This window comes from Nocardia heshunensis, assembly GCF_054782115.1.
Genome location: NZ_BAAGTC010000007.1, coordinates 113,857 through 171,527, shown reverse-complemented (window position 1 = coordinate 171,527; position 57,671 = coordinate 113,857). Strand labels below are relative to the sequence as shown.

Genomic DNA, 57,671 nt, shown 5'->3' with positions numbered 1-57,671 from the left:
CGCCAGATGCAGTGTCCGCGAGCCCGCCCCGACACCGAAGCGGATGCGCTGCACCTCGGCGCAATTGAGCAGTCCGCGATGGGTCACGGCCACACCCTTGGGCACACCCGTCGACCCGGAGGTGTAGATGACGTAGGCCACGTCGTCGACCCGCACGGTCCTGGTTCGCTCCGCATCCAGAATTGCTGTGTCGCAGGTGGTCTCGGCAGCATCGACCGTCAGCCATTCGATCGTGAGATCGGTGGGCAGGTTCGCGCGGTCGCGGTCGGCGGTCAGACCCAGCCGTGCCCCGCAGTCACCGAGCATGTGCCGGATCCGTTCGGCGGGATGGCGCATGTCGACCGGTACGAACGCCGCGCCGGTCTTGGCGATCGCAAGACAGCCCACCACGGACTCCAACGCGCGCGACAGGCCCAACGCCACCACGTCGCCCGGTCCGACGCCGCGGCCGATCAGGGTGCGCGCCAACCGATTCGACCAGGCATCCAGTTCGCCGTAGCCGACCTCACGCGAACCGGCGACGAGGGCGATGTGTTCCGGCGCGGTCGCGGCACGCGCGAACAGCTCGGGCAGGGTGATCGCCGACATCGCGGTGGCGCCACGCGCGGGCACCAGCGCACTGCGCTCCCAGAAGCTCAGCAGCTGGGCGTCGCCGACGGGGGCGTGCGGATCCGCCATCACGGACTCGAGCAGCCGGACGAACCGCCTGCCCAGCCGATCCGCGGTCCGGGCGTCGAACAGGTCCGTCGCGTAGGTCAACGACATGGCGATCCCCGCCGGATCGCCGTGCACCGTCTGCGATTCGGTGAAGGTGAACTGCAGATCGCACTTGGCCAACCCCGGATCCACCGGGAAGTCCTCCACGGTCAGCTCCGGCAGTCGCACCACGGGCTCGGCCAGATTCGTCAGCGACAGGCTGACCTGGAACAGCGGATGATGCGCCGTGGATCGAACCGGGTTGAGCGCTTCGACCAGTCGCTCGAACGGCAGGTCGGCGTGCGAGAAGGCATCCAGATCCGCGTTCCGCACCGCGGCCAGCAGATCGGAGAACGATGCCGCGCCATCGACTTCGGTGCGCAGCACCAGCGTTCCCACGAACATGCCGACGAGCTCGTCGAGCGCGCTGGCGCCGCGGCCGGCGACCGCGGTGCCGATCGCGACGTCCGCGGTGGTGCAGGTGCGGGCGATCAGCACGGCCAGCACGGTGTGCAGCACCATGAACACGCTGACGTCCTGGGCCCGCGCGAATTCGGCCAGCTGCCAATGCAGTTCGGCGCCGAGCCGATCCGACGTGGACGCGGCGCGATGGGTGGCGACGGCGGGGCGCGGCCGGTCCGAGGGCAGCTCGAGGCATTCCGGCAGCCCGCTCAGACGGGTGCGCCAGTACTCCAGCTGACGCGCCGCCACGCTGTCCGGATCGTCTTCGGCGCCCAGCAATTCCCGCTGCCACACACTGAAATCCGCGTATTGCACCGGTAGTGGCGGCCAGTCCGGAGCCACGGCACGGCAGCGCGATTCGTAGGCCGTGACGAAATCCTTGGCGAGCGGCGCCATCGACCAGCCATCGGCGGCGATGTGATGGATGACGATGACCAGCAGGTGATGTTGCGGACCGACGGCCAGCAGGGCCGCCCGCAGGGGCAGCTCGGTGGCGAGATCGAAACCGGCCCGGACGAATTCGGCCGCGTGCGCGTGCTCGGTCCCCGGGCCGCAGTCGAGGTGCTCCAAGGTCACCGTCGCCGTGTCCGCGGGCGCGACCACCTGGTGCGGGCCCTCGGCATCCTCGGCGAAGCGGGTGCGCAGTACCTCGTGCCGGGCCATCACATCGGTCAGGGCGGCGGCCACGGCGGCGGTGTCGAGCCGTCCGGTCAACCGCAGCCCGACGGCGATGTTGTAGGCCCCAGAGGCCGCGTCGAACCGGTTGAGGAACCACAGTCGCTGCTGCGCGAGCGAGAGCGGCACCCGGGCCGGACGAACACCGGCGACCAGGGCGGGCCGGTTCGCGGTGTCCCCCGGCGAACGATCCAGCAGCAGCGCCAGACCCGCGGGCGTCGGGTGCTCGAATACCGCGCGCACCGGCAGATCCCGGCCGGACGCCTCCGCGAGTCGCGCCACCACCTGGGTCGCCGAGAGCGAGGTGCCGCCGTGGTCGAAGAATCCGTGATCGGCGCGGATCTCGCGGCCGAGCACCTCGCCCATCACCGTCGCCACCAATCGCTCGTTCGCGGTGGACGGCTCCCGCCCGGCCTGACCGCTCGGCCACTCGGGCTCCGGCAGCGCCCGCCGATCCAGTTTTCCGTTGGGCGACAGCGGAATCGATGCCAGCGGTACGAAGATCGAGGGCACCATGTGCCCCGGCAGCCGCCGCGCGGCCGCCGCCCGCAGGCTCGCGTTCGGCGCGAGCTGACCCGCTTCGGTGACGACGTAGCACACCAGCGCCGGGCGACCACCCGGATCCTTGCGAACCTCGGTGTGGGCGAAGCGGATTCCCGCCAACCCCGCCACCACCGACGTCACCTCACCCAACTCGATCCGAAAACCACGCACCTTCACCTGATCATCACTACGACCCACAAAAACCAACTCACCCGACGACGACCACCGCACCACATCACCCGTGCGATACATCCGCTCACCCGACCGATCACCGAACGGATACGCCACGAAACGCTGCGCCGTCAGGGTGGGGCGATGGTGGTATCCGCGCGCCGTGCCGTCGCCGCCGATGTAGAGGTCACCGGCGACGCCGGGCGGCACCGGCTGCAGCCGCGCGTCCAGCACCACGATCGAGGTGCCGCGAATCGGGCGGCCCAGCACCACGGGTCCCGTCGGGGTCAGTGGTTGCGAGATCGTACTCATGATGGTGGTCTCGGTGGGCCCGTACCCGTTGACCAGGGTCCGGCCGGATGCCCAGCGCGCCACCAGGTCCGCGCCCACCGCCTCACCGCCCACCGCCAGGTAGCGCAACGCGGGCAGCGGCCTGCGGGTCGCGTCCACGGTGGCCAGCGCGGCGGGGGTGATGAACGCGTGGCTGACGCGTTCGCGTTCGAGCAGGGCCGCGAGCTCGTCGCCGCCGTAGACGTCGGGCGGCACGACGACCATCGTCGCGCCCGCACCCCAGGCCAGCAGCAGTTCCAGGACCGAGGCGTCGAAGCTGGGGGACGCGAAATGCAGTGTGCGGCAGTCGTGGTCGAGTGCGTAGCGCTCGCGCTGCTCGGCCGCGAAACCGGCCAGGCCGCGGTGGGTGACCGAGACGCCCTTGGGCACACCGGTCGAGCCCGAGGTGTAGATCAGGTAGGCCACCGCGTCGGGCGACAGCACCCGGGTCCGGTCCGAATCGCTCACGGCCGCAGCGGATTCGAAGGCCTCCAGCTCCGGCAGCGGCAGCCAGCGCAGATCCACGGGCAGCGTGGGGATGTCGGCGTAGGTGCTGATCCCGAGTCCGGCCCCGGAGTCGGCGAGCAGGTGCCGGATCCGGTCGGCGGGGTAGCGCACGTCGACGGGCACGAAGGCCGCGCCGGTCTTGGCGACCGCCACGGTGGCGAGCACGGATTCGAGGGACCGCGGCAAGCCCAGGGCGATGGTGTCGCCCTGCCCCACACCGGCCGCGATCAGCGCCCGCGCCACGCGATTCGAGCGTTCGTCGAGTTCCCCGTAGGTGAGGGTGCCGCCCGCCGCGACGATCGCCACCCGTTCCGGCGCCACCGCGGCGGCCGCGAACAGCTCCGGCAGGGTGGCGGGCACCGGCCCCGCGACACCGCGTGCCGGGGCCAGCAGTGATCGCTCGGCGCCGGTGAGCAGTTCCGCGTCGCCGACGCGACCGTGCGGGCGGCCGCTCAACCCGGCGAGCAATCCGGTGAAGCGCGCGGCGAGTCGTTCGGCCGTCTCGGCGTCGAACAGGTCGACGGCGTAGCACAGGGCCATCTCGATGCCGTCGGGATCGCCCTGGGCGGAACGGTTTTCGGTGAAGGTGAACTGCAGATCGAATTTCGCGATGTCGGCCGCGATGTCCTGGACCGTCACCGTCATGCCGTCCAATTCCGGCACCGCCGGGACGCCGTCGTGCACCGAGAGCATCACCTGGAACAGCGGGTGATGGGCGGTCGACCGGGCCGGTGAGAGCGCCTCCACCAGGCGTTCGAAGGGCACGTCCGCGTGGGCGAAGGCGTCCAGGTCGATTTCGCGCACCGCGGCCAGCAGGTCGGCGAAGGACCGGGACCGATCCACCGGGGTGCGCAATACCAGTGTCCCCGCGAACATTCCGATCATTGGGTGCAGGCGGGCGTCGGAACGGCCGGAGATCGGCGTCCCGATCGCGACGTCGGCGGCGCCGCCGAGGCGGGCCAGCAGCACCGCGAGCACGGCGTGCAACACCATGAACAGGCTCACATCGTGTTCGCGCGCCAACCGCGACAGCGCCACGTGCGAGGCCGCGTCCAGCCGACCGGTGACCGTGGCCCCGGCGTAGGAGCGGATCTCCGGGCGCGGACGGTCACCCGGCAGTTCGACGCATTCGGGCAGTCCGGCCAGGGTATCGCTCCAGTAGGCCAGCTGCCGTGCCGCCATGCTGCCGGGATCGGACTCGTCGCCGAGCAGGCGCTGCTGCCAGATACTGAAATCGGCGTACTGGAACGGCAATTCGTCCCAGCTCGGGGCCGTGCCGGTCCGGCGCGCGGCGAACGCCCGGGCCAGATCCGCTGCCAGCGGTTCGAGCGAGGCACCGTCCGCCGCGATGTGATGCACGACCAACGCGAGCACATGCTCGTCACCGTCAACGCGCAGCAGTTCCGCCCGGATCGGCAGGTCGACGGCGAGATCGAAGCCGGTCGCGGCCAGCGTCCGGAGCCGCTCGGCCAGGCCGGTCGCGGTCGTCTCCACCACCGGCAGCACGGTCGCCGCGACGTCGATGGCGACGATCACCTGATGCGGGCCGGTGGCGTCCTGCGGGAATACCGTGCGCAACACCTCGTGCCGGGCGATGACGTCGTTCACGGCGGCACCCAGCGCCTCGGTGTCCAGATCCCCGCGCAGGCGCAGCGCCAGGGGGATGTTGTAGCTCCCGGAGCCCACGTCGAACCGGTTGAGGAACCAGAGTCGTTGTTGGGCGGGCGAGAGCGGTACCCGCTGCGGGCGTGGGCCGCGCGCCAAGCGGGGCCGGTCGGAATCGCCCTGTGCCACCGCGTGATCGACGAGCAGGGCGAGCCGTTCGGGGGTCGGGTGCTCGAAGACCGCGCGCACGCCGAGTTGGTGGCCGGTCTCGGCGGCGATGTGGGCGACCAGCCGGGTCGCCGACAGCGAGGTGCCGCCGAGTTCGAAGAAGTCGTGATCCGCCGACACCCGCTCGCAGCCGATCACCGCGGCCATCGCGGCCGCCACCAGAGCCTCACCGGGGGTCGCGGGTTCGCGACCGGTCGACGACGGTTCCCAGACCGGGTCGGGCAGCGCCCGGCGATCCAGTTTTCCGCTGGGCGACAACGGGATATCCGTCAGGGTGACCACGGCGGAAGGCACCATGTAGGCGGGCAGTCGGGTGGCGGCGTACTCGCGGACCGCGGCCTGGTCCACTGCACCGTCGTCGGCGACCAGGTAGCAGACGATCCGGGCTGCTCCCCCGTTGTCGTGACGGATCTCGGTGTGGGCGAAGCGGATTCCCGCCAACCCCGCTACCACCGACGTCACCTCACCCAACTCGATCCGAAAACCACGCACCTTCACCTGATCATCACTACGACCCACAAAGACCAACTCACCCGCCGACGACCACCGAACGACATCGCCGGTGCGATACATCCGCTCACCCGACCGATCACCGAACGGATACGCCACGAAACGCTGCGCCGTCAGGTCATTGCGCCCCACGTATCCGCGAGCCAGGCCAGCGCCCGCGACATACAGCTCGCCGGGCACGCCCACCGGCACGGGCCGCAATCGCGCGTCCAGCACCATGACCGACGCGCCCCGGATCGGGCGGCCCAGGACCACGGGCCCGTCCACCTCGAGCCTGCCGGAAACCACCGGTGCGACAGTCGCTTCCGACGGTCCGTAGGCGTTGTGCATGGCCCGGCCGCGGGCCCAGCGCGCCACCAGTTCCGCGCTCACCGCCTCGCCGCCGACGACCAGGCAGCGCAGCCGCGGCAGCGACCACCGTCCCGCGTCGATGCTCGCCAGTGCGGCGGGCGTCAGGAACGCGTGGGTGACCTCTTCCTGGGACAGCACCTCGGCGAGCTCCTGCCCGCCGTAGACATCGGGCGAGATCACCACCATGGTCGCGCCCGCACCCCAGGCCAGCAGCAGCTCCAGCACCGAGGCATCGAAGCTCGGGGACGCGAAGTGCGCGGTGCGGCAGTCGGAGTCGACCTGGTATCGGGTGCGTTGTTCGGTGGTGAACGCGGCAAGTCCGCGATGGGTCACCGCGACGCCCTTGGGCACCCCGGTGGAGCCGGAGGTGTAGATCACGTAGGCGACATCGTCGACGTGCAGTGCCCGCTGCCGCTCCGAATCGAGCACCGCCGCAGCCGATTCCGCGTCCCTCGGCCTGTCGGCGAGATGCCACTCGACACCGAGATCCGCGGGCAGCATCGACTGTTCATCGGAGGTGGTCACGCCCAGGCGCACACCGGAATCGGTGAGCATGTGGCGGATGCGGTCGGCGGGATGGCGGATGTCGATCGGCAGGAAGGCCGCGCCGGTCTTGGCGACGGCCGCGGTCGCGACCACCGATTCCAGCGAACGCCCCATGCCGAGCGCGACCAGTTCGCCCGGTCCCGCGCCCGCGGCGATCAGCGTGCGCGCCAACCTGTTCGACCACTCGTCGAGCTCCCGATAGGTCACGCGGCGACCGCGCGACACCACCGCCACGCGGTCACCGCCACCCACCGCCGCAGCGAGGATCTCCGGCAGGGTGAGCACTACATCGCAGGCTTCGCCGCGCACGGGGCACAGCGTGCGGGCCTCCTCCGCGGTGAGCACCTCGAGATCGCGGATCCGCACCGCGGGCGCGCGCAGCACCGCGGCCAGCATCCGCTGGTACCGGCGCACCAGACGCAGCGCCGACACCTCGTCGTACAGATCGGTCGCGTACGTGAGGCACAGGTCCAGGCCGTCGCCGGGCTCCTCGGCGATGGCCCGGCCGAAGACGAATTGCAGGTCGAACTTCGCCGTCGCCGCGTCGAAAGATCGGACGGCGATGTCCAATCCCGGTGCGGCCAGCGCGGGGGCGGCGAAATTGTCCAACGAGAGGCTCACCTGGAACAGCGGGTGATGCGCGGTCGACCGCCGCGGATTCAGCACCTCGACGAGCCGCTCGAAAGGCACGTCCGCCTGCGCGAACGCCGCCAGATCGGTGTCGCGAACCTGCTGCAGCACAACGGTGAACGGGTCGTCCTCGGTGACCGCGGTCCGCAATACCAGCGTGCCCACGAAGGTGCCGACCAGCGGTTCGAGCTCGATCTCCGAACGGGCGGAGAAGGGTGCGCCCACGGCGATGTCATCGGATCCGCTCAGCTTGGCCAGCATGACCGCGAGGACGGCGTGCAGAACCATGAACTCGGTGACGTCGTGGGCGCGCGCGAACGATGCCAGCTGCGTACGCATCTCGGGATCTAGCGCCGCGTGCACCGAAGCCCCGCGATGACTCGCCCGCGCCGGGCGGGGACGGTCGGACGGCAGGTCGATGCAGTCGGGCAGGCCCGCCAACCGCGAACGCCAGTAGCTCAGCTGACGCGCGGCCAGGCTCTCCGGATCTCGCTCGTCGCCGAGCAGCTGCTCGTGCCAGACGGTGAAATCGGCGTATTGCACGGGCAACGGCGCCCATTCCGGCACCGCGCCGTGGGCGCGCGCCCGGTAGGCCGCGCTCAGGTCGGCGGCCAGCGGGGCGAGCGACCAGCCGTCGAGCGCGATGTGGTGGGCAATGAGCACGAGCACGTGTTCGTCGGCACCGGTGCGGAAAAGCTGTGCCCGCAGCGGGATCTCGGAGGTGAGATCGAAGCCGGGCTCGGCGCAGACATCGATGTGGTAATCCAATTCGAGCGGACTGACGCCGACCGCCGACAGATCGAAGGCCAATTCGTGCGCGGGGACGATCACCTGGTGCGGGCCGAGCGCGTCCTGCGGATAGACGGTGCGCAGGATTTCGTGGCGGCTCACCATATCCGTGACGGCGGCCTGCAGCGCCGCAGCATCCAGGACACCACGCAACCGCAGCACGGCCGGGATGTTGTACGCACCGGATTCCGGCTCCAGCTGGTTGAGGAACCACAGCCGCCGCTGCGCCGAGGACAGCGCGACCCGGGCGGGCCGCTGGATCCCGGCGAGCGTGGGCCGGGCCGGATCGACCAGGCCGCCGAGTCCCTCGATCAACTGCGCCAGGCGTTCCGGGGTGGAGTGCTCGAATACCTCGCGGACAGCGGGTCGGCGACCGCAGGCTTGTGCGATCCGGGAGACCAGCTGGGTGGCCGCGAGCGAATTGCCGCCCAGCTCGAAGAAGTCGTGATCGGCGCACACCCGGTCGAGGCCGATGACCTCGGCCATCGCCGCGGCGACCAGCTCCTCGAGCGGGGTCGCGGGCGCGCGCCCGGTGCGCGTGGCGTCCCAGTCCGGTTCCGGCAGCGCGCGGCGGTCGAGTTTCCCGCTGGGAGACAACGGGATCGACGCCAGGGTGACCACGGCCGTGGGCACCATGTACCGGGGTAGCCGCGCCGCGGCGTGCGAGCGGATCACTCGCGGGTCGAGGATGGCGCCCGGCTCCGGCAGCAGATAGGCGACGATCTGCGGTCGGCCCGCGCCGTCCCGGCGAATCTCGCTGTGCGCGAACCTGATACCCGCGCACGTGGACAGCGCCGCGGTGACCTCGCCCAGCTCGACGCGGAACCCGCGGATCTTCACCTGATCGTCGCCACGTCCGACGAATATCAGCTCACCGCGGGCATTTCGGCGCACGAGGTCGCCCGTGCGGTACATCAGCTCACCCGTCGCGGCCGCGGGTGCGGCGACGAAGCGCGCGGCCGTCAGCCCGGGTCGGCCGAGATAGCCGCGGGCGACCGCCGGACCGGTGAGGTAGAGCTCGCCGACGACACCGGCCGGGACCGGGCGCAACCGGGCGTCGAGCACGACCGCGCGGACCCCGCGCAGCGGACGGCCCAGCACGATTGGGTCCCCGGGCGTCAGCGGCTCGGAGATCGCCACCGCGACGGTCGCTTCGGAGGGGCCGTAGGCGTTGCACATGCGCCGCCCCGGGGCCCAACGCGCGAGCAGGTCGATGCCGAGCGCCTCACCGCCCACCGCGAGACCGCGCAGTTGCGGCAGCGGGTGCCGGCTCACGTCGATGCTCGCCAGGGCGGCCGGGGTGAAGAAGGCGTGCGTGACATGGTCCCGTTCGAGCAGATCGGCCAGCTCGTCGCCGCCCAGAATGTCGTGCGGTGCGATGACCATGGTGGCGCCGGACTGCCAGGCCAGCAGCAGCTCCAGCACCGAGGCGTCGAAGCTCGGTGACGCGAAGTGCAGTGTGCGCGAGTCGCGTTCCGCACCGACGCGCTCGACCAGCCCGCGTGCGAAGTCCGCGATGCCGCGGTGGGTGACCGCGACGCCCTTGGGTGTCCCGGTCGAGCCGGAGGTGTAGATGAGGTACGCGGGTTGCGAGAGCGACTGCGCCGCCACCCGATCCGCGTCGGTGACCGCTCGATCGGGAAGCCGGTTGCAGCGTTCGAGGACCGCCGGATCGTCGAGGCAGATCCACTGCACCTCGCTGGGCAGATCGTCGACCCGGGCCCGCACGGTCAGGCCGAAGCGCGCGCCCGAGTCCGCGAGCATGTGCCGTTTGCGATGCTCGGGATAGGCCGGATCGACCGGCAGGAACGCCGCACCGGTCTTGGCGACGGCGATGACCGCGCTCACCGATTCGATGGAGCGCGGAATGCCCAGCGCGACAACGGACTCCGGTCCGATGCCGTGCGCGATCAGCAGCCGGGCCAGCCGGTTGCCGGAGCGGTCCAGCTCGCCGTAGGTGAGCTCGCGACCCCGGCATCGCACGGCGGGCTTGGCGGGATCGGTTGCGGCCGTGGCGAATATCTCGGCCAGGGTGTGGGCCGTACCTGCGGGCTCGAGACTCGGCGCGGCGGCCTCGTCCGGGGTCAGCACAGGCAGATCACCGACCGGGGTTCCCGGCGCGGACACCGCGGCGGCGATCATCCGGATATAGCGCTCCAGCAGGGTGGTCGCCGAGGTGTCCTCGAACAGGTCGGTGGCGTAGGTCAGGTCCAGCTCGATCCCGCCGGGATTGCCTGTCTTCGACTGTGTTTCGACGAAGGTGAACTGCAGATCCCAGCGGGCCGCGCCGGTGTCCAGAGCCGAGGCGGTCGTCGGCCGCAGGTTCGGCAGCGTCACGGTGCGCGGCACCGCGCCGTGCACCGACATCATCACCTGGAACAGCGGATGGTGCGCGGCCGAGCGGATCGGCGCGAGCACGTCGACGAGGCGTTCGAAGGGCAGTTCGGCGTGGCCGAACGCATCCAGGTCGGTGTCGCGCACCGCATGCAGGAGCTCCTCGAAGGGTGCCGCCCCCGCGACCGGCGTGCGCAGCACGACCGTCCCGACGAACATGCCGATCAGCTCGTCGAGCAGCGGATCCGAACGTCCCGCGACCGGGGTGCCGATCACCACGTCCTCGGTGGCCGCGAGCCGGGCCAGCAGCGCCGCCAGCGTGGCGTGCAGCACCATGAACACGGTGACGCCGTGCCGGTGCGCGAGCGACCGCACCGCCGTGTGCAGTGCGCCGTCGAGCCGGGTGTGCACGGTCGCCCCGCGGTGCGAGGCAGTGGCGGGGCGTGGCCGGTCCGTCGGCAACTCGAGGCATTCCGGCAGTCCGGTCAGCTGCTCGGTCCAGTAGTTCAGCTGCCGGGCCGCCACGCTCGCCGGATCGGATTCCTGACCGAGCGCCTCGTGCTGCCAGAGCGTGAAGTCCGCGTACTGCACGGGCAGCGGCAGCCAGGCGGGAGCCGCACCGGCACACCGGGACTCGTAGGCGGCGGCCACATCGCGGGCCAGCGGTTCGAGTGACCAGCCGTCCACGGCGATGTGGTGGATGACCAGCACCAGGTGATGCTCGTCGTGGGCCACTCGCAGCAGCGCTGCGCGAATCGGCAGCTGTTCGGTGAGGTCGAAACCGCCCCGTGCGAAGCCGATCGCGTCGGCCTCGGCGGTGTCGGCTCCCGACACGATCCTGGCGAACGGCACCGTCACCGCCGAGGGCGGCAGCACGCGCTGGTGCGGTCCGTCGTGATCCTCGGGGAACACCGTGCGCAGGACCTCGTGGCGGGCAACGACATCCGTGAGCGCCGTCTGCAATGCGTCGCGATCGAGCGGTCCGGACAACCGCAAGCCGATCGCGATGTTGTAGGCGGCCGAGTCGGAGTCCACGCGGTTCACCAGCCACAGTCGCTGCTGGGCCGCGGACAGTGGCACCCGGTCGGGTCGCGTCGTGGCCGTCAGCACCGGCCGGGTCCCGGTGCCGCACAGCGGTTCCAGCCGGTCGGCGAGCGCGCCCACCGTGCTCGCCTCGAACAGCATCCGGACGCCGACCTCGGTGCGCAGGGCAGCACCGAGCCGGGCCGCTACCTTGGCCGCGAGCAGCGAATTGCCGCCGCGCGCGAAGAAGTCGTCGTCCAGCCCCATGCGGTCCGCGCCGAGCGCGGTGGCGTAGACCTCGGCGACGATCCGTTCGGTGGCCGTCACCGGTTCGCGGTAGCGCGTCGCGGCGAAGACCGGCTCGGGCAGCGACCGGCGATCGACCTTGCCGGTCGCGGTCATCGGCAGGGCCGGCAGCACCATCAGCGCCGCGGGCACCATGTAGGCGGGCAGGGTCTCCCCCAGCCGTGCACGCACCGGCTCGGGGTCGAGTTCGCATCCGGTCGCGGGGACGACATAGCCCACCAGTCGATCGCCGCCGGTGGCGTCGGGCCGCGCGATCACCACGGCGGTCTCCACCTCGTCGATTGCCAGCAGCGCGGACTCGATATCGCCCAGCTCGATGCGGAATCCACGCATCTTCACCTGGAAGTCGGTGCGGCCGTGATAGATCAGCTCGCCACCGGTGGTCCAGGCCGCCAGATCGCCGGTGCGATACATCCGCTCGCTACCGGCGGGATCGAACGGGTTGGCCACGAACCGCTCGGCGGTCAGCCCGGCGCGTGCGAAGTACCCGTGCGCCAGCTGGATTCCGGCCAGGTAGAGCTCGCCGACCACGCCGGGCGCGACCGGCCGCAGCCTGGCGTCCAGGACGTAGGCCGCGGTGTTCCATTCGGGCCTGCCGATCGGAACCGTCGCGAGGTCGGCCGCGCCCACGCGGTGGGCGGTCGCCGACACGGCAGCCTCGGTGGGGCCGTACAGGTTCCACAGCTCCGCGCTCGGATGCGCCCGGCGGAATCGCTGCGCCGTGGCGGCCGGGAGCGCTTCACCGATGGCGAGCACGAGCCGGAGCGTGCCCGGCAGGGCGGTGCGGCCGGTCAGTAGCGCCGTCAGCATCGAGGGCACCAGGTGCAGGACCGATATCCGCTGAGCGGCAAGGAGATCGGCCAGATAGGCGGGGTCGCGGTGGCCGTCGGGCGCGGCCAGCACCGTCCGCCCGCCGCTGAGCATCCCCGCGTAGAACTCCCAGACCGACAGGTCGAAGGTGGCCGCGGTTTTCTGGAGCACGGCGTCCTCGACCCCGAGCCCGAATGTCTCGATCTTCCAGAGCAACTGGTTGACGACCGCGTGATGGGGTACCGCCACCCCCTTGGGACGACCGGTCGACCCCGAGGTGAACATGACATACGCGGTGTGTGCGGGGCGCAGCGGGGCGCGGCGCTCACTGTCGAGTACCGGGTGCGGCGAGAGTTGCGACAGGTCCAGCTCGTCGATGTCGACGAGCTCGGCCGCGGCCGCGATCGCGGGAGACAAACTCGCACCGCCCGCGCTCAATACGCAACGGGGAGCGGCGGTCTCGAGGATGTGGACGACTCGTTCGGCGGGCTGCTGGGGGTCGAGCGGCACATACACGCCGCCCGCGACCGTGACCGCGTACATTCCGATCAGCAGCTGTGCGGAGCGGGGCATGGCCAGGGCGACGCGGACCTCCGGACCGACACCGATCCGGATCAGGTGGCGCGCAAGTCGATTGACGTGTTCGGAGAACTCCCGATAGGTCAGCTCCAGCGGATCGCCGCCCGTGCCCGCGTCGGCGATCACCGCGACCGCGTCGGGTGTCCGGGCGGCCTGGTCGGCGAACCGGTCGGCCAGCGTGCGGCCCACGCCGATGCGATGACGGGTGTCATTCCAGCCGTGCAGGATTCGGGTCTGCTCGACCTGGTTCAGCATCGCCAGGTCGCCGAGCGCCGCGTCGGGGCGGGCCGCGGCATCGGCCAGCAGACGCACGAACCGATCGGCGAAGCCCGCCACCGTGGATTCGTCGGCCAGGTCCGTCGCGTAGACGAAGTGGCCGTTGATCCCGGCCGGAGTGCCCGCATCGTCGTAGCGGTCGGTCAGCACCAATTGCAGATCGAACTGCGCCACACCGGTTTCGATCTCGCGGCCCGAGACCGTGAGACCCGGCAGCTCCGCCTCGATCCGGCCCAGGTTCTGAAACGAGAAGCCGACCTGCACGAGCGGGTGCCGAGCCGTCGAACGGATCGGATTCAGCTCGTCGACCAGCCGCTCGAACGGCAGCCGGGCATGCGCGAAGGCGGCAAGATCCGCCTCCCGTTGCGCGGCGAGCAGAGTCCGGAAGGAATCGCCGCCGTCGATCCGGCTGCGGAAGACCACGGTGTTGACGAACATGCCGATCAGATCGTCGAGTTCGCGCTCCCCACGGCCCGCCACCGGGGTGCCGACGGCGATGTCGGCACCGCCCGACAGGCGCGCCAGCAGCACCGCGAAGGCGGCGTGCACGGCCATGAACAAGGTCGCGTCCGTGTCCCGGGCGATCGACAGCAGCCGCTTGTGGACCCCGGCGTCGATCGACACGCCGACCTTCGCGCCCCGGAAGGACTGCACCGCGGGACGGGTGCGGTCGTAGGGCAGCGGCAGTTCCTCCGGCAATCCCGCCAACTGTTCGCGCCAGTAGGACAACTCACCGCCGAGGACGCTGCCCGGGTCGGCCGCGTCGCCGAGCAGGTCGGTCTGCCACCGGCTGTAATCGCCGTACTGCACCGGCAATTCGGCCCAGTCCGGGGCAGCGCCGGTGCTGCGTGCCCCGTAGGCGCGGGACAGATCGCGCAGCAGCGGCGCCAGCGACCAGCCGTCCGCGGCGATGTGATGAACGACGACGGCGAGCACATGCTCCTGAGAGCCGGTGCGCAGCAGTGCCATTCGCAGCGCGGGCTCGATGGCCAGGTCGAATCCGCGGGCGGCGAAGGCGTGCAGCCGCGCCTCGAGGTCCGCGATCGGCACCTGCTCCGCGCTCAGCTCCGGGGTCGCCGCGGCCGGGTCCAGCACACATTGCTGCGGGCCGTCGGCGTCGTCGGGGAACACGGTGCGCAGCGCTTCGTGCCTGCCGACGAGATCGGCCACCGCGGCCTGCAGTGCCGCGGTGTTCAGCTCGCCGCGCAGGTGCAGCGCGAACGGGATGTTGTAGGTCGCGGCGGTCCGATCGAAGCGGTTGATGAACCACAGCCGAAGCTGCGCCGGTGACAACGGAATTCGGGAGGTCCGGTCTCGTGGCAGCAGCGGAGGCACGCTGCCGCCCGACTCCAGCCCCGCGATCCGCGCGGCGAGTCCGGCGACCGTGGACTCCTCGAACACCAGCCGAACCGGGACGGTGACGCCCAGCGCCGCCCCGATCCGGGCGGCGGCGCGGGTGGCGCTCAGCGAGTCGCCGCCGAGCGCGAAGAACCCGTCGTCGAGGCCGACCCGCGGCACGTCGAGGACCTCGGACAGGGCGAGGGCGACCGCGCATTCGGTGCGGGTGCCCGGTGCGCGATAGGCGGCCGTCTCCGCGACCGGCGCGGGCAACGCCCGGCGGTCGAGTTTGCCGTTGACGGTCAAGGGAATCGAGTCGAGCAACGTGAAGGCCGCGGGGACCATGTATTCCGGCAGGCGCTGCGACAGCGCGGCGCGCAATTCCGTGATATCCAGCACCGCACCGTGTTCGGCGACCACGTAGGCCACCAGCCGCGATTCACCCGCCTCGCTCTCCCGGGTCACCACCGTGACCTGGCGCACCGTCGGCTGGGCCAACAGCGCGGTCTCGATCTCCCCGAGTTCGATACGGAAGCCGCGGATCTTGACCTGATCGTCGGCGCGGCCGAAGTATTCGAGTTCACCCGTCGCCGTCCAGCGGCCCAGATCGCCGGAGCGGTAGAGCCTTTCGCCGGGCGCCCCGAACGGGTCGGCCACGAAGCGGGTGGCGGTCAGGCCCGGACGGCCCAGATAGCCCCGAGCCAGCTGCTCACCGCACACGTAGATCTCGCCCGTCACGCCGATGGGCGCGGGCTGTAAACGGCCGTCCAGCACCAGCATTCCCAGCCCCGGCAGGGCACGGCCGATGCCGCCGCCACCGGCGGCCGCGGCGGCCGGATCGAGTTCGCGATGGCTGACGTGCACCGTGGTCTCGGTGATGCCGTACATGTTGACCAGGCGCGGCGCATCTCCGTCGTGCCGCTGGTACCAGTCCCGCAACCGGCGCGGATCCAGGGCCTCACCGCCGAAGACGATGTAACGCAGCGCCAATGGCTCCGTGTCCCCGGCTTCACGATCGGCGGCGGCGAGCTGATAGAACGCCGACGGCGTCTGGTTCAACACCGTGACGCGTTCTCTGCGCAGCACTTCGAGCAGGAGCACCGGTGAACGCGACGTCTCGTAATCGACGACCACCAGGGTGCCGCCGTGCAACAGGGGTCCCCACAGCTCCCAGACCGAGAAGTCGAAAGCGTAGGAGTGAAACAGCGTCCATACATCGGAGGACCCGAAACCGAAGCGCGACGCCGTGTTCGCGAACAGCTGGGCGACATTGCGGTGCGGGATCTGCACGCCCTTGGGCCGCCCGGTCGATCCGGAGGTGTAGATGACGTAGGCGATATTGTCCGGCAAGGGTGCGGCCGAGCGCTCCGAGGCAGAGAACGGCGGGGCCGCGACATCCCAGTCCAGCGCGTCGATGTCGATGACGGGCAGGTCCTCGGGCAGCCTCGAATCCAGCGCCGAGGAGGTGATGGCGCACGAGGGTCGCGCGTCGTCCAGCATGTAGGCGATGCGGTCGCTCGGATATTCCGGGTCGATCGGCAGGTAGCCGCCGCCCGCCCGGATCACGGCGAGCAGGGCGACCACCAGCTCCAGCGAACGCGGAAGCGCCACGGCGACCAGGGTTTCCGGACCGACTCCGCACGCGATCAGTCGCCGCGCCAGCAGACTCACCCGGGTGTCCAGCTCCCGGTAGCTCACTGTCGCACCGCCGCACACCACGGCGGTGGCGTCGCCGTGCGTGCGCACCGTCTCGTCGAACAACTCGGCCAGGGTGGTGCGCGGCGCCGCGGCCGCGGGCGTGATCGCCCAGTCGCGCAACACCAGTTCACGCTCGGCCGCGGTCAGCATCGGCAGCTCGGCGACCACCGACTCCGGTGCGGCGGACAGGAACTCGGTGAGATAGTCGGTGAAACGGCGGTGGTGACCGCGCAGCTCCGCGGCGGTGTACCGCTCCGGGTTCGCGAGGAAATCGACGAGCAGCTCACCGTCGCCGGAGCCGTTGTAGACATTGATCGACAGGTCTTCCACCGGTCCGGTCGAGAGCAGATGCATCGTCGCATCCGACTCGCCGAAGCGAATCCCGTTGTGGAACAGCATGAAATTCACGACCGGTCCGAAGAAGTCGCGGTGCCCGCCCGAGCCGCCCCGGTCGCGCTGCATATCCTCGTGCCGGTAGCGCTGATGCTGCAGCGCCTCCCGGATCCGCGGATCGACCTGCGAAACCAGTTCCGCGACGGTGCAACCGGGCTCGACCCGGATCCGCAGCGGCAGCACATTGGAGACGTAGCCCGCCGACATCCGCAGTTCCGGAGTCGTCCGCGCGGTCACCGGCAGACTCAGGGTGACCTCGTCGCGGCCCGTCACGGCGGCCAGATAGGCCGCCACACCGGCGGTCAGCACGGCGGGCCGCGATGCCCCGAACCGCTCGCGCACCACCGCCAGCTCGGCGGTACAGGAGGGGGCCAGCAGGCCGCTCTCCACCAGCCGATGGGCGCCGGGCGCACCGTAGCGGTCGCTGAGGCTGGTCGGCGAGCCCACGCCGTCGAGGCCCTCGCGCCAGAATTCGCGGTCACGGGTGAAATCCGCCGAATCGCGATACGTGCGTTCGGCTTCGTACACCGAACGCAGGTCGTAGGCGGTGGACCCGCTCGGCTCTGTCGCGCCTGCGATCGCCGTGTAGTGCTCCGCGATACGGGCCACCAGCAGCATCGCGCCGTAGCCGTCGATGGCGATGTGGTGCATCTTGGCGTACCACAGGTACTCCCGCTCCCCGATCCGCAGCACGGCGGTCTCGATCAGCGTCTGCCCGAGCAGGGGAATCGGGACCGCGACGTCCTCGCGCATCCACGCCATGGCGGCCGACCGGGGATCGTCACACCCGCGAAAATCGTGCCGTGCCACCTCGATCGGCAGGTCGGGCCCGACGTACTGCTGAGGGCTCCCAGCCACTTCCACCAACCGAAGACGCAGGCTCTGCAAATCATTGGCACACATGCGCATGGCCCGCGCCAGCAGGTCCACGTCGAAATCGCCACGGACGTCGACGTACTGAGCCACGGTCAGCGGCACCGCCGGTGCGATGTGCTGAGCGTTCCATATGCCTATCTGCGCCTCTGACAAGGGGAAACGAGATGCGTTGTCCGATGCGTCACGACCTGCGGGCTCCGAGGCCAGTGCGGTCATCCAGACACTCCAATCGCCGATAGAAGACTGTGGACTCTTTTCCCGGCGAAGCAGCAACCTTGCCGCAACACCCAGCTAGGGAATCGCACAGACCGGGCGGGCGGATTGGTCCATGATCGAAATAGCTTCGAAGTCAGACAATCTGGACGGTTTCGGTGGCGGGCGAGGACACCGCACCGAATGCCGATGGCCCCCTACCTACTTCGGCCCGCTCCCCAGCAGGCAGTCCGCGAGACGCTTGAGCCCGTCCCGGATTCGGGTCTTCACCGTCGGCACCGGCGCACCGAGGTGTTCGGCCACTTCGGAATACGTTCGGCCGCCGTAATAGGCGAGTGAGATCGTCTCGCGCTGCAGGGGTGTCAGCGCGTCGAGACAGCGCAGCACCTCCTGTTCGTCCTGAATCTGTTCGACCTCTTCCAGCACGACGTCGCGGTCCTGGTCCAGATGCAGTTGCCCGAAGGCGATTTCGCGATCGGTCGCCGATCGCTCGATCCGGATCCGATCCACCGAGCGCCGATGGGTGAGCATCATCAGCCACCCCATCGGCGTCGACATGGCCGCGTCGTAGCGCTCGGCGAGCACCCAGGTCTGCAGGTAGACCTCCTGCGTGACCTCCTCGGCGGTGAACCGATTGCCGAGCATGCGCAGGGCCAGCCCGAAAACGCGATGACTGGTCAGGCGATACAGCTCGGTGAAGGCGACACGATCACCCGCACCGACCGCGACGATGAGTTCGGTCAGCCGATGCGCCAGCAGTTCGTCCGGATTCGGCCGTTCGGCAGGACATGCCGGCAATTCGGAATTTTCCGGTCCGCCGAGTGCTCCGAAGAGGGGAATGATCCGGCTATGCTCCTCGTCCGTCACGTCGACACCCACTCACCGTGCCACCGCGAGCGAGTACTGAAGCATGTTCATGATCTCGTTCCTCCGTGATACGTGCGCCACGACGAGGCGCGGACGGACAGCGACGAATGGGGCTTCGCCCATACCCTGCGACCGGATTGGTCAGCGGCCGAACAGATTCCGAGAAGCATCCAATGATGCTTCGCATGGATCCCCCGTTCGGTTTGGTCGCTGCGACACACCGAATAAACCGCATTACGCGGAGCGCGGGCAATCATGGCCCGATCGCTCAAGGCAACGGGCAGACGACACCGGGTGAAGGCACCGGCACGATCCGCTCGGGCGCGGGCATCGGCCGCTCGGGCACGTTACCCGGAACCGGCACTCCCCCGGGTCCCAGCTCGGGACCCGCGCCGTCGGAGGCCGCCGCGATGGACCACGGCCCGGCCGCAAGAAAGGTCGCGCACAACAGAACTGAGAGCAATCTGCTCGTCCGAGTCGGCATACCCATGGGAGGGACCGTACCCATCATCGTCGGCGACCGGCCGAACCGGAGGGCGGCGTGTTTCACCACATTCGGCAATCACACGCCCCGATTCGCCGCCGCGCAAAAAACCTTGCGCGACAACCAATCCAACCGATTGGTCTACACGAATTACATACAGTGCAGACGCGAATGATCGATCAGTCCAGGAGGCCGCCGTAGGCGATCGGGCCGCTCATCGTTCACCGCGGCGGAAAGCACACCACCGACCGAACCGGGCAAAGGTTCCCGTCCGGTCGCGGGTGGGTGCGAGCACGCGATCCAGCGCGCGCATCAGTCGGTCCTCCACCTCGGCCGTGGCCGGACAGGCATCGATGGCGACGAGCTCGGCCAGGGTCTCCCGGACCGCGTCCACCGTGTCATCGAAGGCGGCCGCGGTGAGCCGATCGGCACGCTTCCTGCGGCGCTCGATCGTGTCGCGTTCCCGATCGGACACCGCGTCCAGCGCGTACGGATACGCGAGTTCGACCAGACCCAGGTCTCGCCATTCGACGGTGCTCACCGGACAATCGCCTCCTGTAAGGCCACCCGAAGGTAGCGAAACCCATTTCCTGCCAATCACTCCGAGCCTCGGTACGAATCGTGCGCCGAGGCCCGGAGTCCGGCGATGATCAGTACTGGTGGCAGCTACCGACGACTTGACTCATCTTGGGACCGAAGGCGGGATTGGCGTTCGCGGCGACACCCATCTGCTGCTGTTGGGTGATCAGCGCCTGAAACGCGGTACGCCGCTCGTCGATCGGGCGGTCGTAGGCACTCTTCAACGCGGACTTCTGCGCCGGGAGCGCGTCGAGCTGCGCGGCGGTATCGGGTGCCACATCGTGCAGCGCCGAATCGATTTGGTCGAACGAGCAACTCGAGGTGAGCAGCGGCTCGAGGTCACTCATCGGGTCGGCGGCGGCTGCGCCCACGCCGGATAGCACTGCCGCGGTGGCGAAGCCGGTGATCGTGATTGCGATCGTGACCGCGTACCGCGGGCTGATCAACCTCATGCGGGATCGACCTTTCGTAGTAGCCGGGATCTGAAGCGAGCAACCGGACACGAAACCGGACTCACGGAAGGGATATCGAAGCCGACCGGCTTCCGGATTGGTCCGCACCGATCATCGACGATCGCTTCCCGACAGACAGGTCCGCAGGCGCTCGAGCCCGTCCCTGATCCGGCTCTTCACCGTGCCGACGGGTACCTCCAAGTGGTCCGCGACATCGGAATAGGTGAGTCCGCCGTAGTAGGCCAGCGTGATGGTCGTGCGCTGCCGATCGGTGAGCGTCTCGAGGCAGCCCAGCACCGCACGGCGGTCGGCGCGCAACTCGACGGCCTCGGAGACCACGTCGCGACCGGGCTCCATATGCTTTCTGCCGTAAGCGATGTCGCGGTTCTCACCGGCTTGCTCGCGGCGCACCCGATCGACCGCGCGCCGATGGGTGAGCATCATCAGCCACCCGATCGGACTCGCCAGATTCTCGTCGTACCGCCCGGCCATCGACCACACCTGCAGGTACACGTCCTGCGCGATTTCCTCCGCGGTCGCCCGGTTCCCCAGCATGCGCAGGGCCAGACCGTAGACGCGATGACTGGTCATCCGATAGAACTCGGTGAAGGAGGCCCGATCTCCACCCGCGATCTCCGTGATCAACCGACCATTGATGCACACCTCGTCCGAACGAGGCCCGGCCTCGACCGGACATGCCAGCGGCTTGCGGTCGTCCGTCAAACGTCTCACCTGCATTCCTCCGGGCTCGCCGGATATCCCGCGGAGTGGGCACCATAGGGCTTCGCACAGCTACGCCGAGAGGTTTGGTGCCGCCGAGGAATCGGCCCAACCACATCGGCTGATCGATCAGCAGGCCCGGTAGAAGTAGCCCGTGGCGCCCTGTGCCACCAGTTTGCGATCTCGAATGATCATGGTGGGCAACCGATTCGGCAGGGAGCACACGTTGCCGAGGGGAGCAGGAAGGTCGTCGACATATTCGATGTCGATGACGGCTTGCCCGTAAACCTCAGCGTAACTGCCACATTCCTGGAAGCGCAGGCATTCCTCGGCAATCGCGAAGTCGAAAGCCGCTCTCCCCCTGCCTCGCTCGCCGAGTTCGGCGGCGTTCTTCTGACCGACGGCCAAACCGGCCGCGTGCGCGAACTTCGCCAGGGCAGCAGCCAGTTCGATGTTGTCGTCTACCGTGAGGGCCTCCTGGGAGCGGGTATAGGAATCGAGGTTGTCGAATTCCACCGCGTTGAACCCTTTGGTGGCACAGGTATCGACGCTGCGGTTGATGATCTCGGCGAGGCGCGTTCGTTTCGCGGGTGTCGAGGTGTCCAGGATCAGCTCGTCCGGCCAGTTCTCATCGATCAGCGGACTTCCGTTCTGTCCGATCAGAACCAGATCGCGGCGGTCGCGCAACCAGAGCTCCCGCTCCCCGGGCTGGGTTTGAAACCCGTTCACGTAGCAGATGTTGTACAGGCCGGCGGCAGGCTCGGCCGTGCTGTCCCGCACGACGATCTTCGTGCCCGGAGGCGGCGGATACTGCCCACCCAGCTGGTAGTCGGCCACCTGGCCGACCGGAAAACCCTGTACGCCAACTGAATCCGGACCCGGCGTCGAGCAGCCGACGGTCGACAACGTCCCTCCGATCACCAACACCAGCAGACGCCGAAGGAAGCCACCACGCCGATCGGTCATCAGCACACCTTGTCTGTACCGGTATGAGGGAACCGTGATGCCATTCGCGAGCCGGTCACCGACCGGGCTCATCGCGGGCGGGTGCTCGCCAACCGGTCCGGTGAAATTCGTCGACCCATTCGGGTGTGGCCATGGATTCGGTGATCAGCTCGAATGCTTCACCGAATCGAGTCCGCAGGGATAGCCCGATGCCGAATCGCTCGGGCAAGTAACGCTGACCTGCCAACACCGCCAACACGGTTCGAACGTAGGTGTTCGGGTCGACGTCGGACCGGATCTGGTTCTGTTCGATGGCTTGCTTGGTCAGCGACTGGAGTGTCTCGACGAGGGCCCGCGCCGAATCGGTCGGCACCCGGTCGAACAGCTCGGGCTCGGTGACCAGCCGGAATTCGGCCTGGGCGACGGAGTCGTGTTCGAGCCGCGTCGCCATCTCGTCCACGATCGCGTGGACGATATCCAACGGGCTGAGATCGTTCCGGCTCAACCACCGCACGATGGTGGCCCGGTAACTTCGATCCGCGGTCTCCAGCACCGCCTCGGCCAGCTTGTCCTTGGAATCGAAGTGGAAGTACACCGACCCCTTGGACACGTCGGAACCCTCGAAGATCCGCTTGACCGATGCGGCGCCGTACCCGCACTTGCCGAATTCGACAGCAGCCGAGTCGATGATCGCCGCGCGCGTTCGGCGGGCGCGAGATTGCCGCTGCACTATGCGCAGACTCCGCGAAAACTCACATTTCCTCCGTGATCGATGGGCATCCCCTCTCGAGTGGTTCGCCCAGAGTGCGCCGGTGGATTGGCGTACTCCCGATCGAGATGCAGGCCCGTTCGACTACATTGCGCCGCAGAATGATCGAGCGTAATCGTGGCAGATCGCCGCACACACCTGTCGCGCCAACTGCTGGCAGTCCGCCCGGCAGGCCAGGAAAGCCGTGGTCAGTCGTTCGATCTCGGTCGGGGCAAGGTCCGGGAACTGGGTGGCCAGCGCGTCGACCGATGCCAGCAGTGCTATCAATCCGGAAGTCCGCCGATCCGAGGGCTGTTCACCCCGCAAGGCACCCAGCAGCGCCGCGCGCAGCGCTGTCTTGCCCGCGCGGTCGAGCGTAGGAAAGCATCGCGCCGGAAAAACTCCCCATCGGCGTATCGGCATCGCGCAGACGCGCGATTGCTCCGCGAGACGGCCGACTGCCGACGCCACCGTCTCTCCGCGGCTGGGCCGCAGACCCGACCGGCCGGGGCCAGCCTCCGCAATGGCGTCGATATCGAGCGCGGCCTCGACCACGAAACGCATCGCACGGCGATCGAGAACGGCTTCCCCGTTTGCGTCGTCCAGCAACAACCACACCAGATCGTCGGTGATCGATTCCATGCGCACGAGCCTGCCCAAGGGTCGCTGAGAATCCGCTGAGGCCCCGATCGGGCGACCTGGGCCATGACGCCGAGCGTCGGTGTACCGGTTATCGGCTGCGAGAGTGCGACGATGGGTCGACTCGACAACAGCACCGGGACAAGGAGTGCCATGGCGGTGAACGTGGTCGCGCAGCTCAACTTTCGCGGGCAGGCCCGGGAGGCGTTGACCTTCTACCGGTCGGTGTTCGGCGGCGAGCTGGTCCTCATCACCTACGCACAGGCGGAGATCGTGCCGGTCTCCGCCGAGGCCGCCGATCATGTCATGTGGGGGCAGCTCGCCGCCGACAACGGGTTGTGGATCATGGGCTACGACGTGCCCGCCCACACCCCGTTCGACCGCGGCGACAACTCGTTCTTCCTCGCGTTGCGCGGCGACCTCCCCGAGGAGATCACCGAGTTCTGGGACAAACTCGCCGTCGACGCGAAGATCGTGGTCCCGATCGGACCCGCCCAATGGTCGCCGCTGTACGGCGTGCTTTGCGACAAGTTCGGCATCACCTGGATCCTCGACATCTTCCGCGAACCATCCGACCAGCAGACGACGCCCACGATCGACTGACCGGCTTGTCATGTCGCTGATGTCCGGAATCGGAAAGGACGGGATGCCGTGGCCGACGCGCAGACGCGAGCCGCGTTGACGCAATTGCGCGCTGCCGCACACCGATTCGTCGACGTGCTCGACGTATCCGGTGCGGAGCCCACCGACATGGTCGCCGTCGGGGCCGCCGATTTCCGCGAGCGGGCCCACCTGCATGTCGATCTGTTGTTCGCGTTGTTCATCGACGGCATCGATCCCACCGATGCGGCGCTGGCACCGATCGTCGAGGCGGCGCACGCGGCCATGCAGCACGGACGGACGCTGGAAGAGGTCCTCGATATCCGGTTGGGCGCCATCGAATACGTGTGGCGCGGGCTGGCCGCCGACGCCGACGAACCGACTCGGCGACTGATGTTCGAGCATGCGTTGCCGCTGTCGCGCTACAACGCGATCGTGTCCAGCCGGATCGCCGTTGCCGGTGCCGCCTTCACCGCCGCTCCGCGCTGGGAGCAACTGGAAGCGCGCCACGATCTCGCCGATGCCCTGCTCACCGGCCGGTCGGTCGCCGACATGCATGCCGATCCGCGAATTCGGCTCGCCGAGAACTACTTGGTCGTCGTCGCCCGCGCCGACGATCCAGCGCCTCGAACCGTCGGCAATCTGCGGATGCGTTTCCCGCACGCGGCGAACGAGCTGGTGCGCGCCGATGCGGGTGGTTGGTCGGCGCTGGTGCCGCTCGACGGCGAGGTGAGCGCCGCTATCGCCGATCTGGAGCAGCGAGTGCGTCCGGTCGGCGACGCGCTACCGCGGTTCTGGCTCGGCGTCGCGGCAGGCTCGGTGCCCGGTCTGCCCGCGGCGTTCGCCGAAGCCCGTACTCTCGCCGAGCTCGGTCGCGCGCTCGATACCGGCGAAATCATCTGCCGCCGTGAGCGGTTCATGCTCGAATACGCGATCGCCGTCGATGCGCAGACCCGGGAACGACTCGCGCGCGTGCTCGATCCGCTCGATGATCAGCCGATCCTGACGGAGACCTACACCGCGTTCACGCGCAACAACTACGCCCTCAACCCCACGGCCGACGCGCTGCACATTCATCGCAACACCGTCACCTACCGGTTGTCGCGGATCGCCGAACTGACAGGCTACGACCCCCAAAATCCCACCGAGGCAATGACATTGACCGCCGCTCACACCGCACGACTGCTGCTGCGCTCAGACAAGCATTTTCGCTCGGAGGGCGGCGATGTCGGCATCGGTGAGCCGTAGCCCTTCGTGGATGTAGTTGTCGAAGCTGCCGTAGCTCTGGTTCACCTGATCGAAGGCGGCGTCGAGGGCGGAGACCACCACGCCATTGGCGATGTCGCCCGGGGCCGCATCTCGGTAATAGTTCGACAGCAGGTAGTCGAAAGTGACGGTGTCGCGGTCCACGCCGAGGATGGTCAGCAGGACGGCCGTGGTCCAGCCGGTGCGGTCCTTGCCCGAGCTGCAGTGGTAGAGCACCGTGCCGTCGGTGGTGTCGATGATGTCGCGCAGGACCGCGGCGAACCCCTCGTTCGCGCCGGGCGTGGTGATGAAGGCCCGGTACAGCTCGGGGCCAGCGGCATAGGCGGACTGGATGACCTCCGGCGAAGCCTGGCGCACGACATCGATATTCCGGTAGGTCGCCCCCGGCGCGACACGGTCGGGTGCCGCGGCGATCTCGAAGCCCAAGCGCAGATCGTCGTCCAGCTTCAGACGGTGGATCGCCAGATAGGCCAGGGCCAGGTCGCTCGCCTTGGACAATTCGCCGGAGCGATACACCAGACCGGTCCGCACCTGCCTGCCGTCGACAGTGCGGTAACCGCCTATGTCACGGGCATTTTCGACACCAAGCAGGGGCAGCGCCCGCTCCTCGACGCCCGCGACCACCGCCGCGGTCGGCGCGGGCGGTTCGACCGCGGCCGCGATTCCGGCCACCCCGGCGCTCACCGCGACAACCGCCGTGCACGCCAGCATCAGAGGCAATCCCCGAGAACGCATGCTCCGTCTCCTTTGTCAGCCCACAGAATGGTTCGCCCGACCGTCTCGCAACCGGTATGCAATGCACCATTGGCAATCTAACGGAAATTGCGCCTTACATTTCTACAATTTGACAAACGGCAACAAAATGACGCGCTGACCTGCCGATCAGCAGTGCGAAACGCTGCCATATTTCAAATTCCTACCACTCGTGATGTTCGACACCGAAACAATTCCGACCATTGTCCATATTCTGATTTGCATGACAATCACCGAAAAGCCAGGCCCGGCGCCGCCCTGATCGTGGCCGGTGTCCTGTTCGGCATCTGCCTGCTGGTATCCGGTGTGCTGCAACTAATCTCGGCGGCCGCCTTGCCCGTCAGCAGTTGGATGCGGGTGCGATCGGCATCACCTGGACCTTCCGACTCGGGCACCGGGCCGAAGACGTCCCGGCGAATGTTTGACCCATTTGGCAAGGAATTACAGTGGGGAGACCGGGTCATCCGGGGCACCTCCCATAGATACAACCCTGACGGCGACATCAATCCTGGAAGAGGTTAATCATGGCGAAGGCGTATTTGGTTGGTAGTGGCATCGCTGCACTGTCTGCGGCGACATTTCTGATCCGCGACGGCGGCTTCAAGGGCTCCGACATCGTGATTTTCGAAGAGCAGGGACGCCAGGGTGGCAGCCTCGACGCTGCCGGGTCCCCGGAGACCGGCTACACCATGCGCGGTGGGCGCATGTTCGAGATTCACTTCGAGTGCACCTACGACATGCTGCGCTCGATCCCCTCACTGGATAATCCGGCCGTCTCGGTCACCGACGACACCTTCTCCTTCCACGAGGACTTCGCGTGGGACGACCATGCCCGGCTGATCGACGCCAGCGGTCATCCGATCGACGCGCATTCGATGGGCTTCACCGAACGCGACCGACTCGAACTGGTCCGATGCTTCGCCACCCCCGAGCAGCTGCTCGACGGCAAGCGCATCACCGACTGCTTCAGCCCGGCGTTCTTCACCACCAACTTCTGGTGGATGTGGTGCACCACCTTCGCCTTCGAGCCCTGGCATTCCGCGATCGAGTTCCGCCGCTACCTCAATCGATTCGTCCACCTGTTCAAGACCTTCGACAACATGTCCGGGATCTACCGGACCCGCTACAACCAGTACGACTCGATCGTGCGGCCGATGTTGAGCTGGCTCACCGATCAGGGCGTCAGCATCCGCCTCGACTCGCGGATCACCGATGTCCGGCTGGCCGACGGCGACAAGCTCACCGCGACGGGCTTGACCTGCGTCAGCGGCGGGAAGACCGAGGAGATCACGGTCGGGCCCGACGACCTCGTCATGATCACCAACGGATCCATGACGGCGAACTCGACCCTCGCGTCCACCGACACCGTCCCGGACCTGGACACCTCCGGCTCGTCGGGCTCCTGGCAGCTGTGGCGCGATCTCGCGGCCAAACGTCCCGGCCTGGGCAATCCCGCGGTCTTCGATTCCTCGATCAAGGATTCCACCTGGGAGTCCTTCACCGTCACCACCAAGGACCCCACCTTCTTCGAGGAGATGGAGAAGTTCAGCGGCAGCGAGGCCGGCAAGGGCGGTCTGATCACCATGAAGGATTCCAGCTGGTTGCTGACCGTCGTGCTCAACCATCAGCCGCACTTCCGTGAGCAGCCCGCCGACACCTTCGTCTGGTGGGGCTATGCCCTGTTCCCGGACAAGGTCGGCGACCATGTCGCCAAGCCCATGTCGGCCTGCACCGGCCGCGAGATCCTGCAGGAAGCGTTGGCGCACTTGGCCATCGACAACCGCGAGCAGATCGTGGCCAACTCGATCGTGCTGCCCACGATCATGCCCTACATCACCAGCCAGTTCCTGGTGCGCTCGCACGGCGACCGCCCCGACGTCGTGCCCGCCGGTTCCACCAACCTGGCCTTCATCGGCCAGTACGCCGAAGTCCCCGACGACGTCGTGTTCACCGTCGAATACTCCGTCCGCACAGCACAAGTCGCGGTCGCCACCCTCCTCGGCCTCGACACCAAGCCCAAACCGGTCTACAAGGGCCAATACAACCCGAAGGTGCTCGTCGAAGCCCTGGAGACCATGCACCGCCACGGCACCAAGCCGAAGGCCCGCGCCGGGTCGTAACCGCGCGATCCGTATCTTCACACCCGGTCCGGGTGTGAAGATACGGATCCGATCCTGATCGACAGCGTCAGGAATGTCGGTTTGCACGATTGTGTCCAGCGATCGCTACTGCATAGCGTGGTGCTCGCGCACGCCCTCTGCCGGTAGACGCTGCACGGTGGCGGATGAACCTCGACACGATGGGAATTGGCACTTGAGCGAGCCGACGTATTACGCACCCCAGGGCGGCTTGCCGTCGCAGACCACACTGCTGACCGACCGCGCCATCGTGAAAGAGGCGTACACCGTCATTCCCCGGGGTGTGCTGCGCGACATCGTGACCAGCAACCTGCCCGGGTGGAACAACACTCGCGCGTGGATCATCGCCAAGCCGATCGCCGGGTTCGCGACCACGTTCGCGCAGTACATCATCGAGGTGTCGCCCGGTGGCGGCAGTACCGAGCCCGAGCCCGAGGCGGGCGTCGAGTCGGTGCTGTTCCTGTTGAACGGGACGCTGAACCTCGAAATCGATGGCGAGAAGCATGTTCTCACGCCGGGCGGATACGCCTATCTTCCGGCGGGCGAAAGTTGGTCGGTGGCCAATGATTCCGCCGAGGCAGCGACCTTCCAGTGGGTTCGCAAGGCCTACGAACCGTTGGCGGGCTACACGCCGCATGCCTTCGTGGTGCAGGAGCAGGACGTCGAGCCGACGCCGATGCCCGACACCGACAATGCCTGGGCCACCACCCGATTCGTCGACCCCAACGATCTCGCCCACGACATGCACGTCAACATCGTGACCTTCGAGCCCGGCGCGGTGATCCCCTTCGCCGAGACGCACGTGATGGAGCACGGCATCTACGTCCTCGAAGGCAAGGCGGTCTATCGCCTCAACGACGATTGGGTCGAGGTCGAGGCGGGGGATTTCATGTGGCTGCGCGCCTTCTGCCCGCAAGCCTGCTACGCGGGCGGCCCCGGCAAGTTCCGCTACCTGCTGTACAAGGACGTCAACCGCCAGATCAAGCTCACCTGACCCCATCTCTCCTGTTCACCGGCGTGGCGGCGGCGGGGAAGATGTTCGGCCCGGCATAGTGGGCGCATGCTGCGGATGCCGGAATTGTCCAAGTCTCGGGGGCTCGTCGTGTTGATCGCCGTCGCACTGGCGACGGCAACACCGGTTTTCGCGGCGCAGGCGCAGGCCCGGCCTTCCTCGGTCACCGCGGAGGACTGCAATGCCTCCCGTGGCGGGAAGGTCAAGTACGAAGACGGGCGGCGGGTATGCCGCAGCAATGATTCGCGCGTCGACGGGCTCCCGATCAGGGGGTGAACCAGTCATCGACTGCCGTTGGTTCGCGCTTCAGGTGCGCCACGCAGCACCTGAAAACCCGCGCGGGTCACCATGACCGGGAGACGCCTGGCCGCCTGCAGGTGGCGGACCCGGGCGGCGTCGGGCAACTCGTCCCAGGGCAGTGGCAGGGCGTCGTCGGGCGGGCACGGTGAATCCGATTGCCGCGCAGCGATCTTCTCCTCCATCCAGCGGTTGTATTCCAGCCGGGCCAGCGAGCGCACCTCGGCGTCGTCGAGGGTCAATTCCAGGGCCGGTTCGAAGCGCGGCACCATGAAACAGCCGATGGCGGCGAGGTTTTCGCCGATGCGGCGCGCCTGGATCCGATTTCGTTCCCGGGCCTGATGCGGCAATTCCTCCCAGCCGCGCAGCCGGTCGGCGTCGACGGGGGCGGTGCCGGTGGTCATCGCCTCGTGCACGCGAACCTGATGCGCCACTCGCTCGTTGGTGTCGTGCATCGCCAGGGCCAGTTGTTCGATGACCTGTCCGGTCACGTACCCGGTGAGACTGTCGAGGACCCGATCCTGCGCGGTGAGCCGCACTTTCATGCGCAGACACTCGTGCAGGACCGCTTGCGCGTCGAGGAAGGTCTGTTCGGACCGGCGGTCACCGGCCCGGCCCAGCACATCCTGGCCGACCATGATCACGATCATGAACACCAGCTGCGCCAGCGAGGACAGGAAGGACATGAACAGGAACGGGTAGGGGTCGAAGTGTTGAATCCCGGCCACCGCCAACAGAATCCACGCCACCTGGGTGGCGGCGGCCAGATAGAACGCCCAGACACTGCCCAGTTTGGTGGTCAGCCAGGCCGCGATCCGGTCGTTGAGCGTGACCGCCTGATCGGCCGCCTGCGGCGGATCCTGCACCCGGTGCTGCTCGATCCACGGATGCGGACTGGTCTCCAGCAGGCTCAATCCCCGACTGAGCACCCGATCCTGCCGGTCCAGATGCTGCTGCAGATCCGCCACCTGTCGGAATATCGCCTCGGTGTTCTCATACGTCTGCACCGATCGTCGGTCGGCCGCCGCACTCAACACCCGCTGCCCGACCAGAATGATCAGGCACAACACCAACTGCGCGACGTTGTTCAAAAACAGCAGGAACGGAAACGGATACGGATCCAGCCGATGCAGCGGCCCCCACCAGGTCCCCAGCGCCATATACCCGGTGAACACCACCAGCACCAGATACAGGGCAGGCATCGACCCCACCGACCGGGTCACCGCCGCGGCAACCGCATCGTTCACCCCGACCCGTTCGTCGGCCAGCGTCACCGGGCTCTGCGCGTCGGTCGCGTGACTACCGCTGAACAATCGTGACCCTCCCTACTCGTCCGACATCATTACCCGCTGCGCTTCGACCGCAACGACTACCTTGTGGGCCACCGTACGCAAGTCAACAGACACCGCATGAATTTGCCTCGTGCACTGTGCATCTCGTGTCGACGCGGCGGTTCGCCGGCCTCGCATCTCGGGGCGTCCGGGCCCGGCATTCCTGTGTAGTATCTGCGAGCATGGAGCCTGTTGGGTTCGGTCGATGTTCGAGTCGGTTCGACCGCGTGTGAACTACCCCGTTCCAGCTCTGGAGTCCCGTCGTTGACAACGCCCATCCCGATCTTCACACCCGAGTTCGCCGCCGACCCGCACACGTTCTATGCCGGGATGCGTAGGCAGTTCGGTTCGTTTGCGCCCGTGGAGCTTTCACCCGGCATTCGCGCCACCCTGGTGATCGGCTATCGCGCCGCGGTGCAGATCAACAACGACCCGGACCGGTTTCCGGCCGATCCGCGCGGCTGGGAACAGGACATTCCGGCAGATTGCCCCATCCTGCCGACGCTGCGGTATCGGCCCAGTCCGCTGCGCAGCGCGGGCGCGGAGCACGCGCGGTACCGCAAGGCCACCGTCGACAGCATTGCCGCGGTCGATCTGTATCAGGTGAATGCCACCATCGACGAGATCGCGACCGCGCAGATCAATACCTTCTGCTTCGACGGTGAGGCAGATCTGGTGAGCCAGTACGCATTTCCGGTCGCCGTCGGCTATCTGAACCATCTGGTCGGCTGCCCGGACGATATCGGTCACCGGATCGCGGCGGGCCTGGCCATGATGTTCGAGGGCGACTCCGCCGTGGCGGGCCGGGCGGTCCTCGAGTCCACGCTCGGCGAGCTGGTGAACCGCAAGCAGCAGGCCCCGGGCGACGATGCCACCTCCCGATTGGTCACGCACACAGCGGATCTGAGCGCCGAGGAGCTCGTCCAACAGCTGCTGACCTACTATGACGCGGCGATCGAACCGCTGACCGATCTGATCGCCAACACGCTGCTGCTGATGCTCACCGACGAGCGATACGCGGGTGCGGTGGCGCTGACCACCCGCGACGCCCTGAACGAGTCGCTGTCCGCCGATCCCCCATTGGCCAACTGCGCCATCACCTTTCCGGCGCAGCCGATCGTGGTCGGCAAGGTGTGGCTGCCCGCCGACCAGCCGGTGGTGACCAGCGTGGCGGCCTGCAACAACGACCCCGCGATCGTGGCCCGCCACACCGGCGACAATCCACACCTGGCCTGGGGTACCGGTCCGCATGCCTGTCCCGCGCAGGATGTGGCGTACTCGGTCGCCGAGCACGCCATCGACCAGCTCTTCGACCTGTTGCCCGAGCTGCGACTGGGTTGCCCGGCCGACCGACTCACGTGGCGGCCAGGCCCTTTCCATCGAGCGCTGACGAACCTCCCGGTGGCCTTCCCGCCCGCGCGCACCACCTTTTGAGGATCGGCCGACGGCCCGGCGTAGCGCAGATCGGTCAGCGTATCGGTCATGCCCTGGCGCGACTCGCCCTCCGCTGCAACAACACTGAGTAACGTGCCAGTCGGTTTGAAACTTGTTACAGCAGAACATGTTTGACGTGCGACCTGCCGTCCGGGTTGCTACGCTCACCACGCCCGCATCCGGGTAGCAACACAGATGCTCACGTTCCACCGGCTCATCGGAGTTGCACGTTGAAAATGTTCGCGCCCGAGTTCGCCGCCGACCCGCGCGGCGCCCTCGACGAGCTACGCCGACTGCACGGGCCGGTGGCGCCGGTCGAGTTGGCCGCGGGGGTGCCCGCGACGCTGGTGCTGGGGTATCGGGAGGCGCTGCGGATTCTCGGCGATCCCGAGCATTTTCCGGCCGACCCGCAGGCGTGGCAGGCCGGCGTTCCCGAGCAGTGTCCGGTGCTGCCGCTGATGGAATGGGGGCCGACGGGGGCCGAAACCGACCATCGCGCCGCCTATGTCGCGGCCATTGCGAGCATCGATCAATATCGGCTGCGCGGTGCGGTGGAGGCGGCCGCGGTGCCGCTGATCAATCGCTTCTGCGAGGCGGGGCAGGCCGATCTGCTCGCCCAGTACGCGCGTCCGCTCACCCTCGCCGTGCTCGACGAGCTCATCGGACTGCCCGCCGCCCTGGCCGCCGAAGCCGCTGCCGCACTGGCCGAGCTGACCGAGACCGCCGATGCCGCCACCTCCGATCTCGCCGATCGGCGCTTCCAGGCGGTGCTGGCCCAGGCCGTCGCGACCGCCCGCGCGCAGCCGGGCCGCCACGTGATCTCCGCGCTCATCGATCACCCCGCGCATTTCGAGGACGCCGTGATCGTGGAGCAGGTCGCCAAGCTCTACGCCATGGGCGCCGAGCCGACCTGGAATCTCATCGTCAACGCGCTGGTGCTGATGGCCTCCGACAACTACTTTCACGAGGGCCTGCTCACCGGCTCACTGCAATTGCGCGATGCGATCGACGAGGTGCTCTTCAGCGATCCGCCGATGGCCAACGGCTGCCCCCGGTACCCGCAGCACCCGCAGGTGATCGCCAACGGCTGGCTCCCGGCCGATCAGCCGGTACTGATCGCGATCACGGCGTGCAACAACGATCCCGCGGTCGGCGGCGACCGCACCGGCAATCGCTCGCACCTGGCGTGGGGCGTCGGCGCGCACGCCTGCCCGGCGCAGTCGGTCGCGGCGATCATCGTCCGCGAAGCCCTCGAACAGCTGCTCGACGCCCTGCCCGACATCAAACTGTCGGTCCCGCTGGCCGAATTGGCTTGGCAGCCCAGCGCTTTCCACCGGGCCCCGGTCACGGTCCCGGTGACCTTCCCGGTCTCGCCGCCGCTGTGAGGCCGGGTGATCAGGCGGTGTAGCCGCCGTCGATGTCGAGGGCTTGGCCGGAGATGAATCCGGCGCGATCGGAGGCCAGGAAGGCAACGGCCTCGGCGATGTCGGTCGCGGTTCCGAAGCGGCGCAACGGAATATTGCGCCGCGCCACCGCGAGGGCGGACTCGTCCAGCTCGCCGGAGCTGATCAGGCGGTCGGCCATGCCGTCGGTCAGCATGCCCGGGCCCACGCAATTCACGCGGATGCCGAAGCGGCCCTCTTCGACGGCGAGCGCGCGGGCCACGGCCTCGACGGCACCCTTGGTACCCGAGGACAGACCGTCACGGACCGGGAAGCGGCGGGTGGCCGCGGTGGTCACCGCGACCACGCAACCGCGAGAGCGCCGCAATGCGGGCAGGCTCGCGTGCATGAGGTTGAAGAACGCCGCGGCATCGGCGTTCAGCTGGTCGCGGTACTGCTGCGGCGACACGTTGCTGAGGTGGACCATCGGAACGTGCGGTCCGGCGGCGTAGACGACGGTGTGCAGGCCGCCGAAGCGCTGCTCGAATCCGGCGACGACCTCGGCGACCGCGTCCGCGTCCGTAAGGTCCAAGGCCTGGGAGTCGCAGGAACGCCCCTGCTGCACAACCTCTTTCGTCAGCGCCTCGGCCGCGTCCCGGCTCGCCCGATACGTGAAGGCAATCTCGCTGCCGCGCTGCGCCAGCAGGCGCACGATGGCGGCTCCGATTCCGCCGGTGCCGCCCACGACCAGTGCGGCGCCGTCCCGTTCCCGGAAGTCATCGATCACAGCATCTCCCAACCAAACCAAGCAATTGCTTGGTAATGGTACTCGCTGCCTTTATTCACCGCCTGCGGCGGTAGCGGACACGGCACGGCTGCTCCAGCTGCACCACCATCTTCGAGTGGTCGTTGCGATAGCTGTCCGAGGGCTGCGCGAGCTCGAACTCCCAGTCCCGCAACAGGATCGAAAAGATCGCCTTGAGCTGCATGAGCGCGAACGCCGCACCGACACAGCGATGCCGGCCCGCACCGAACGGGATCCACGTCCAGCGGTTGGCCAGATCCTCCTGCCGCGGGTCCAGGTAACGGCCCGGATCGAAGGCGTCCGGGTCCGGGAAGTCGTCGGGCAGGCGGTTGGAGACCGCCGGGGTCGCGGCCACCATGTCGCCGGGTGCGATGCGATGCCCGCACACCTCGAACTCGTCGCGGGCGATGCGCATCAGGATGATCAACGGCGGATGCAGCCGCAGCGCCTCCTTCAGCACGGCCTCCAGCTCCGGAATCTGCCGCAGGGCATTGTGACTGACTTCCGAACCGTCGGAATACAATTCGTCGAGCTCGGTGACCACCGAGGCCAGCACGTCGGGATGCCGCAGCAACTCGATGATCGACCACGCCGCGGTGCCCGAGGTGGTGTGATGCCCGGCGAACATCATCGAGATGAAGATGCCGGTGATCTCGCTCGCCGAGAACCGGGATACCCCGCGCTCATCCTTGATGGAGATCAGCACGTCAAGCATGTCGCGGTCGTCCTTGCCCGACGGCGGATTCGCCTCGCGCCCATCCATGATCGACTGCACCAGCTCGACCAGTTGCACCCGCGCCTCGTCGCGGCGACGGAAACTCTCGATCGGCGCGTACGGGTCGACATAGGCCAGCGCGTCGGTGCCCTGCTCGAGTTCGTGGTACAGGTGCGCGAACCGTCCGTCGAGCTCCTCGCGGAACTTGCGGCCGATCAGACAGGCCGAGGACGTGTAAATGGTGAGTTCCGCGAAGAATTCGAGCAGATCGATCTCGCCGGAGTCCGCCCACCCGGCCAGCATCCGATCCACCTCGTGCGCGATGGTCGACGCGTGCCCGCGCATGTGATCCGCGCGCAGCGCCTGATTGTGCAGCATCTCCTTGCGCCGTTCAGGCGGGGCGTCGAACACCACGCCCTCGCCGAAGATCGGCTTCATGAACGGATATGCCGCGGCCTGATCGAGCTCCTCGTCGGCGGCCCGGAAGAAGAACTCGTTGGCCTCGGCCCCGGTCAGCAGAATGACATTGCGACCGGCCAGTTCGAAGGACCCGACATCCCCGCACTCCTCGCGCACCCGCCGCATGAGTGCGATCGGATCCCGGCGGAACTCCTCGAGATGCCCGTGCTCATCCGCTCCCCCGGACACCCGCCGCGGCTTGACCAGCGTCATTGAAAGATCCTCTCCGCACCTGCGCCCAGACCTCCATGGACACGTGTCCGGACATTACTGCGGATCGAAGTCCGGGACAAGGGTGGAGGCGATCAAACCTCGCCGTCAGACACGGAAAGAGCCTGCGTCGGGCAGTACTTCACGGCCTCCAGCACGGCGGCGCGCACCGCCGGACCCGGATCCGAATCGAGGATCTCGACCTGGCCACGCTTGGGGACGGCGAACACCGCGGGCGCCTCGGCCTGGCAGACCGCATGCCCCTGACACAGATCCAGATCGACCCGAATCTTCATGCGGCACACACCTTTAGAGACACATAGCTGGACATATGTCTGGACGTTATCACCGACGCTGGTCCACCACAATCAGAGCCGCCGCCGAACCCGGGGTTCGGCGGCGGCTTCCGGGAGCGGGTCTCAGGCTCCGGCGGCCAAGCGCAGGACCAATACTCCGGCGATGATCGAGCCGAAGGCGAACACCTTGGGCAGGGTGATCTTCTCCTTGTAGATCAGCGCGCCGAGCACGACGGTGCCGATGGAGCCGATGCCGGTCCAGATGGTGTATCCGACACCGACATCCAGCGTGCGCAGCGCGAGGCTCAGGGTGAAGATCCCGCCCGCGGCGGCCAGCAGGGTGAAGACCGAGGGCCACAGGCGGGTGAAACCCTGTGTGGCATTGGTGCCCAGCGCGAAGGCGATCTCGAAGACGACGGCGATGAGCAGGTAGACCCAGGGCATGGATATCAGTCCCTCAGTAGTTGTATGTATGTGCAAATACTTCTACGGACAAGAGCATGCATGTACATGTAAGCTTGTGTCAAGGCCGGTCGCACAACACCGAGGACCGGTCCGCCCGGGTCTAGGAGTGAACCGATGTCATCGCAGATCGAAGCCACGAACGTCAGCGCCGACGCCACCGCGTGGAATCGCATGCTGCTCGTGCACGCCCACGTCGAGAACCGGCTCTCGAGCGCACTGCAGCGTCGGCACGGGCTCGGGCTCTCGGAGTATCGGGCGCTGAGCTTCCTCGATCAGGCCGAGAACGATGAGCTGCGCATGCAGGAACTTGCCGACAAGCTGGGGCTCAATCAGAGCTCGGTCACGCGGCTGGTCGGTCGGCTCAATGCTGCCGAGTTCACCTATCGCGATCTGTGCCCGGATGACAAGCGCGGGGTGTACACCGTGATCACCGGGGCGGGCCGTGACCGCTATCAGCAGGCGCGCGCCACCTACGACGAAACACTCACCGCCGCACTGGATGAGATCGCGGCCACGGATCCGGCCATCGCCGCGGTTCTGGCTACACTCCGCGAAACCGCCTGAGCCGCAACTACATCAACGGCGCGGCCACCCCCGGGACCGCGGCTACCGCGGAACCGCCGCGAGGATGTGCCCGAAGATCACGTCGACCGCACCGGAGCCGTCGACCGTGGTGACGAGGTCACGTTCCCGGTAGCGCGCGATGATCGGCGGAATGTTGGTGCGGTACAGCGCTAATCGCGACCGCACCACCTCCGGATCGTCGTCCGGCCGATGCTCGACCGCGAATCGGGCGGCGCACCGTTCGAGGATCACCTCGTCCGCGACCGCCAGCTCGATCACCTGATCCAGCGCGCGTTCGGTCGCGAGCAGCGTGTCGAGCGCCTCGGCCTGGGCGAGCGTGCGCGGATACCCGTCGAGCAGGAAGCCCCGGGCCGTATCGGGTTCCGCGAGCCGCGCATCGAGCATCTTCAGCACCAGATCGTCCGGGACCAGGGCACCGGCGGCCAGCAGCGGTTCGGCCTCCCGTCCCAGCGGGGTTCCGGCTGCGACCGCGGCCCGCAGCATCTCCCCGGTGGAGATGTGCGCGATGCCCAACTCCTTCTTCAGCAGCTCCGCCTGGGTGCCCTTACCCGAGCCATTGGGTCCTACGATCACCAAACGCATTGCGACGCCTCCCATTCCGTCGAGCTTCGAGGGTAGCGGGTCAGACTCCGCCGGTGCCGAGCGAGAACAGGATGTCCGCGGCGCGGTCGACGAACAGCAGGTGGCCCGCGCCCGCCACGATGTGCGTGCTGCTGCGCGGCAGCGCCGCCGCGAGGCTGAGGGCGTCGTCGGCAGGCACATTGCCGTCGGCGTCGCCGTGCCAGATCTGCACGGGTGCGCGCACTTCGGCCAGGCTGAAACCCCAGTCGCGGGTGAACACCAGCCGGATGTCGGTGGCGAAGCCGCGACTGCCCTGTTCGAAACTGCTGCGCAGGTTGGCCTCCAGTTTCGCGGTCAGTTCGGCGTCGCCTTCGACGCGGTCGCGGTCGACGGCCGCCATTTGCGCGACCAACCCGGCCACGCCCTTGTTGCGGCGGATCACCATCGACATCTCGACCGCCATGGGATGCACCAGGAACGGCACGCGGCGCAGCACGTTCAATCCGCGCCGGCGCTTGCGGGCCACCGGGTCCAGGTCCGCCGCATCGGCTTGCACCTCCACCGGGGCGGGCGCGGACACCAGCGCCACACCCGATACTCGATCCGGCAGGCCCGCGGCGATGGCCAGCGCGTACGGTCCGCCGCCGCTCACCCCGATGACGGAAAAACGCTCCAACTCCAGCCGGTCGGCCAGGGCGGCGACCGTGGTCACCCAGTCGGCCACCCGCTCCCCCGCCGGTAGCGAGGATTGCGCCATTCCCGGCCGATCCACCGCGATGACCCGCACCCCGGCGGCCAGCCCGGCTTCGTCGAAAGCCTCTCCCTCCAAATGGGTTCCGGGGACGCCGTGGCAGTACAGCACCGGCATTCCGTCCTGCGCACCGTACTCGGCGTAACTCACCCGGCAGTGCGGCAAAGCAATCGTTCGCGACGCGGCAGCACTCACGTCGGTCAGCCTAGGCGAAACCGGCCGCCGACAGGTCAACCAGCCGCGTTCCAGACGCGATCGCGTCGCCACGGCCGCGCCCGGGATGCGAGCGACCTCTCGGCAATGCCTGCCGCGGCCCGCTGACCAGCATCGTTGCCAGGTGCCCTGAATGTCTGGAGTATCGAAGGGGATCGACTCGGATCGGTCGAGAAGTGTTGGGGCAACGTGGCCGACGCTGCCCATGTGGTGAAACTCAATGCGCCGCCCAGTGTGTCGCACTTGCGCCGCCGCCGTGGGCGGACACACAGTGACAAGGTCGCACCATACCGGTAGCGAATACATGGCAACCGTCACGGAGCGGGCAGACCTCACGGTTCGCTGCGCGCCCGGCACCGATCCCGTTGGATTTCGGCACGAAAGGATCGAAGGCGATGACAGACCTCATGATCGACCCCGCCGCCGCCCGCACCCAGTTCGCGCGCGACGCCACCCCGGCACCGGTACCCCGCCGGCACACGGGCCCGGCCGCGGTGTGGCAGGAGGCGAAAACGGTGCTGGTGACCCGGGCCATCGGACCACGCCAACTCGTGACCGTGCCGCGGCTGGTGGTTCCGATCGGAGAAAACGGCCTGGCCTTCCGTACCTCGTCCTACTCCGCGGAGGCCGAACAGCTCGCCCAGGACGGGCGGGTGCTGGTGCAGCCCGGCGACTGGCGGGGCACCCCGGCCATGGGCTCGCGGCAACTGCAGGGGCAGGCGCGACTGGTCAGCGAGGGCACCTTCGTGCCGCGCGTGCAGGCCGAACTCGAGGCCAAATATCGGTGGCGCACGTCCTTCGCGCGCATGGCGCATCGCCTGGCCAACGGCTCGGCTCCCTACGGCAATCTGATCGTGCTGGTCACCGTCTTCGAACCCGGGCCGCTCGCGCTGCCACCGGTCTAATCGTCGGTCGTCGTATCAGCCTGCGCCGCAGCCGGTTTCACCACAGACCACTGGGTGACCGGTAGATGCGGACGCCAGGCGGTGAAGCCGCCGAGTGGCTCGGCGCGATAAATCTGCATGCGGCGCAACGCGCCACCGTGCTGCCCAGCCAATTGCAGCAGCAGCGCATCGGATTCGGCGGTCACCGCGGCGGCCACCAGGCGGCCGCCCGGGCGCAGGCGTTCCCAGCACGCGTCGAACATGCTGTCCTGGGTGAGCCCGCCGCCGATGAAGATCGCATCCGGCACCGCCGTCGCCTCCTCGAACGAAGCGGGAGCAGCGCCTTGGACCTGGACACCGGGTACGCCCAGTGCCGCCGCGTTGGCGGCAATCTGCTTGCGGCGGCTGTCCATGCGCTCGAAAGTGACGGCCCGGCACGCCGGATGGGTGCGGCACCATTCGATGGCGATGGTGCCCGAACCGCCGCCGACATCCCACAGCAGTTCGCCGGGGGCGGGCGCGAGCGCCGACACAGTGAGCGCCCGGACCTCGGCCTTGGTCAGCTGCCCGTCGCCGCCGTACACCTCATCGGGTAGCCCGGGGATTCGGGTCAGGCGCGGCGCGGCCGGGTCGGCGACACAGTCCACGGCCACCACGTTGAGGGCATCCCCGATGGGCCGATCCCACTCTGCCGCGGTGCCCCCGAAGATCCGTTCGGAGAGTCCGCCCAGTTGTTCCAGCACGGTAACCGCGGATCGGCCGAAACCGTTGCGCACCAGGAGATCCACCACCTGGCGCGGGGTGTACTCATCCGAGCTGAGCACCAGCACCCGGCGGCCGTCGGACAATTCCGGCAGCACCGTCTCCACCGGCCGCCCCACGGCGCTCACCACCGGCGTCTCCTGCAACGCCCAGCCCAGGCGTGCACAGGCCAGCGACACCGACGACGGTTGCGGGAACACCCGCAGCGATTGCGCGCCGAGCAGTCTGGTCAAGGTCACGCCGATGCCGAAGAACATCGGATCACCACTGGCCAGTACGGCCACCCGCTGGCCCGCATAGCGTTCCAGCAATCCCGGCAGCGCGGGCACCAGCGGCGAGGGCCACTCGACCCGCTCGCCGCGCGCCCGCGACGTCGGGAGCAACGCCAATTGTCGTGCGGAACCGAGCAATACCTTGCATGCCGCCAGCTCACGCTGCGCCGGACCGCCCAGGCCGTCCCAGCCGTCGGCCCCGATCCCGATGACGACCAAGGGCCAATTCGGACCGAACCCGATGCCCGGGCCCTCGCTCATCGGCGTGCCCGCCGCCACAGCGCGTACGGCGTGAAACGCATGGCGGTGAACAGCAGCCGAATCCGGCGCGGCACATCCACTTTCCGGGCCCGCCGATACAGCCCGGACACCACCGCGTCGGCGACCGAATCGGGGGTGCTGGACATGATCGCCGGTTTCATGCCCGCCGTCATGCGGCCGATCACGAAGCCCGAGCGCACCATCAGCAGGTGAACCCCGGTGTCGGACAAGGCCATCTGCAGGCCGGAGGCGAACCCGTCCAGGCCGGCCTTGGCCGAGCCGTACACGTAGTTGGCGCGGCGCACCCGCACCCCGGCGATCGAGCTGAACACCACGATCTGGCCGTCGCCCTGCTCGCGCAGCAGATTGGCCAGGCTGGTCAGCACGCTGACCTGCGCCACGAAGTCGGTGGTCACGATCTCCACCGCGTGCGCCGGATCCTGTTCGGCGCGAGCCTGATCGCCCAGAATCCCGAACGCCACCACGGCCACGCCGATGCGTCCGTGCTCGGAGATCACCTTCTCCAGCAGCGCCTGATGGCCGTCCATATCGTCGGCGTCGAACTCGACACAGTGCACCGCCGTCGCCTCGGCGATCAGCAACTCCTTGGCCTGCTGCTGTAGCTGGTCGCTGCGGCGCGCCGCCAGCACCACCTCGCGGCCCGGCGAGAGCCGCCGCGCCACTTCCAAGCCGATCTCACTGCGCCCACCCAGCACCAGCACGACGCCCTTGTCGACGTCCCGCGATCCGAAACCCATGGCCCACAGTGTGCCACCCGGCCCCCGCCTACCGGCACGCCCGATCCGCGATTGCTAGCGTCGGAGCATGACCAGCACCGCCGCACGCCCCGAACTGTCCCCCGCCGCCGCCGACTTCGTCACCGAGCGACACCTGGCCACCCTCACCACCCTGCGCGCCGACGGCACCCCCCACGTGGTCGCGGTCGGATTCACCTGGGACGCCGAGGCCGGGATCGCCCGAATCATCACCAACGACGGCTCCGTCAAGGTCAACAACGTGCGCCGCTCCGGCTACGCCGCGGTCAGCCAGGTCGACGGCCCGCGCTGGATCACCCTCGAAGGCCCGGCCACCGTCCTCGACGATCCTGAATCCGTCGCCGACGCGGTCGAGCGCTACGCCGGCCGCTACCGCCAGCCCCGGGTGAACCCCACCCGCGTGGTGATCGCCATCCAAGTGCGGCGCATCTTGTCCAGCAGCGTCTTCAAGACCGACGCCCCGGCCACCGATCACTGACCCGCACCACCGAACTGGTAGTAGCCGCAAGGATCGGATCAGGCAAAGGCAGACGATCCCGCAGGCCGCGAGAAACGCCCGGATACAGCCTGTCGGCGTGATCGACGAACAGGGCCGGGGTGCACATGGCGGCGATGACCATGCCCCGCCGCGCAGCTCGAGTGCCGATACGTCGGGACCAGGGTCGACCGATTATTTTTCGGGGCCCGGAACGTCACTTCTCCCGAGTGCACGCGAGGGAAGGTAGAGCGATGTCCACACTTCGAGAAGTGTTGCAGGCCCGCGTCGATGACGGTGGGGTGCCCGGAGCGGTGGGTCTGGTGGCTCGCGGCGACCACGTCGAAATGGCTGCGGTCGGGCTGGCTCATGCGGGCGGCACCGTGCCGATGGCCGCGGACTCGGTATTTCGGTGGGCATCGATCACCAAACCCATTACCGCCGCTGCGGTTCTGATGCTCGTCGAGGACGGGGTGCTGGGACTGCACGATCCGATCGGGCCGTGGCTGCCCGAGCTCGCGCACCCGATGGTGGTGCGCAGGCCGGATGCGCCGCTCGACGAGGTGGTGCCCGCGCATCGGCCGATCACGGTGTTCGACCTGCTGAGCTCGCAGGCCGGGTACGGGTGGGCGTCGGATTTCGGGCTGCCCGCCATCGAGGCGCTGTTTCCGGTGCAGCGTGACGGGCGTGAGGTGCAGAGCTATCCGGCCATGGACGAGTGGCTGGCCGAACTTGCCGCGGTGCCGATGGTTGCGCAGCCGGGCACGGCGTGGCTCTACGACACCTGCTCGGCGCTGCAGGGCGCGTTGATCGTGCGTGCGTCCGGTCGGAGCCTGCCGGAATTCCTGGCCGAGCGGGTCTTCGAGTCACTCGGCATGTCCGACACCGGTTTCACCGTGCCGGAGTCCGCGCGGGACCGCTTCACCAGCTACTACCGCCGCTCCGAGACCGGTCTCGAACTCGCCGACGCCCCGGACGGTCAATGGAGCACTATGCCCGCCTTCCCGCTCGGCAACGGCGGCCTCGCGGGCACGGCGGGCGACTGGCTGCGGTTCGCGCGCCTGCTGCTCGCCGACGGCGTCACCCCGGACGGGCGAAAGCTGCTGTCCGCCAGCTCCGTCCGGCTCATGACCACCGATCACACCACGCCCGCCCAGCGCGCGTTCGGCGACCTGTTTCTGGAAGGCCAGGGCTGGGGCTTCGGCGCGTCGGTCGATATCGCCCGGCTCGAGCCGTGGAACATTCCCGGCCGCTACGGCTGGGTCGGCGGCGCGGGCACCTCCGCGCACATCGTGCCCGCGACCGGGACCATCGCCATCCTGCTCACCCAGGTCGGCATGGACAGCCCGATTCCGGACTCGACCATGCGCGACTTCTGGCGCTACACCGCCGAATTCGACGCGACCGCCTGACGGCCGCGCGAATCGGACCGGGCGGATCAGCCCAGGCGTGTGAGACCGTGCGGGCGGGTGTTCATCGACTCGCAACCGTCCTCGGTGACGACCACGATGTCCTCGATGCGGGCGCCCCAGTTCCCCGGGAAGTAGATGCCCGGCTCGATGCTGAAGGCCATGCCCGGCTGCAACACCAGGTCATTGCCCGCGACGATGTAGGGCTCCTCGTGCACCGACAGGCCGATACCGTGGCCGGTACGGTGCACGAAATAGTCGCCCAACCCGGCGGCGATCAGCACGTCGCGGGCGGCGGCATCGATGGATTCGGCAGTGGCACCCGGCTTCACCGCGGCGACCGCGGCGGCCTGGGCGCGCTCGAGTTCGGCGAACTGGGCGGCGACCTCCTCGTCCGGCTCACCGAGCACATAGGTGCGGGTGGAGTCGGAGAAGTAGCCGGGTTCGACCGGCCCGCCGATATCGATGACCACCACGTCACCGGCCTCGATCACCCGTTCCGACACCATGTGGTGCGGGTCCGCGCCGTGCGGGCCGCTGCCGACGATCACGAAATCGGCCTCGGTGTGGCCCTCCTCGACAATGGCCGCCGCGATATCCGCGCCCACCTCGGCCTCCGTGCGGCCCGGCCGCAGGAACTCACCCATCCGGGCATGCACCCGGTCGATGGCCGCGCCCGCGCGCCGCAGCGCCTCGATCTCGCTGGGGTCCTTCACCATTCGCAGTTCCCGCAGCAGCGGGGTCGCCGAAACCGGCAGGGAGCCGAACTGATCGGCGATGGGCAGCAGGTGCAGGGCGGGCATCACATCGGTGACCGCCACGCGCGCACCGGCATTGAGCACGCCGCGCACAAGACGGTACGGATCCACGCCGTCCACCCAGTCCACGATCGGCAACCCGAGCTCCCCGGCCGCGGACGCCCGCAGAGAGGCCAGTTCCATCTTCGGGATCACCACCGACGGAGTCTCCCCGCTGGCCGGAATCACCAGGCAGGTCAGCCGCTCGAACGACTGTGCCCGGGATCCGAGTAAGAACTGCAGGTCAGGCCCGGGAGTAATCAGCAGCGCATCCAGATGGGCGTTCCGCGTCAACTCCGCCGCCCGCTCCAACCGCGCCCCGTAGACCTCCGCCGCGAACCGTGACTCGTCATGAGAGCTCATGCCATCCGACGCTACTCCCCGACCCCCGCCACCCTCCAGCCACCGATCAACTTCGCACCCCCACCGGTGACTCACCCCGGCCACCGCCACCCCCTACCCCACTGCGCCCCATCACCTTTCACACCGCCCCGTGCCGGCTGTGGCCTGCGCCGCATCGCCGCCGCACCGCCGCGCCGGCACCGGCGCAACCCGTGGGCGCGCACCCGGCATGCACCGCGATGTCGGTCGGTGCCGGTAGGGTCGGGCGCTATGAGCAACCCTGGTGCCGGTCCGCTGTTGCTGCTCGATGGGGCGAGTCTGTGGTTCCGGGCGTTCTATGCCATCCCGGAGAAGATCACCGCGCCCGACGGGCAGCCGGTCAATGCGCTACGCGGGTTCACCGATATGGTTGCGGCGCTGGTCAAGCAGCATGCGCCGAGCCGGTTGGTGGTGTGTCTGGATTTGGATTGGCGGCCGCAGTTCCGGGTGGATCTGCTGCCCTCCTACAAGGCGCATCGGGTGGCCGAGAGTGGGGCGGTGGTCGACGGGGTCGAGGCCGAGGAAGTGCCGGATACGCTCACGCCCCAGGTTGACCTGATCATGCAGGTGCTCGAGGCGGCGGGGATCGCTACCGCGGGGGCCGAGGGGCTCGAGGCCGATGATGTGATCGGGACGCTCGCTACCCGGGAGGCCGACGACGAGGTGATCGTGGTCAGCGGGGATCGGGATCTGCTGCAGCTGGTGCGCGATACCCCGGCTCCCCCGTGCCGCGTGTTCTATGTGGGTCGCGGACTGTCCAAGGCCGAGCTGTGGGGGCCTGCCGAGGTGTCGGCGAAATACGGTGTGCCGGTGGAGAATGCGGGTCCGGCGTACGCCGATATGGCCACGCTGCGCGGCGATGCCTCCGACGGGCTGCCCGGGGTGGCGGGCATCGGCGACAAGTCCGCGGCGCAGCTCATCTCGAAGTGGGGTTCGGTGGAGGCGCTGCGGGCCGCGGCCGCGGATCCGGATTCCGATCTGGCCAAGGGTGTGCGCGCGAAACTCGTTGCCGCCGAGGACTATCTGAAGGCCGCCGCCCCGGTGGTCCGGGTGGTGCAGGACGCCACGGTCGAGTTCTCCCGGCCCGATCTGCTACCGACCACCCCGGCGGATCCGGATCGCCTGGCGCAGTTGGCCGTTGCCTACAACGCCGAAAGCCCGGTCAAACGCCTGATCACCGCGATGGCCAAGCGCTGAACCGCCTGGCCCGAGTGCCGGTCAGTGCGTCAGCGGCCCGACCGGCCAGGTTTCGGGTTGGCCGTTGAGATCGGTGATGACGGCCTCGGTGAAATAGCCGTCCCGCGGGTTGCGCAGGGTGATGTGCGTGGCCGCGGTGGCCTCGTGCCCCGACGCGCAACTCGGCTGGCAGACGACCCGGTACTCGGTGCCGTCACCTTCGGCGGTATCCGGTCCCCAACTGCTCCAATTGATATCGCGGACGGTCAGATTGCCGTCACCGCAGGCGAGCAGGATCCTGGCGGGCTCGGCGGTGGATCGACCGGTGGTGCAGTCGTTGACCAGCGGGGATGCGTCATCGGCCGCGGCGAACGGGGCGGACGCCAGTCCGACGCTCGCGACCGTCAGCGCGGTCGCGCTCCAACCCAGAGACCGGACAATCAGCTTCATAACGCCCCCACGGCGGTCGGAAGAGAATTTCCGCCCACTGTACTCGCATCCCCGCCCCAGCGAACCACCGGCAATCAGAAGGGCCCGGCCGCGATTCTCGAATCGCGGCCGGGCCCAAGACTTTTGCCCCGAAATCGGGTCCCAGCGAAACTAGCTGGGGCGACCGACCTCGTAGGTGCCGTCATCCTTGGTGATCTTGATGGTGACCTTCTTGTTCTCGCCACCCACCTTGAGGGTGCAGTCGAAGGTCTTGTCCACCTGAACCTTCTGCCCCGACGGGCAGCTCACGTTCTGGACGTCGTCGATGCCGTAGGAATCCTTGAGCACCTTCTGCACCCCGGACTGCACGGCACTGTTGTCGAGCTGATCCTTGCTCAGCAGGTAGGTCAGGCCACCGCCGACGCCACCGAGCACCACCAGCGCACCGACCACGAGGCCGATGATCAAGCCGGTCTTCTTTTTCTTGACCGGGGTCAACTGCGGCTGCGGCCACTGCTGCCCGGGCTGCTGCTGGTTCCAGTCCTGCTGACCGGGCTGACCCTGCTGCGGCCACTGCGGCTGACTCTGCCCCCACTGCTGCACCGGCTGCTGTGGCTGGCTCTGCCCCCACGGCTGTTGCACCGGTTGCTGCGGCTGTGACTGCCCCCACGGCTGCTGCACGGGCTGCTGCGGCTGGCTCTGCCCCCACGGCTGCTGAGCAGGCTGCTGCTGCGACGGGTCATTCCACTGCGTGGTCGGCTGTGCGGGCTGCTGGCCACCCCATTGCTGAGTCGGTCCGGCGCCGGGGACCGGCTGCTGGCCGCCCCACTGCTGCGTCGGATCGTTGCCTCCCCCTTGGCCAGGGGCGTCATTCGGTCCGTACGGGCCGCTCATTTGCTTGCCTCCACTCGCAATCCGTTGTCCTCACGCTAGCCCCCCGAGCGGGAACGCGCTCGCGTGCCCACTGCGGTCGGTACACCCTTGAATCAAAGCACAGTCACATCTACTACGCCGCGTCCACGGCCACGACACCCCGGCGGATGGCCCGCACCGCCTTGCTCGCGGTGGCCGCCACCTCGACATCGTCGGCGGTGTTGTGGATTTGGTCGAGCAGATCGATGACCTGACGGCACCAGCGCACGAAATCGCCCGCGGAGAGCGGGTTTCCACGATCACCGCTGGCGAGCAGCGCATCCGCGAGGTCGTCGCCGCGCGCCCAGGTGTAGACGCCCGTGACGAAACCGAGGTCGGGTTCGCGGGTGGGCGCCAGGCGATGGCGGGACTCGTCGGACCGCAACTGCGACCAGACGCCGATGGTGGCGTCCACGGCCCGGCGAATGGGCGCGGTGGGCCCGGAAGCACCCAGGTAGCCGCCCTCCTGCCGAGATTCGTAAACCAGGATCGACACCACCGCCGCCAGCTCGGCCGGCCCCAGTCCACGCCACAGACCCTGCCGAAGGCTTTCGGCCACAACCAGATCCGCTTCGGCATAGATGCGGGCCAGACGGCGACCGTCCTGGGTGACCTCACCGTCGGCGACGTAGCCGCGTTCCTCGAGCAGCCCGAGGATACGGTCGAAGGTGCGCGCCAGCGAGTTCGTGGTGGCCGCCACCTGCTGGCGCAGATGCTCGGTCTCGCGCTCAACCCGGTTGTAGCGCTCGCCGATCCGCGCCAGTTGCTCGCGATCCGGCCGCGCGTGTGCCGGATGGTTGCGCAGCGCCCGGCGCAGGGTCTGCAGGTCGCGGTCGTCGGCGGCCTTGGCCTTGCCACCCGTGCGGGCGCGACGCGGCATGGTGATCCCGGTGCTGCGCAGCGCCGAGGCCAGGTCGCGGCGCACCCGCGCGGTGCGGTGATCGACATGCTTGGGCAGCCGCAGCCGGCCCAGCGATTCGGCCGGGGTCGGGAAGTCCGCGGCCGAGATGCGCCCGGCCCACTTGTCCTCGGTGAGCACCAGCGGACGCGGATCCCCCGGTGTCGCATCGGGTTCCAGGATCACCGCGAGACCCTGGCGACGGCCCGACGGGATCGCCACCACATCGCCGCGCCGCAGCGCGCCGAGCGAATTCACCGCGGCCTGACGGCGATCGGTGCGGCTCTGCCGTTCCAGATCGCGTTCGCGTTCCCGGATGCGTTCGCGCAGTTGGATGTATTCGAAGAAGCTCTCGTCGCCGAGCTGGGAGCGCAGCTTGCGCAGCTGGGCGTCGTTGCGTTCGATGCCACGCACCAGACCCACGACCGACCGGTCGGCCTGGAACTGGGCGAAGGAACGTTCCAGCAGCGCCCGCGATTCCGTCGCGCCCATCCGATCGACCAGGTTGATCGACATGTTGTAGCCGGGCCGGAACGACGACCGCAGCGGATAGGTCCGCGTCGAGGCCAGACCCGCCACCGCGCTGGTGTCGACCTCCGGCTGCCACAGCACCACCGCGTGGCCTTCGACATCGATGCCGCGTCGTCCCGCACGCCCGGTGAGCTGCGTGTACTCCCCCGGCGTCAGCTCGGCGTGGCTCTCACCGTTGAACTTCACGAGCCGCTCGAGCACCACCGTGCGCGCGGGCATATTGATGCCCAGAGCCAGTGTCTCCGTGGCGAATACCGCGCGCACCAGCCCGCGCACGAACAGTTCCTCGACGGTGTGCCGGAAGGCGGGCAGCATGCCCGCGTGGTGCGAGGCGAACCCGCGGTGCAGGCCCTCGCGCCACTCCCAGTACCCGAGCACCTCGAGATCGCTGCGCGGCAGATCCCCGGTGTGCTTCTCGATGATCGCGTCGACCACCTCGCGGTCCTCGTCGCGCGAGAGATCCAGCCGCGAGCGCACGCACTGCGCCAGCGCACCGTCGCACCCCGCACGGCTGAAGATGAAGGTGATCGCGGGCAGCAGCCCCTCGTCGTCGAGCTTGGCGATGACCTCCGGCCTCGGCATGGGCCGGAACGAGCGCCGCGGCCCACCCCGCCCGCGCCCCGGCACCGCCCAATTGTCCATGCGGTCAGTGGATTCGCGGTGCTTGATGTAGCGCACCAGATCCTCGTCCACGATCACCTTGGCATCGCTGGACTTGTCGTCGAACAGGTCGAACATGCGCCGGCCGACCATGACGTGCTGCCACAGCGGCACCGGGCGGGTCTCGTCCACGATGACCGCGGTGTCGCCGCGCACGGTCTCCATCCACGCGCCGAACTCCTCGGCATTGGAGACCGTCGCCGACAGGCTGACCAGGCGCACCTCGGGCGGCAGGTGCAGGATGACCTCTTCCCAGACCGCGCCGCGGAAGCGGTCGGCCAGGTAGTGCACCTCGTCCATGACGACATACGAAAGCCCGCGCAGCGCATCCGAACTCGCGTAGAGCATGTTGCGCAGCACCTCGGTGGTCATCACCACCACCGAGGCGTCCGGGTTGATGGACTGGTCACCGGTCAGCAAGCCGACCTCGTCGCGACCATAACGTTCGGTGAGATCGGCGAACTTCTGATTCGAGAGCGCCTTGATCGGCGTCGTGTAGAAGCACTTGCCACCCGCGGCCAACGCCATGTGGACGGCGAATTCGCCCACCACGGTCTTGCCCGCACCGGTGGGCGCGCAGACGAGCACACTGTGCCCGCCCTCGAGCGCCTCACACGACTGCCGCTGGAACGGATCGAGCTCGAATTTCAGTTCGGCGGCGAATGCCGCCAGTTCGCCAGTAAGCGACCTTGATGTCACTTTTCAGAGAGTATCGGAGTAATCCGACACGGCTCCTGTTGTTTTCTCGACCGGTGTGGCGGCGACCGGTTCCGCGGTCGGCACCGGGGTCGGTGCGTCGACGCCGCCGGGGGCGGTGTCCAGCGGAGATGCCTGATCGTCGGCCAGGTTCTCCCACGCCTCGGCATTGCGGGCGCGACGCTTGTCGTTGAGGCGCGCGACCTGCACCGCGATCTCGAACAGCAACGTCAGCGCAAGCGCCAGCGACAGCATCGAGATCGGGTCCTGCGGTGTCACGATGGCCGCGAACACGAACAACCCGAAGATGAGCCCGCGCCGCCATTTGGTGAGCCGCGCGTAGGTCAGCACCCCGAGGAAGTTCAAACCCACGATGAGCAAAGGGGTTTCGAAGCTCACACCGAAGATCACCAGCAGCTTGATGATGAAGCTGAAGTACTGCACACCCGACAGGGCGGTGATCTGCACGTTGTTGCCGATGGTCATCAGGAAGCTCAGCGCATGGGCGACAACCCAATACGCCAGCACCGCGCCGGTGATGAACAGCGCCGTACCCGCGGCCACGAAGCAGATCGCGTACTTGCGTTCCTTGGCGTAGAGGCCCGGCGTGATGAACGCCCACAGCTGATACAGCCAGAACGGGCTGGCCGCCACGATGCCCGCGGTGGCACCCACCTTCAAGCGCAGGGTGAATTGCTCGAACGGGGCGGTCGCCAGCAGTCGGCAGGCGCCGTCGGCACTGAGATTGGCCCGCGAGGAGGCGGGCAGATCACAGTAGGGCCCGCGCAGGATCTCACCGAGACTGTCGATCCCGAGGAAGGAGTGCGAGTACCAGAAGAACCCGAAGAGGGTTCCGAGGGCGATCCAGGCCAGGGCGACGAGCAATCTCCTGCGAAGTTCCTGCAGGTGATCCACCAAGGACATGGTGCCGTCGGGGTTCGTGCGGCGCTTGCTGCGCCGGGGATCGAACGGGATGCGCATGTGTGTGTGACTGCCTCCGCCTTGCGGCCAACCAAGACCCGGACAACGACTTACCCGGGATGAGATTCACTCATCCCGGACAAAACGTGGCCTCAGGCCTTCTGCTGGTCGTTCGGCTGCGGCGTGGGCTGCTGCACCGGCTGGGCCGGGGGCAGCTGGGCCGGCGGCTGCACCGGCTGGGCCTGTGCCTCGGGAGCGGCCTCGCCCGTCTTGCCCTCGTTCTGCATCTGGCTGACCTCGGTCTTGAAGATCCGCATCGAGCGACCCAGGCTACGGGCCGCGTCGGGCATGCGCTTCGAACCGAAGAACAGCAAGAAGATCAGCACAACGATCAGCAAGTGCCACGGGCTGATGGCGCCTGTCATTCCATTACCTCCAAAGACTTGGTGAGTCCGATGCTACCGGACCCGCATACCGCGAACCTTGTTGTCAACCCTCGTTCGCCGCGCCGTCACGCGCCGCGCTCGAGAGCTGTTCCAGCAATTCCGGGCCCGACCAGGTGCGCCGGTCACCGTTCTCCGCCGCTGTCACGAGTTCGATCAGCTTCTGGTTCACCGGTGTGGGTATTCCTACCATGGCCCCGAGACTGACGATTTCACCGCACAGCCAAGGGATTTCGGTTTTGCGTCCGGCGGCGAGGTCGTCGGCCATGGAGGAGCGGGCCACCGGATCGACGGCCAGCACCTTTCCGGCAACCCTGCGGAACACGGTATCGGGCATCGTGAGCAGCCGGGCCATCGCCTCCGGCGGCAGCGGGGTGAGCCGGGCCGGGCGGATACGGGCGGCGGCCATGGCCGCGAGGGCCTCGCGCTGGGCGAGCGACAGGCAGCGGCGGTAGTCGCGGGTGCCGAGCTCCTCGCGCAGCGGGCGACCCGAGAGCGCATTGATCGGGTTGTTGAGGTTGAGCAGCAGCTTGGCCCACTGGATGGGCAGCAGGTCGGGGTAGCGCTTGAAGCCGAGACCGGACTTGCCGAAGATCGGCGCGAACCGGTTGAGCACCGGGTCGTCGGCGATGTCCACGGTGCCCGCGGTGCCGCGATGGAAGTGGCCTTGGCCGTGATGGACCACGTTGAACATGACCATCCCGGCGAGCACCACGCAGGCGGGCAGGATCTCGCGAATGACCGCGTCGTTGCCGATGCCGTTCTGCAGGCTCACGACCACCGTGCCGGGCTTCACCAGACCGGCCAGTTCGGCGGCGGCGGTCGCGGTGCCCGCGGACTTCACCGCGATCAGCACCAGATCGGTGTCCTCGGTGGGTTCGGTGGCGGTGTGGAAGGCGTCCGGCGCCACCCGCACGCTGTCACCGTCGAGATCGGTGAGATGCAGTCCGAAGGTGCGCAATTCGTCGAGCACGCGCGGGCGGCCCACGAAGGTGACCTCCGCCCCCGCCGCCGCCAGCCGTCCCCCGACATAGCATCCGATGCTGCCCGCCCCGAGCACCGTCACGCGGAAACTCAAGCGGGACCGACCTCCTCGAACCCGGCGGCAAAGGACGCGTCCGCGGCGGCGGTCGCGTAGGCCGACAGCGCGGTGCTGGAACGCTCCCGCACGGCCGTCACCAGTTCCACGGGACCGAGCACGGTCACGCCCGCGCCGAAGCCCAGCAGCAGCCGGGCCATCCAGTCCAGGGTGGCGAAGCGCATGGTGGCCTCGATGCTGCCGTCGGGATGCGCGGTGACCCGGTGCATCGGGTACTGCTCGAGCACCCAGGCGTAGTCGGGGCGAATCAGCAAGCGCGCCAGCGGAACCGCGGGGTCGTCGACGAACAGGTCCAGGGCCGCGGTCTCGTCGGCGGCGGCCTCGGCGGGCGGCAGCGCCGGTTCGTCGAGTTCGGTCGCCTCCTCGATGCGGTCGAGGCGGAAGAGCCGGACGCCCTCGGCTTGCCGGCACCACGCCTGCAGATAGCTGTTGTTGTCCACCAGCACGATTCGGATCGGATCCACGACACGCTCGGACACCACATCGCGGCTCGCCGAGTAGTAGACCAGGCGCAGCGCGTGCGCGTGCTCGAGGGCGGCGCGCACGGTCGCCACGGCGGGGGCCTCCACCGGGGCCGGCTGGGTCGGGCCGGTGAATTCCCGTCCGGAGATGGCGGATTCGATCTTCGCGGTGGCCGCGTGGGCCGCACTCGGATCGACCATGCCGGGGAGGTCCGTGATGGAACGCAAGGCGACGAGCAGAGCGGTGGCCTCGAGCGAGGTCAGCCGCAGCGGGCGGTCGATGCCCGCGGAGAAGGTGACCTCGATGCTCTCCTCGGAGAAGGACAGGTCGATGAGATCGCCAGGACCGTAACCCGGTAGGCCGCACATCCACAGCTGATTCAGGTCGGTCATCAGCTGTTTGGTGGACACCCCGAGCTCGGCGGCCGCCTCGGCGGCGCTGATTCCGGGATTGGCCTGGAAGTACGGGACCATGTTCAGCAGTCGCGCCAGGCGGGTCGAGAGTCGGCTGGTGGCCGCCGCATTGGCGCGCCGCTCCTTCGCCCCGTCGGAGGCCCGGGTGCCGAGGGCGCCCTTGCGCGCATTGTTCGCGTCACTCACGCCTCCACCTCGCTGCGCTCGGCTCCGGCGTAAGTGACACACGCTGTGCCCATTGTTCGCTCGCTGCGCTCGCTCACGCGGTGACCTCCGTCCGTTCCAGCACCGACTTCAGGCGGGCGATCACATTGTCGCGCAAGTCTTCCGGCGCGAGTACCAGGGCGTCCGCGCCGAGACCGGTGATCAGGCGGGCCAGCCAGTCACGCGAACGGATGGGCACCTCCACGATGGCGCCGTGGCGGCCGCCGAGTTCGCGCTCCTCCATGACCGGGCCGAGGCGGCGGATCTCCTGGCCGCGGCCGTCGGCCACCCAGACCGTGGCCGAGCCGGTGATCGGGGTCTGCGCGGTGACCTCGGCGACGACGGCACGCAGGTCCAGGTCCTCGGGCTTGTGCACGACATTGGCCGGGCCGTATTCGGTGACGTCCTCGTCGATGCGTGAGATGCGGAAAACGCGCTGCGCGTCGCGGGCATTGTCGTGCCCGACCAGATACCAGCGGCCGTGATGGGTGACCACACCCCACGGCTGCACATCGCGTTCGACCGGATCCCCGTGCGACTGACGGTGTTTGAAGGTGACCGCCCGCCCGGCGTCGATGGCCGCGAGCAGCTTGCCCAGTACCGGCTCGGAGCCACGCGTGCGCGCCGGGACCGCGGGCACCGCCGACACCCCGGCGTCGGGCTCCACGTGAATTCCGGCGGCCCGCAGCTTGAGCAGTCCGCTCTCGGCCGCGGCGGCCAGCTCCGGCGACTCCCACAGCTGTACGGCCACCGCGACCGCGGCGGCCTCCTCGCTGGTGAGGTCGATATCGGGTAGTTCGTACGCGTCCCGGTTGATGCGGTATCCCTCGACCCCCGAATACCGGCTCACCGGACCGATTTCCAGCGGTATGCCCAGATCGCGCAGCTCGTTCTTGTCCCGCTCGAACATCCGGCTGAAGGCCTCGTCGCTCGCGGACTCCTCGTACCCGGCCACGCTGTCCCGGATGCGCTCCGCGGTCAGGAATTGGCGGGTGGACAGCAGCGCGATAACCAGATTCATCAACCGCTCGACCTTGGATATCGCCACCCCGTAGAGAGTAGTAGGCGTGTCGCGAGTGTGGAGCATGGGCGGTCGCGTTTTCCCCCAGTCGTCCCCTATCGACCCCGCCTGACGGAAACGGGCAAAGCGGTCAGGACGCGGAACGGGCCGCGAACCAGCAGGTTCGCGGCCCGTTCGAGCGATGGCCTTACATGGAGGCGATCAGCCGGTCGACGCGCTCGTCGACCGAACGGAACGGGTCCTTGCAGAGCACGGTCCGCTGCGCCTGATCGTTGAGCTTGAGGTGAACCCAGTCGACGGTGAAGTCGCGGCCCGCCTCCTGCGCGGCGGTGATGAAGTCACCGCGCAGCTTGGCCCGGGTGGTCTGCGGCGGGGTGGTGACCGCCGCGTCGACCGCCTCGTCCTCGGTGATCCGCTTGGCCAGACCCTTGCGGGCGAGCAGGTCGAAGACGCCACGGCCGCGCTTGATGTCGTGGTAGGCCAGATCCAGCTGGGCGATCTTGGGATCGGACAGCTCCATGTTGTAGCGGTCCTGGTAGCGCTGGAACAGCTTGCGCTTGATCACCCAGTCGATTTCGGTGTCGACCTTGGCGAAATCCTGCGCCTCGACGGCATCCAGCGTGCGACCCCACAGATCCACCACCGCATCCACCTGCGGATCGCGATCACGGTTGCGCAGATGCTCGACCGCACGGGCGTAGTACTCGCGCTGGATCTCGAGCGCACTGGCCTGCCGCCCGCCCGCCAGCCGCACGGGCCGACGACCGGTGAGATCGTGCGACACCTCGCGAATGGCGCGAATCGGGTTGTCCAGAGCGAAGTCTCGGAACGCGACCCCCGCCTCGATCATCTCCAACACCAGCGACGCCGTGCCCACCTTCAGCATGGTCGTCGGCTCGGCCATATTGGAGTCGCCCACGATCACATGCAACCGGCGGTACTTTTCAGCATCGGCATGCGGCTCATCACGCGTGTTGATGATCGGCCGCGACCGAGTGGTCGCCGAGGAGACGCCTTCCCAGATGTGCTCGGCCCGCTGCGACAGACAGAACGTCGCCGCCTTGGGCGTCTGCAACACCTTCCCGGCCCCGCAGATCAACTGCCGGGTAACCAGGAAGGGCAACAGCACATCCGAGATCCGGGAGAACTCGCCCGCGCGCACCACGAGGAAGTTCTCGTGGCAGCCATAGGAGTTGCCCGCGGAGTCGGTGTTGTTCTTGAACAGGTAGATGTCACCGCCGATGCCCTCTTCGGCGAGCCGCTGCTCGGCGTCTATGAGCAAATCCTCGAGGACTCGCTCGCCGGCGCGGTCGTGAGTGACCAACTGCACCAAGCTGTCACATTCGGCCGTAGCGTACTCCGGATGGGAACCGACATCGAGGTAGAGCCGGGCACCATTACGAAGGAACACGTTCGAACTACGGCCCCAAGAAACTACCCGGCGGAACAAGTACCGGGCCACCTCGTCAGGACTCAACCGACGGTGACCGTGGAACGTGCACGTCACCCCGAATTCGGTCTCGATCCCCATGATTCGTCGCTGCACCCTATCGACATTACAGCGCTGAAGTCCCCGGTAACGGGCTTGTCGGACAGCTTGTGCAAACGTATTCACAACGATTTAGCACGCGGTGCAACGCTGCACGCGGTTCAGCCTGCGAAAAAGCAAGGCTCCTTTGCACTCTGCTATTGAGAGTGCAAAGGAGCCTTATCCCGAATAGCGGGATTTGCTGGCGCCGTCGCGGGGCTAGGAAGGGTCTCCGCTGGACGGCTTCTCGGCCTCGGCCGCGGCCTTGGCGGTCGGGGTCTTGCCGGTCACCAGTTCCTGCAGTGCGGCGCCCTGGATGCGGCGGAAGGCGCGGCGTTGCCGGGACTGCTCGAGGGTTGCCACCTCGAGCGAGCCGGAGGCGATGGTGCGGGCCTTGTCCTTGTCCCCCTCGGGGACGGCCTTCTGCAGCGCGGCCACCGCCGTGGTGACGGCCGAATGCAGATCCAGGCCCGGCTTGTAGGAAGCCTTGAGGGCGGTGGTGATCGGGTCGGTGTTGCCACCCATCACCACGAATTCCCGTTCGTCGACAATGGATCCGTCGAAGTTGATGCGGTAGAGCACCGAGTTCGTCGACTGCTCCGGGTATCCCACCTCCGCGACGCAGATCTCCACCTCGTAGGGCTTGAGCTGGTCGGTGAAGATGGTGCCGAGGCTCTGGGCGTAGAGATTGGCCAGGAAGCGGCCGGTCACGTCGCGCCGATCGAACTGGTAGCCACGCAGATCCGCCTGCAGGATGCCGCCGCGGCGCAGCGCCTCGAACTCGTTGTACTTACCGACCGCGGCGAAACCGACACGGTCATAGAGCTCGCTGATCTTGTGGAGCGTGGCCGAGGGGTTCTCGGCCACGAACACCACGCCCTTGTCGTACACCAGCACGACGACGGACCGGCCGCGTGCGATGCCCTTGCGCGCAAGTTCGGTCTTGTCGCGCATGATCTGTTCGGCCGACGCGTAATACGGCAGAGTCATGCTTCACCGATCCCCTCTACGGCCTCCGCCGCCCGATCCTCCACCATGGACCGGGTGATCTCCTTGAGCCGCGCTTCGCTGACGATCTCGGAGCCCTCGGCGTCGATCACGATCGCGGTCGGGTAGATGTTGCGCATGGTGTCCGGACCACCGGTGGCGGTGTCGTCGTCGGCGGCGTCGAAGAGCGATTCGATCGCGATCCGCAGCGCCCGTTCCTGACCGATGCCGCGCGCGTACGTCTTCTTCAGCGACGACTTGGCGAACAGTGAACCCGACCCCACCGCGGTGTACCCGAAGCGCTCCTCGCTGCGTCCGCCGACCACGTCGTAGGACACGATGCGCCCGGCCTTGTCCGGGTCCAGTGCGTCCGGGTCGTAGCCGACCAGCAGCGGTACCACCGCCAGCCCCTGCAGGGCGGCGGGGAGGTTGTCGCGCACCATCTTCGACAGCTTGTTGGACTTGCCGTCGAAGGTGAGGGGAACGCCCTCGATCTTCTCGTAGTACTCGAGCTCCACCGCGAACAGGCGGATCATCTCGATCGCCATGCCCGCGGTACCGGCGATGCCGGCCGCGGAGAAGGTATCGGTGATGTACACCTTCTCGATGTCACGCTGGGCCAGCAGGTTGCCCTGGGTGGCACGCCGGTCGCCGGCGATCAGCACCCCGCCGCGGTAG

At 68.1% G+C, this 57,671-nt stretch carries 43 protein-coding genes (2 of these 43 only partly in view); 13 read left to right on the top strand and 30 right to left on the bottom strand.

Annotated elements, in window-relative coordinates; genetic code table 11:
• Together ACYVN4_RS23815 and ACYVN4_RS23810 are read right to left on the bottom strand one after the other, a co-directional pair.
• Positions 1 to 17,829 carry the 5' portion of a non-ribosomal peptide synthase/polyketide synthase gene (locus ACYVN4_RS23815; protein WP_460724205.1) on the bottom strand. It extends 5,223 nt beyond the left edge of the window, so only the first 17,829 of its 23,052 coding nucleotides appear in the window; its start codon is at positions 17,827 to 17,829; its stop codon lies beyond the left edge, outside the window.
• A 261-nt stretch (positions 17,830 to 18,090) separates the two neighbouring features.
• Positions 18,091 to 18,687 (bottom strand): sigma-70 family RNA polymerase sigma factor, encoded by a 597-nt coding sequence (locus ACYVN4_RS23810; RefSeq protein WP_460724204.1) that lies wholly within the window; start codon positions 18,685 to 18,687, stop codon positions 18,091 to 18,093.
• A 254-nt stretch (positions 18,688 to 18,941) separates the two neighbouring features.
• On the opposite strand from ACYVN4_RS23810, the gene ACYVN4_RS23805 reads away from it, so the two are divergent.
• Positions 18,942 to 19,415, top strand: a complete 474-nt coding sequence (locus ACYVN4_RS23805; protein ID WP_460724203.1) for a hypothetical protein — start codon at positions 18,942 to 18,944, stop codon at positions 19,413 to 19,415.
• A gap of 39 nt (positions 19,416 to 19,454) precedes the next feature.
• On the opposite strand, the gene ACYVN4_RS23800 is transcribed toward ACYVN4_RS23805, so the two are convergent.
• The 6 genes from ACYVN4_RS23800 to ACYVN4_RS23775 all read right to left on the bottom strand — a co-directional run bounded on the left by ACYVN4_RS23800 (position 19,455) and on the right by ACYVN4_RS23775 (position 23,326).
• Positions 19,455 to 19,781 carry an RskA family anti-sigma factor gene (locus ACYVN4_RS23800; RefSeq protein WP_460724202.1) on the bottom strand — a complete coding sequence of 109 codons (327 nt, stop codon included), beginning with the start codon at positions 19,779 to 19,781 and terminating at the stop codon, positions 19,455 to 19,457.
• A gap of 109 nt (positions 19,782 to 19,890) precedes the next feature.
• Positions 19,891 to 20,271, bottom strand: coding sequence for a hemophore-related protein (locus tag ACYVN4_RS23795; RefSeq protein ID WP_460724201.1), 381 nt, complete (start codon positions 20,269 to 20,271; stop codon positions 19,891 to 19,893).
• 111 nt (positions 20,272 to 20,382) lie between these two features.
• Positions 20,383 to 21,009, bottom strand: coding sequence for an ECF RNA polymerase sigma factor SigK (gene sigK / locus ACYVN4_RS23790; RefSeq protein ID WP_460724200.1), 627 nt, complete (start codon positions 21,007 to 21,009; stop codon positions 20,383 to 20,385).
• A 111-nt stretch (positions 21,010 to 21,120) separates the two neighbouring features.
• A complete protein-coding gene (locus tag ACYVN4_RS23785; protein WP_460724199.1) occupies positions 21,121 to 21,957 on the bottom strand; it encodes an endo alpha-1,4 polygalactosaminidase in 837 nt (278 codons plus the stop codon).
• A gap of 55 nt (positions 21,958 to 22,012) precedes the next feature.
• Entirely contained in the window at positions 22,013 to 22,666 is a 654-nt protein-coding gene (locus ACYVN4_RS23780; RefSeq protein ID WP_460724198.1) for a TetR family transcriptional regulator, read from the bottom strand.
• 123 nt (positions 22,667 to 22,789) lie between these two features.
• The gene (locus ACYVN4_RS23775) at positions 22,790 to 23,326 is read right to left on the bottom strand and encodes a GPP34 family phosphoprotein (RefSeq protein ID WP_460724197.1); all 537 of its coding nucleotides are present in this window, start codon (positions 23,324 to 23,326) and stop codon (positions 22,790 to 22,792) included.
• Positions 23,327 to 23,476: 150 nt separating this feature from the next.
• Between ACYVN4_RS23775 and ACYVN4_RS23770 the strand changes: the two genes are divergently transcribed.
• Together ACYVN4_RS23770 and ACYVN4_RS23765 are read left to right on the top strand one after the other, a co-directional pair.
• Positions 23,477 to 23,926 (top strand): VOC family protein, encoded by a 450-nt coding sequence (locus tag ACYVN4_RS23770; protein ID WP_460724196.1) that lies wholly within the window; start codon positions 23,477 to 23,479, stop codon positions 23,924 to 23,926.
• Between the two features lie 48 nt (positions 23,927 to 23,974).
• Positions 23,975 to 25,171, top strand: coding sequence for a PucR family transcriptional regulator (locus ACYVN4_RS23765; RefSeq protein ID WP_460724195.1), 1,197 nt, complete (start codon positions 23,975 to 23,977; stop codon positions 25,169 to 25,171).
• Here ACYVN4_RS23765 and ACYVN4_RS23760 read toward each other — a convergent pair.
• A complete protein-coding gene (locus ACYVN4_RS23760) occupies positions 25,118 to 25,924 on the bottom strand; it encodes a tyrosine-protein phosphatase (protein ID WP_460724194.1) in 807 nt (268 codons plus the stop codon). The two genes, ACYVN4_RS23765 and ACYVN4_RS23760, sit on opposite strands and share 54 nt — an antisense overlap.
• 542 nt (positions 25,925 to 26,466) lie before the next feature.
• Between ACYVN4_RS23760 and ACYVN4_RS23755 the strand changes: the two genes are divergently transcribed.
• The 3 genes from ACYVN4_RS23755 (at position 26,467) to ACYVN4_RS23745 (ending at position 29,368) form a co-directional block, all read left to right on the top strand.
• On the top strand, positions 26,467 to 28,062 hold the full coding sequence (locus tag ACYVN4_RS23755) for an oleate hydratase (protein ID WP_460724193.1): 1,596 nt from the start codon (positions 26,467 to 26,469) through the stop codon (positions 28,060 to 28,062).
• Positions 28,063 to 28,255: 193 nt separating this feature from the next.
• Positions 28,256 to 29,074 (top strand): bifunctional allantoicase/(S)-ureidoglycine aminohydrolase, encoded by an 819-nt coding sequence (locus tag ACYVN4_RS23750; protein ID WP_460724192.1) that lies wholly within the window; start codon positions 28,256 to 28,258, stop codon positions 29,072 to 29,074.
• Between the two features lie 66 nt (positions 29,075 to 29,140).
• Entirely contained in the window at positions 29,141 to 29,368 is a 228-nt protein-coding gene (locus ACYVN4_RS23745) for a hypothetical protein (protein ID WP_460724191.1), read from the top strand.
• A 5-nt stretch (positions 29,369 to 29,373) separates the two neighbouring features.
• On the opposite strand, the gene ACYVN4_RS23740 is transcribed toward ACYVN4_RS23745, so the two are convergent.
• Positions 29,374 to 30,702, bottom strand: coding sequence for a DUF1003 domain-containing protein (locus ACYVN4_RS23740; RefSeq protein WP_460724190.1), 1,329 nt, complete (start codon positions 30,700 to 30,702; stop codon positions 29,374 to 29,376).
• A 282-nt stretch (positions 30,703 to 30,984) separates the two neighbouring features.
• On the opposite strand from ACYVN4_RS23740, the gene ACYVN4_RS23735 reads away from it, so the two are divergent.
• On the top strand, positions 30,985 to 32,154 hold the full coding sequence (locus tag ACYVN4_RS23735; RefSeq protein WP_460724189.1) for a cytochrome P450 family protein: 1,170 nt from the start codon (positions 30,985 to 30,987) through the stop codon (positions 32,152 to 32,154).
• Positions 32,155 to 32,390: 236 nt separating this feature from the next.
• Positions 32,391 to 33,539 (top strand): cytochrome P450 family protein, encoded by a 1,149-nt coding sequence (locus ACYVN4_RS23730; protein ID WP_460724664.1) that lies wholly within the window; start codon positions 32,391 to 32,393, stop codon positions 33,537 to 33,539.
• Between the two features lie 10 nt (positions 33,540 to 33,549).
• Here the strand turns inward: ACYVN4_RS23730 and ACYVN4_RS23725 are convergent, their stop codons facing one another.
• From ACYVN4_RS23725 to ACYVN4_RS23710, 4 genes are all read right to left on the bottom strand, one after another.
• Positions 33,550 to 34,320: an SDR family NAD(P)-dependent oxidoreductase gene (locus ACYVN4_RS23725; protein ID WP_460724663.1), complete on the bottom strand. Its 771-nt coding sequence runs from the start codon at positions 34,318 to 34,320 to the stop codon at positions 33,550 to 33,552.
• Positions 34,321 to 34,378: 58 nt separating this feature from the next.
• Positions 34,379 to 35,728 carry a cytochrome P450 gene (locus tag ACYVN4_RS23720; protein WP_460724188.1) on the bottom strand — a complete coding sequence of 450 codons (1,350 nt, stop codon included), beginning with the start codon at positions 35,726 to 35,728 and terminating at the stop codon, positions 34,379 to 34,381.
• Between the two features lie 92 nt (positions 35,729 to 35,820).
• Positions 35,821 to 36,021 carry a ferredoxin gene (locus tag ACYVN4_RS23715; RefSeq protein ID WP_460724187.1) on the bottom strand — a complete coding sequence of 67 codons (201 nt, stop codon included), beginning with the start codon at positions 36,019 to 36,021 and terminating at the stop codon, positions 35,821 to 35,823.
• Positions 36,022 to 36,144: 123 nt separating this feature from the next.
• Positions 36,145 to 36,465: a DMT family transporter gene (locus ACYVN4_RS23710; RefSeq protein WP_460724186.1), complete on the bottom strand. Its 321-nt coding sequence runs from the start codon at positions 36,463 to 36,465 to the stop codon at positions 36,145 to 36,147.
• 135 nt (positions 36,466 to 36,600) lie between these two features.
• Between ACYVN4_RS23710 and ACYVN4_RS23705 the strand changes: the two genes are divergently transcribed.
• A complete protein-coding gene (locus ACYVN4_RS23705) occupies positions 36,601 to 37,050 on the top strand; it encodes a MarR family winged helix-turn-helix transcriptional regulator (RefSeq protein WP_460724185.1) in 450 nt (149 codons plus the stop codon).
• 42 nt (positions 37,051 to 37,092) lie between these two features.
• Here ACYVN4_RS23705 and ACYVN4_RS23700 read toward each other — a convergent pair whose 3' ends face one another.
• Positions 37,093 to 37,653 carry an adenylate kinase gene (locus tag ACYVN4_RS23700; protein WP_460724184.1) on the bottom strand — a complete coding sequence of 187 codons (561 nt, stop codon included), beginning with the start codon at positions 37,651 to 37,653 and terminating at the stop codon, positions 37,093 to 37,095.
• Between the two features lie 40 nt (positions 37,654 to 37,693).
• Complete coding sequence (locus ACYVN4_RS23695) at positions 37,694 to 38,578, bottom strand: alpha/beta fold hydrolase (RefSeq protein ID WP_460724183.1); 885 nt, start codon at positions 38,576 to 38,578, stop codon at positions 37,694 to 37,696.
• Between the two features lie 413 nt (positions 38,579 to 38,991).
• On the opposite strand from ACYVN4_RS23695, the gene ACYVN4_RS23690 reads away from it, so the two are divergent.
• A complete protein-coding gene (locus tag ACYVN4_RS23690; protein ID WP_460724182.1) occupies positions 38,992 to 39,501 on the top strand; it encodes a hypothetical protein in 510 nt (169 codons plus the stop codon).
• Here ACYVN4_RS23690 and cbiE read toward each other — a convergent pair.
• Together cbiE and ACYVN4_RS23680 are read right to left on the bottom strand one after the other, a co-directional pair.
• A complete protein-coding gene (gene cbiE / locus ACYVN4_RS23685; protein WP_460724181.1) occupies positions 39,498 to 40,775 on the bottom strand; it encodes a precorrin-6y C5,15-methyltransferase (decarboxylating) subunit CbiE in 1,278 nt (425 codons plus the stop codon). The two genes, ACYVN4_RS23690 and cbiE, sit on opposite strands and share 4 nt — an antisense overlap.
• On the bottom strand, positions 40,772 to 41,533 hold the full coding sequence (locus ACYVN4_RS23680) for an SDR family NAD(P)-dependent oxidoreductase (RefSeq protein ID WP_460724180.1): 762 nt from the start codon (positions 41,531 to 41,533) through the stop codon (positions 40,772 to 40,774). Before ACYVN4_RS23680 ends, cbiE begins: the two co-directional genes overlap by 4 nt.
• 67 nt (positions 41,534 to 41,600) lie before the next feature.
• Here ACYVN4_RS23680 and ACYVN4_RS23675 point away from each other — a divergent pair, with 67 nt between their 5' ends.
• Together ACYVN4_RS23675 and ACYVN4_RS23670 are read left to right on the top strand one after the other, a co-directional pair.
• A complete protein-coding gene (locus tag ACYVN4_RS23675) occupies positions 41,601 to 42,029 on the top strand; it encodes a PPOX class F420-dependent oxidoreductase (protein ID WP_460724179.1) in 429 nt (142 codons plus the stop codon).
• A 251-nt stretch (positions 42,030 to 42,280) separates the two neighbouring features.
• Positions 42,281 to 43,438 (top strand): serine hydrolase domain-containing protein, encoded by a 1,158-nt coding sequence (locus ACYVN4_RS23670; RefSeq protein ID WP_460724178.1) that lies wholly within the window; start codon positions 42,281 to 42,283, stop codon positions 43,436 to 43,438.
• A gap of 26 nt (positions 43,439 to 43,464) precedes the next feature.
• Here the strand turns inward: ACYVN4_RS23670 and ACYVN4_RS23665 are convergent, their stop codons facing one another.
• Positions 43,465 to 44,595, bottom strand: coding sequence for a M24 family metallopeptidase (locus ACYVN4_RS23665; protein WP_460724177.1), 1,131 nt, complete (start codon positions 44,593 to 44,595; stop codon positions 43,465 to 43,467).
• Between the two features lie 249 nt (positions 44,596 to 44,844).
• Here ACYVN4_RS23665 and ACYVN4_RS23660 point away from each other — a divergent pair, with 249 nt between their 5' ends.
• Positions 44,845 to 45,810, top strand: coding sequence for a 5'-3' exonuclease (locus ACYVN4_RS23660; protein WP_460724176.1), 966 nt, complete (start codon positions 44,845 to 44,847; stop codon positions 45,808 to 45,810).
• A gap of 21 nt (positions 45,811 to 45,831) precedes the next feature.
• Here ACYVN4_RS23660 and ACYVN4_RS23655 read toward each other — a convergent pair whose 3' ends face one another.
• From ACYVN4_RS23655 to prcB, 11 genes are all read right to left on the bottom strand, one after another.
• On the bottom strand, positions 45,832 to 46,239 hold the full coding sequence (locus ACYVN4_RS23655; protein ID WP_460724175.1) for a hypothetical protein: 408 nt from the start codon (positions 46,237 to 46,239) through the stop codon (positions 45,832 to 45,834).
• Between the two features lie 150 nt (positions 46,240 to 46,389).
• Positions 46,390 to 47,112 carry a DUF4333 domain-containing protein gene (locus ACYVN4_RS23650; protein WP_460724174.1) on the bottom strand — a complete coding sequence of 241 codons (723 nt, stop codon included), beginning with the start codon at positions 47,110 to 47,112 and terminating at the stop codon, positions 46,390 to 46,392.
• A 112-nt stretch (positions 47,113 to 47,224) separates the two neighbouring features.
• Positions 47,225 to 49,918 (bottom strand): DEAD/DEAH box helicase, encoded by a 2,694-nt coding sequence (locus ACYVN4_RS23645; RefSeq protein WP_460724173.1) that lies wholly within the window; start codon positions 49,916 to 49,918, stop codon positions 47,225 to 47,227.
• Between the two features lie 3 nt (positions 49,919 to 49,921).
• Positions 49,922 to 50,896 carry a twin-arginine translocase subunit TatC gene (gene tatC, locus ACYVN4_RS23640; RefSeq protein ID WP_460724172.1) on the bottom strand — a complete coding sequence of 325 codons (975 nt, stop codon included), beginning with the start codon at positions 50,894 to 50,896 and terminating at the stop codon, positions 49,922 to 49,924.
• Positions 50,897 to 50,988: 92 nt separating this feature from the next.
• A complete protein-coding gene (gene tatA, locus ACYVN4_RS23635; protein WP_460724171.1) occupies positions 50,989 to 51,261 on the bottom strand; it encodes a Sec-independent protein translocase subunit TatA in 273 nt (90 codons plus the stop codon).
• A gap of 64 nt (positions 51,262 to 51,325) precedes the next feature.
• Positions 51,326 to 52,357 carry a 2-dehydropantoate 2-reductase gene (locus tag ACYVN4_RS23630; protein ID WP_460724170.1) on the bottom strand — a complete coding sequence of 344 codons (1,032 nt, stop codon included), beginning with the start codon at positions 52,355 to 52,357 and terminating at the stop codon, positions 51,326 to 51,328.
• Positions 52,354 to 53,331 carry a helix-turn-helix transcriptional regulator gene (locus ACYVN4_RS23625; RefSeq protein WP_460724662.1) on the bottom strand — a complete coding sequence of 326 codons (978 nt, stop codon included), beginning with the start codon at positions 53,329 to 53,331 and terminating at the stop codon, positions 52,354 to 52,356. Before ACYVN4_RS23625 ends, ACYVN4_RS23630 begins: the two co-directional genes overlap by 4 nt.
• Before the next feature lie 181 nt (positions 53,332 to 53,512).
• A complete protein-coding gene (locus tag ACYVN4_RS23620) occupies positions 53,513 to 54,505 on the bottom strand; it encodes a helix-turn-helix transcriptional regulator (RefSeq protein ID WP_460724169.1) in 993 nt (330 codons plus the stop codon).
• A gap of 160 nt (positions 54,506 to 54,665) precedes the next feature.
• Entirely contained in the window at positions 54,666 to 56,024 is a 1,359-nt protein-coding gene (gene pafA, locus ACYVN4_RS23615; RefSeq protein WP_213555214.1) for a Pup--protein ligase, read from the bottom strand.
• Between the two features lie 201 nt (positions 56,025 to 56,225).
• A complete protein-coding gene (prcA, locus tag ACYVN4_RS23610) occupies positions 56,226 to 56,996 on the bottom strand; it encodes a proteasome subunit alpha (RefSeq protein WP_460724168.1) in 771 nt (256 codons plus the stop codon).
• On the bottom strand, positions 56,993 to 57,671 hold the 3' portion of the coding sequence (gene prcB / locus ACYVN4_RS23605) for a proteasome subunit beta (RefSeq protein ID WP_460724167.1). Its footprint extends 182 nt past the window's final position; only the last 679 of its 861 coding nucleotides appear in the window; its start codon lies off the right edge, out of view; its stop codon occupies positions 56,993 to 56,995. Before prcB ends, prcA begins: the two co-directional genes overlap by 4 nt.

What these genes read in the sequence shown, in the direction of transcription:
- ACYVN4_RS23805 (WP_460724203.1), top strand. Translation starts at nt 18,942, where the DNA reads ATGGATCCCCCGTTCGGTTTGGTCGCTGCGACACACCGAATAAACCGC.
- ACYVN4_RS23795 (WP_460724201.1), bottom strand. Translation starts at nt 20,271, where the DNA reads ATGAGGTTGATCAGCCCGCGGTACGCGGTCACGATCGCAATCACGATC.
- sigK (WP_460724200.1), bottom strand. Translation starts at nt 21,009, where the DNA reads ATGCAGGTGAGACGTTTGACGGACGACCGCAAGCCGCTGGCATGTCCG.
- ACYVN4_RS23785 (WP_460724199.1), bottom strand. Translation starts at nt 21,957, where the DNA reads ATGACCGATCGGCGTGGTGGCTTCCTTCGGCGTCTGCTGGTGTTGGTG.
- ACYVN4_RS23775 (WP_460724197.1), bottom strand. Translation starts at nt 23,326, where the DNA reads ATGGAATCGATCACCGACGATCTGGTGTGGTTGTTGCTGGACGACGCA.
- ACYVN4_RS23770 (WP_460724196.1), top strand. Translation starts at nt 23,477, where the DNA reads ATGGCGGTGAACGTGGTCGCGCAGCTCAACTTTCGCGGGCAGGCCCGG.
- ACYVN4_RS23760 (WP_460724194.1), bottom strand. Translation starts at nt 25,924, where the DNA reads ATGCGTTCTCGGGGATTGCCTCTGATGCTGGCGTGCACGGCGGTTGTC.
- ACYVN4_RS23755 (WP_460724193.1), top strand. Translation starts at nt 26,467, where the DNA reads ATGGCGAAGGCGTATTTGGTTGGTAGTGGCATCGCTGCACTGTCTGCG.
- ACYVN4_RS23745 (WP_460724191.1), top strand. Translation starts at nt 29,141, where the DNA reads ATGCTGCGGATGCCGGAATTGTCCAAGTCTCGGGGGCTCGTCGTGTTG.
- ACYVN4_RS23730 (WP_460724664.1), top strand. Translation starts at nt 32,391, where the DNA reads ATGTTCGCGCCCGAGTTCGCCGCCGACCCGCGCGGCGCCCTCGACGAG.
- ACYVN4_RS23720 (WP_460724188.1), bottom strand. Translation starts at nt 35,728, where the DNA reads ATGACGCTGGTCAAGCCGCGGCGGGTGTCCGGGGGAGCGGATGAGCAC.
- ACYVN4_RS23715 (WP_460724187.1), bottom strand. Translation starts at nt 36,021, where the DNA reads ATGAAGATTCGGGTCGATCTGGATCTGTGTCAGGGGCATGCGGTCTGC.
- ACYVN4_RS23710 (WP_460724186.1), bottom strand. Translation starts at nt 36,465, where the DNA reads ATGCCCTGGGTCTACCTGCTCATCGCCGTCGTCTTCGAGATCGCCTTC.
- ACYVN4_RS23705 (WP_460724185.1), top strand. Translation starts at nt 36,601, where the DNA reads ATGTCATCGCAGATCGAAGCCACGAACGTCAGCGCCGACGCCACCGCG.
- ACYVN4_RS23700 (WP_460724184.1), bottom strand. Translation starts at nt 37,653, where the DNA reads ATGCGTTTGGTGATCGTAGGACCCAATGGCTCGGGTAAGGGCACCCAG.
- ACYVN4_RS23690 (WP_460724182.1), top strand. Translation starts at nt 38,992, where the DNA reads ATGACAGACCTCATGATCGACCCCGCCGCCGCCCGCACCCAGTTCGCG.
- cbiE (WP_460724181.1), bottom strand. Translation starts at nt 40,775, where the DNA reads ATGAGCGAGGGCCCGGGCATCGGGTTCGGTCCGAATTGGCCCTTGGTC.
- ACYVN4_RS23680 (WP_460724180.1), bottom strand. Translation starts at nt 41,533, where the DNA reads ATGGGTTTCGGATCGCGGGACGTCGACAAGGGCGTCGTGCTGGTGCTG.
- ACYVN4_RS23675 (WP_460724179.1), top strand. Translation starts at nt 41,601, where the DNA reads ATGACCAGCACCGCCGCACGCCCCGAACTGTCCCCCGCCGCCGCCGAC.
- ACYVN4_RS23670 (WP_460724178.1), top strand. Translation starts at nt 42,281, where the DNA reads ATGTCCACACTTCGAGAAGTGTTGCAGGCCCGCGTCGATGACGGTGGG.
- ACYVN4_RS23665 (WP_460724177.1), bottom strand. Translation starts at nt 44,595, where the DNA reads ATGAGCTCTCATGACGAGTCACGGTTCGCGGCGGAGGTCTACGGGGCG.
- ACYVN4_RS23660 (WP_460724176.1), top strand. Translation starts at nt 44,845, where the DNA reads ATGAGCAACCCTGGTGCCGGTCCGCTGTTGCTGCTCGATGGGGCGAGT.
- ACYVN4_RS23655 (WP_460724175.1), bottom strand. Translation starts at nt 46,239, where the DNA reads ATGAAGCTGATTGTCCGGTCTCTGGGTTGGAGCGCGACCGCGCTGACG.
- ACYVN4_RS23650 (WP_460724174.1), bottom strand. Translation starts at nt 47,112, where the DNA reads ATGAGCGGCCCGTACGGACCGAATGACGCCCCTGGCCAAGGGGGAGGC.
- tatC (WP_460724172.1), bottom strand. Translation starts at nt 50,896, where the DNA reads ATGCGCATCCCGTTCGATCCCCGGCGCAGCAAGCGCCGCACGAACCCC.
- tatA (WP_460724171.1), bottom strand. Translation starts at nt 51,261, where the DNA reads ATGACAGGCGCCATCAGCCCGTGGCACTTGCTGATCGTTGTGCTGATC.
- prcA (WP_460724168.1), bottom strand. Translation starts at nt 56,996, where the DNA reads ATGACTCTGCCGTATTACGCGTCGGCCGAACAGATCATGCGCGACAAG.